This is a genomic window from Tabrizicola oligotrophica (genome assembly GCF_011008935.1).
GTDB classification, from domain to species: Bacteria; Pseudomonadota; Alphaproteobacteria; order Rhodobacterales; family Rhodobacteraceae; genus Tabrizicola_A; species Tabrizicola_A oligotrophica.
In genome coordinates, this window is sequence record NZ_JAAIVJ010000001.1 from 497,535 (window position 1) to 554,177 (window position 56,643).

Annotated in this window: 50 protein-coding genes and 1 tRNA gene (2 of these 51 running past the window's edge); 18 read left to right on the forward strand and 33 right to left on the reverse strand. The window is 66.9% G+C overall.

What is annotated here, in order from left to right; all coding sequences use genetic code 11:
* The 4 genes from G4Z14_RS02450 to G4Z14_RS02465 form a co-directional block, all read left to right on the forward strand.
* Positions 1–108: the end of a fasciclin domain-containing protein gene (locus G4Z14_RS02450; RefSeq protein ID WP_164623149.1), read on the forward strand. 435 nt of this gene lie to the left of the window's left edge; 108 of the gene's 543 nt are visible here — the last part of the coding sequence; the start codon falls outside the window, past its left edge; its stop codon occupies positions 106–108.
* Positions 109–184: 76 nt separating this feature from the next.
* Positions 185–772 carry an NAD(P)H-dependent oxidoreductase gene (locus G4Z14_RS02455; RefSeq protein WP_164623150.1) on the forward strand — a complete coding sequence of 196 codons (588 nt, stop codon included), beginning with the start codon at positions 185–187 and terminating at the stop codon, positions 770–772.
* Positions 773–807: 35 nt separating this feature from the next.
* Positions 808–881: transfer RNA gene (locus tag G4Z14_RS02460), tRNA-Gly, on the forward strand.
* Positions 882–1,252: 371 nt separating this feature from the next.
* Entirely contained in the window at positions 1,253–2,089 is an 837-nt protein-coding gene (locus tag G4Z14_RS02465; protein WP_164623151.1) for a hypothetical protein, read from the forward strand.
* 124 nt (positions 2,090–2,213) lie between these two features.
* On the opposite strand, the gene G4Z14_RS02470 is transcribed toward G4Z14_RS02465, so the two are convergent.
* Entirely contained in the window at positions 2,214–2,903 is a 690-nt protein-coding gene (locus G4Z14_RS02470) for a CHAP domain-containing protein (RefSeq protein ID WP_227751476.1), read from the reverse strand.
* Positions 2,904–3,087: 184 nt separating this feature from the next.
* Between G4Z14_RS02470 and G4Z14_RS02475 the strand changes: the two genes are divergently transcribed.
* Positions 3,088–3,441 (forward strand): RidA family protein, encoded by a 354-nt coding sequence (locus G4Z14_RS02475; RefSeq protein ID WP_164623152.1) that lies wholly within the window; start codon positions 3,088–3,090, stop codon positions 3,439–3,441.
* Positions 3,442–3,509: 68 nt separating this feature from the next.
* Here G4Z14_RS02475 and G4Z14_RS02480 read toward each other — a convergent pair whose 3' ends face one another.
* From G4Z14_RS02480 to G4Z14_RS02545, 15 genes are all read right to left on the reverse strand, one after another.
* A complete protein-coding gene (locus G4Z14_RS02480; RefSeq protein WP_164623153.1) occupies positions 3,510–5,501 on the reverse strand; it encodes an acyltransferase family protein in 1,992 nt (663 codons plus the stop codon).
* Between the two features lie 44 nt (positions 5,502–5,545).
* A complete protein-coding gene (locus tag G4Z14_RS19060; protein WP_265331843.1) occupies positions 5,546–5,674 on the reverse strand; it encodes a hypothetical protein in 129 nt (42 codons plus the stop codon).
* Positions 5,675–5,691: 17 nt separating this feature from the next.
* On the reverse strand, positions 5,692–7,215 hold the full coding sequence (locus G4Z14_RS02485) for a M10 family metallopeptidase C-terminal domain-containing protein (protein ID WP_164623154.1): 1,524 nt from the start codon (positions 7,213–7,215) through the stop codon (positions 5,692–5,694).
* Positions 7,216–7,561: 346 nt separating this feature from the next.
* Complete coding sequence (gene pgi / locus G4Z14_RS02490) at positions 7,562–9,166, reverse strand: glucose-6-phosphate isomerase (protein ID WP_164623155.1); 1,605 nt, start codon at positions 9,164–9,166, stop codon at positions 7,562–7,564.
* 3 nt (positions 9,167–9,169) lie between these two features.
* Positions 9,170–9,841, reverse strand: a complete 672-nt coding sequence (pgl, locus tag G4Z14_RS02495) for a 6-phosphogluconolactonase (protein ID WP_164623156.1) — start codon at positions 9,839–9,841, stop codon at positions 9,170–9,172.
* A 15-nt stretch (positions 9,842–9,856) separates the two neighbouring features.
* The gene (zwf, locus tag G4Z14_RS02500; protein WP_164623157.1) at positions 9,857–11,314 is read right to left on the reverse strand and encodes a glucose-6-phosphate dehydrogenase; all 1,458 of its coding nucleotides are present in this window, start codon (positions 11,312–11,314) and stop codon (positions 9,857–9,859) included.
* Positions 11,315–11,437: 123 nt separating this feature from the next.
* Entirely contained in the window at positions 11,438–12,127 is a 690-nt protein-coding gene (locus G4Z14_RS02505; protein WP_164623158.1) for an MgtC/SapB family protein, read from the reverse strand.
* A gap of 130 nt (positions 12,128–12,257) precedes the next feature.
* Positions 12,258–12,842, reverse strand: coding sequence for an HNH endonuclease (locus G4Z14_RS02510; RefSeq protein ID WP_164623159.1), 585 nt, complete (start codon positions 12,840–12,842; stop codon positions 12,258–12,260).
* 160 nt (positions 12,843–13,002) lie between these two features.
* Positions 13,003–13,791: an FAD binding domain-containing protein gene (locus tag G4Z14_RS02515; protein ID WP_164623160.1), complete on the reverse strand. Its 789-nt coding sequence runs from the start codon at positions 13,789–13,791 to the stop codon at positions 13,003–13,005.
* A gap of 14 nt (positions 13,792–13,805) precedes the next feature.
* Entirely contained in the window at positions 13,806–16,181 is a 2,376-nt protein-coding gene (locus tag G4Z14_RS02520) for a xanthine dehydrogenase family protein molybdopterin-binding subunit (protein ID WP_164623161.1), read from the reverse strand.
* A gap of 11 nt (positions 16,182–16,192) precedes the next feature.
* Positions 16,193–16,669 carry a (2Fe-2S)-binding protein gene (locus G4Z14_RS02525; RefSeq protein WP_164623162.1) on the reverse strand — a complete coding sequence of 159 codons (477 nt, stop codon included), beginning with the start codon at positions 16,667–16,669 and terminating at the stop codon, positions 16,193–16,195.
* Between the two features lie 49 nt (positions 16,670–16,718).
* Positions 16,719–17,240 carry a CoxG family protein gene (locus tag G4Z14_RS02530; protein WP_164623163.1) on the reverse strand — a complete coding sequence of 174 codons (522 nt, stop codon included), beginning with the start codon at positions 17,238–17,240 and terminating at the stop codon, positions 16,719–16,721.
* A 50-nt stretch (positions 17,241–17,290) separates the two neighbouring features.
* Complete coding sequence (locus tag G4Z14_RS02535; protein WP_164623164.1) at positions 17,291–19,567, reverse strand: PAS-domain containing protein; 2,277 nt, start codon at positions 19,565–19,567, stop codon at positions 17,291–17,293.
* Positions 19,564–20,682, reverse strand: coding sequence for an FIST N-terminal domain-containing protein (locus G4Z14_RS02540; RefSeq protein ID WP_164623165.1), 1,119 nt, complete (start codon positions 20,680–20,682; stop codon positions 19,564–19,566). Before G4Z14_RS02540 ends, G4Z14_RS02535 begins: the two co-directional genes overlap by 4 nt.
* Before the next feature lie 49 nt (positions 20,683–20,731).
* On the reverse strand, positions 20,732–21,403 hold the full coding sequence (locus G4Z14_RS02545) for a response regulator transcription factor (RefSeq protein ID WP_164623166.1): 672 nt from the start codon (positions 21,401–21,403) through the stop codon (positions 20,732–20,734).
* Between the two features lie 150 nt (positions 21,404–21,553).
* On the opposite strand from G4Z14_RS02545, the gene G4Z14_RS02550 reads away from it, so the two are divergent.
* A complete protein-coding gene (locus G4Z14_RS02550) occupies positions 21,554–22,012 on the forward strand; it encodes a lytic transglycosylase domain-containing protein (protein WP_164623167.1) in 459 nt (152 codons plus the stop codon).
* A 4-nt stretch (positions 22,013–22,016) separates the two neighbouring features.
* Here the strand turns inward: G4Z14_RS02550 and G4Z14_RS02555 are convergent, their stop codons facing one another.
* Genes G4Z14_RS02555 through G4Z14_RS02580 form a run of 6 tightly spaced genes read right to left on the reverse strand, consistent with a single transcriptional unit; the run spans position 22,017 to position 32,943 of the window.
* The gene (locus G4Z14_RS02555) at positions 22,017–23,645 is read right to left on the reverse strand and encodes an alpha-D-glucose phosphate-specific phosphoglucomutase (RefSeq protein ID WP_164623168.1); all 1,629 of its coding nucleotides are present in this window, start codon (positions 23,643–23,645) and stop codon (positions 22,017–22,019) included.
* Positions 23,646–23,653: 8 nt separating this feature from the next.
* A complete protein-coding gene (glgX, locus tag G4Z14_RS02560) occupies positions 23,654–25,627 on the reverse strand; it encodes a glycogen debranching protein GlgX (protein ID WP_164623169.1) in 1,974 nt (657 codons plus the stop codon).
* Complete coding sequence (gene glgA / locus G4Z14_RS02565) at positions 25,627–27,048, reverse strand: glycogen synthase GlgA (RefSeq protein ID WP_164623170.1); 1,422 nt, start codon at positions 27,046–27,048, stop codon at positions 25,627–25,629. The genes glgX and glgA overlap by 1 nt, the downstream gene beginning before the upstream one ends.
* Positions 27,049–27,096: 48 nt before the next feature.
* The gene (gene glgC / locus G4Z14_RS02570; protein WP_164623171.1) at positions 27,097–28,365 is read right to left on the reverse strand and encodes a glucose-1-phosphate adenylyltransferase; all 1,269 of its coding nucleotides are present in this window, start codon (positions 28,363–28,365) and stop codon (positions 27,097–27,099) included.
* Entirely contained in the window at positions 28,362–30,566 is a 2,205-nt protein-coding gene (glgB, locus tag G4Z14_RS02575; RefSeq protein WP_164623172.1) for a 1,4-alpha-glucan branching protein GlgB, read from the reverse strand. The genes glgC and glgB overlap by 4 nt, the downstream gene beginning before the upstream one ends.
* Before the next feature lie 7 nt (positions 30,567–30,573).
* Entirely contained in the window at positions 30,574–32,943 is a 2,370-nt protein-coding gene (locus G4Z14_RS02580) for a glycogen/starch/alpha-glucan phosphorylase (RefSeq protein WP_164623173.1), read from the reverse strand.
* A gap of 188 nt (positions 32,944–33,131) precedes the next feature.
* Between G4Z14_RS02580 and G4Z14_RS02585 the strand changes: the two genes are divergently transcribed.
* Positions 33,132–33,566, forward strand: a complete 435-nt coding sequence (locus tag G4Z14_RS02585; RefSeq protein WP_164623174.1) for an RrF2 family transcriptional regulator — start codon at positions 33,132–33,134, stop codon at positions 33,564–33,566.
* 36 nt (positions 33,567–33,602) lie between these two features.
* Here G4Z14_RS02585 and G4Z14_RS02590 read toward each other — a convergent pair whose 3' ends face one another.
* The gene (locus G4Z14_RS02590; protein ID WP_164623175.1) at positions 33,603–36,002 is read right to left on the reverse strand and encodes a heavy metal translocating P-type ATPase; all 2,400 of its coding nucleotides are present in this window, start codon (positions 36,000–36,002) and stop codon (positions 33,603–33,605) included.
* Positions 36,003–36,121: 119 nt separating this feature from the next.
* Here G4Z14_RS02590 and G4Z14_RS02595 point away from each other — a divergent pair, with 119 nt between their 5' ends.
* From G4Z14_RS02595 to G4Z14_RS02605, 3 genes are all read left to right on the forward strand, one after another.
* Entirely contained in the window at positions 36,122–36,316 is a 195-nt protein-coding gene (locus G4Z14_RS02595) for a heavy-metal-associated domain-containing protein (protein ID WP_164623176.1), read from the forward strand.
* A 192-nt stretch (positions 36,317–36,508) separates the two neighbouring features.
* Entirely contained in the window at positions 36,509–36,652 is a 144-nt protein-coding gene (locus G4Z14_RS02600) for a hypothetical protein (RefSeq protein WP_164623177.1), read from the forward strand.
* 42 nt (positions 36,653–36,694) lie between these two features.
* A complete protein-coding gene (locus G4Z14_RS02605; protein ID WP_164623178.1) occupies positions 36,695–37,045 on the forward strand; it encodes a TfoX/Sxy family protein in 351 nt (116 codons plus the stop codon).
* On the opposite strand, the gene G4Z14_RS02610 is transcribed toward G4Z14_RS02605, so the two are convergent.
* The 4 genes from G4Z14_RS02610 to G4Z14_RS02625 all read right to left on the reverse strand — a co-directional run bounded on the left by G4Z14_RS02610 (position 37,042) and on the right by G4Z14_RS02625 (position 40,980).
* Positions 37,042–37,614 (reverse strand): retropepsin-like aspartic protease family protein, encoded by a 573-nt coding sequence (locus tag G4Z14_RS02610; RefSeq protein ID WP_164623179.1) that lies wholly within the window; start codon positions 37,612–37,614, stop codon positions 37,042–37,044. The genes G4Z14_RS02605 and G4Z14_RS02610 overlap by 4 nt on opposite strands.
* Complete coding sequence (locus tag G4Z14_RS02615; protein ID WP_164623180.1) at positions 37,611–38,228, reverse strand: MarC family protein; 618 nt, start codon at positions 38,226–38,228, stop codon at positions 37,611–37,613. Before G4Z14_RS02615 ends, G4Z14_RS02610 begins: the two co-directional genes overlap by 4 nt.
* A gap of 139 nt (positions 38,229–38,367) precedes the next feature.
* Positions 38,368–38,985: a nitroreductase family protein gene (locus G4Z14_RS02620; protein ID WP_164623181.1), complete on the reverse strand. Its 618-nt coding sequence runs from the start codon at positions 38,983–38,985 to the stop codon at positions 38,368–38,370.
* 147 nt (positions 38,986–39,132) lie between these two features.
* On the reverse strand, positions 39,133–40,980 hold the full coding sequence (locus G4Z14_RS02625; protein ID WP_164623182.1) for an ABC-F family ATP-binding cassette domain-containing protein: 1,848 nt from the start codon (positions 40,978–40,980) through the stop codon (positions 39,133–39,135).
* Positions 40,981–41,166: 186 nt separating this feature from the next.
* Between G4Z14_RS02625 and ndk the strand changes: the two genes are divergently transcribed.
* Positions 41,167–41,589, forward strand: coding sequence for a nucleoside-diphosphate kinase (gene ndk / locus G4Z14_RS02630; protein ID WP_164623183.1), 423 nt, complete (start codon positions 41,167–41,169; stop codon positions 41,587–41,589).
* An 83-nt stretch (positions 41,590–41,672) separates the two neighbouring features.
* On the opposite strand, the gene G4Z14_RS02635 is transcribed toward ndk, so the two are convergent.
* Together G4Z14_RS02635 and G4Z14_RS02640 are read right to left on the reverse strand one after the other, a co-directional pair.
* Entirely contained in the window at positions 41,673–42,137 is a 465-nt protein-coding gene (locus G4Z14_RS02635) for a DNA polymerase III subunit chi (protein ID WP_164623184.1), read from the reverse strand.
* Between the two features lie 64 nt (positions 42,138–42,201).
* Positions 42,202–43,677: a leucyl aminopeptidase gene (locus G4Z14_RS02640; protein ID WP_164623185.1), complete on the reverse strand. Its 1,476-nt coding sequence runs from the start codon at positions 43,675–43,677 to the stop codon at positions 42,202–42,204.
* Positions 43,678–43,810: 133 nt separating this feature from the next.
* Between G4Z14_RS02640 and lptF the strand changes: the two genes are divergently transcribed.
* From lptF to rsmA, 6 genes are all read left to right on the forward strand, one after another.
* On the forward strand, positions 43,811–44,935 hold the full coding sequence (lptF, locus tag G4Z14_RS02645) for an LPS export ABC transporter permease LptF (protein WP_164623186.1): 1,125 nt from the start codon (positions 43,811–43,813) through the stop codon (positions 44,933–44,935).
* A complete protein-coding gene (lptG, locus tag G4Z14_RS02650) occupies positions 44,932–46,032 on the forward strand; it encodes an LPS export ABC transporter permease LptG (protein WP_164623187.1) in 1,101 nt (366 codons plus the stop codon). Before lptF ends, lptG begins: the two co-directional genes overlap by 4 nt.
* Before the next feature lies 1 nt (position 46,033).
* On the forward strand, positions 46,034–48,184 hold the full coding sequence (locus G4Z14_RS02655) for an LPS-assembly protein LptD (RefSeq protein WP_227751477.1): 2,151 nt from the start codon (positions 46,034–46,036) through the stop codon (positions 48,182–48,184).
* 21 nt (positions 48,185–48,205) lie between these two features.
* Positions 48,206–49,459 (forward strand): SurA N-terminal domain-containing protein, encoded by a 1,254-nt coding sequence (locus G4Z14_RS02660; protein ID WP_164623189.1) that lies wholly within the window; start codon positions 48,206–48,208, stop codon positions 49,457–49,459.
* Between the two features lie 6 nt (positions 49,460–49,465).
* Positions 49,466–50,434, forward strand: a complete 969-nt coding sequence (gene pdxA / locus G4Z14_RS02665) for a 4-hydroxythreonine-4-phosphate dehydrogenase PdxA (RefSeq protein WP_164623190.1) — start codon at positions 49,466–49,468, stop codon at positions 50,432–50,434.
* A 68-nt stretch (positions 50,435–50,502) separates the two neighbouring features.
* Entirely contained in the window at positions 50,503–51,342 is an 840-nt protein-coding gene (gene rsmA, locus G4Z14_RS02670; RefSeq protein ID WP_164623191.1) for a 16S rRNA (adenine(1518)-N(6)/adenine(1519)-N(6))-dimethyltransferase RsmA, read from the forward strand.
* Positions 51,343–51,368: 26 nt separating this feature from the next.
* Here the strand turns inward: rsmA and G4Z14_RS02675 are convergent, their stop codons facing one another.
* From G4Z14_RS02675 to G4Z14_RS02690, 4 genes are all read right to left on the reverse strand, one after another.
* A complete protein-coding gene (locus G4Z14_RS02675) occupies positions 51,369–52,289 on the reverse strand; it encodes a DUF4167 domain-containing protein (protein WP_164623192.1) in 921 nt (306 codons plus the stop codon).
* Between the two features lie 179 nt (positions 52,290–52,468).
* Positions 52,469–53,329: a peptide chain release factor N(5)-glutamine methyltransferase gene (gene prmC, locus G4Z14_RS02680; protein WP_164623193.1), complete on the reverse strand. Its 861-nt coding sequence runs from the start codon at positions 53,327–53,329 to the stop codon at positions 52,469–52,471.
* Positions 53,326–54,381, reverse strand: a complete 1,056-nt coding sequence (gene prfA, locus G4Z14_RS02685) for a peptide chain release factor 1 (protein ID WP_164623194.1) — start codon at positions 54,379–54,381, stop codon at positions 53,326–53,328. The genes prmC and prfA overlap by 4 nt, the downstream gene beginning before the upstream one ends.
* Before the next feature lie 71 nt (positions 54,382–54,452).
* Positions 54,453–56,375, reverse strand: coding sequence for an ABCB family ABC transporter ATP-binding protein/permease (locus G4Z14_RS02690; RefSeq protein WP_164623195.1), 1,923 nt, complete (start codon positions 56,373–56,375; stop codon positions 54,453–54,455).
* 84 nt (positions 56,376–56,459) lie between these two features.
* On the opposite strand from G4Z14_RS02690, the gene G4Z14_RS02695 reads away from it, so the two are divergent.
* Positions 56,460–56,643, forward strand: the start of a protein-coding gene (locus G4Z14_RS02695) for an ArsR/SmtB family transcription factor (RefSeq protein WP_164623196.1). The gene runs 185 nt beyond the window's last position; 184 of the gene's 369 nt are visible here — the first part of the coding sequence; the start codon lies at positions 56,460–56,462; its stop codon lies beyond the right edge, outside the window.

Below are 56,643 nucleotides of genomic sequence, written 5' to 3' on the forward strand. Positions count from 1 at the left end.
CAGATCAAGGATGGTCAGGGTGGGGTTGCCACCGTCGCCATCGCCGATGTGCTGCAGAAGAACGGCGTGATCCATGTGATCGATTCGGTGCTGCTGCCGGCCAGCTGAACTGCGCCTTGCCGGGGCCGGGCAGAGCCATGCCCGGCCCCTTTGCTTTGCCGGCCCGGCGTGCTTTGCTGTGCCCATGACCCGGCGTTTCCTGTTCCTCACCGCCTCGCCCCGCCCCGGCAGCAACAGCAGCCGGCTTGCCGGCCATGCCGCCCGCTTCCTGCCTGACGGCGCCAAGGCCCATTGGCTTGACCTGAACGCCCCGCCCCTGCCCGCCTTTCGCGACTTGCGCCCCGGCAATCCCGGCGTGCCGATGGGGCGGTTGGGCGATGTCTTTGCGCAGGTGATGCTGGCCAGCGATCTGGTCTTTGCCGCCCCGATCTACTGGTATGGCTTCCCCGCGCCGCTGCACCTGATGCTGTCACATCTGTCGGGCTGGCTTGACGTGCCGGAACTGCGGGTGATGGAGACGCTGCGCGGCAAGCGGGTGTTCCTGCTTACCACCCGCGCCGACCCTGACCCGACTGTGCCGCAGCCGGCCGAGACCCTGCTGCGCCGGTCGGCGGAATGGCTGGGCATGAGCTGGGCCGGCGCGCTGCATGGCGTGGCCGACGCGCCCGGCGAAATCGAAAGCGCCGCGGCCTGGGGCGCGGCCGAGACCTTCCTGCGGAGCACGCACCCCGCCCACCGCGCCAGCGCCGAAAACCCCGCGCCCCCGTCTTGACGCGCCGCGCCCCTTGGCTTAGGTCAGAAGGCGTCGCGGGTGTAGCTCAATGGCAGAGCAGCAGCTTCCCAAGCTGAATACGAGGGTTCGATTCCCTTCACCCGCTCCATCCCCGCACCATGCAACGTCCTGTTATTATCGCGCTAAGCCGCAGATTGCGGACGCTTGATGCTGTTTGACTTTTGGAACATACGGATAACAAGCGCCACTTAAGTACGCTTTGGGTCACGGAGTCCTAAAGCGGTCCACGGCCCAAAATGACAAAAGCTTCCGGATAGCCCCGAGGGGGGCCTTGGTGGCAGATTGCCGCTTCGTTCGGTCGTCCGATCAACTTTGTGGCAGTATGGCGCTATCTCGTCCATCTTCCTTCACAAGAAAGCGGAGTTGCAATATGAATACTCTTGTGCACACTTTCCCCATTACTAAAGGGCGAATCTGTACAATCTTGCGCACCATTCTTGGCGCAGAATTCGGATCAAGTTGGAGAAGTTTTTGATTATGAATCCAAAGGCTGATTTGTTATCTTTTAGACCTGATCACCCTCTTTTTGGATCGATGTTAAAGGTCAGTCGAGCCGAAAGGTACATCGGTGAAGTGCAAGATGCAATCAACGCTTTCTTCAGCCGCAACCCCTTTGAAGTCGTTCGAAATGACAATCTGCAAACCGGGGAATGTTTCTTTAGCGTTCGAATAAGGGAAGGCGTACCTGCCTTCCTCAGCGGCCCTATCGGCGATGCCATACACAACCTCCGCGCTGCGTTCGACCTGCTTGCCTGCCAAATCGTGACCCTTGGCGCAGGGGACATAACCAAAACCCAATTTCCCGTCTTCTCTACCTGCGAACTCTTTAAAGCCAACCATCGCCGCTACATACAGGGGGCGCCCAAGCTTGCTGTCGAAATAATCGAACAGTTCCAACCATACTACAGTGCAAGTAATGCAGCATTGTGGCAGATTCATAAGCTGGATATCATAGACAAACATCGCGCGATTATCCCGGTCGGCGCAGCTTACGGAAGTTTTGGTTTCGATGTCGGCGCACAAATGTCGGATATTCTAGGGCCGCAGATCAAGCCGCCTACGATATTCTTGAGACCTGCGGATCGTCAGTTTCCCCTTAAGGATGGTGCGATACTTCTACAAACAACAATTTCCGCGATGAGCAGTAATATCCACGGCGATATCCGCTTCAACTTTGAGATAGCGTTCGGTGAAGACGACCCGGTCACGGGTCAGCCGATCATTCCCGTTCTGAGACAACTTGCTCAATTCACTCGAAACGCAATCCAGCGGTTTGCAGACGATATTTTCGTCTGATTTGGGTTTGCTTCCCAAGTTGAATACGAGGATTCGATTCCCTTCACCCGCCCCACTCCCCGTCCCGAAAAGCCAAAGGCGCGCGGGTTTCCCTGCGCGCCCTTCTCCGGTCTGGTGAGGATTTTCAATTGTAGATGAAGCCGTTGATCGGGTTCACCCGGCCGAGCGTGCCGTTGGCGTTGGCCACCTTGACCGCGCTCCAGTCGCCTTGTGCCGAGACATCGACGACCAGCGTGTCCTGCGTCACGCGGTTTTTCACCCAATTGGCCTGATCGACCAGAATCTCGCGCTCGGACACCACTTTCGACACCACGGCGACATGGCCCTTGGGCATGGCGCGGCTAGCGGCAAAGGCCATCACGGCGCCGACCTGCGGCTCCTGGCCCCGGGCATAAAGCCCCTTGGCCTGTTCCCACCAGGTGCGCGCATTGCCGCGAATCTCGACTCCGCTGACGGCGCGGGCGAAGGGCACGCACCACAGCCGGCCCTTCGGGCGGTTGGCGACGGCAACGGCCACCGCCTCTTTCACCTCGGCCCGCGCCGCTTCGCCGGCCGAGGCGGACTGGGCGTGATTGCTGCCGCGGGCCAGCTTCTTCTCGTCGCGCGCGGCCTGCCGTTCGGCCCGCAGCGCGGCCTTTTCTTCGGCGGTCTTGGGGGCAAGGAAGGCGAAAAGCGGCTTCCTTGCCGGGGCTTCTGCCACTGCTTGCGCCGGAGCCACCACATCCGTTGCTGCGACTTCTGCGGCCAGGGCCCCGGTGATCGGGGTGGCGGCCATCAGGGCGGCAAGGGCAAGGGTCAGCGGCTTTGCAGTCATCGGGTCGGTCCGGTCTGGTTTCAACGCCGGCCTTCCTGCCATGCCGCAGCGCCGCGGCCAAGCCGATCGGCGCGACGTCGGCGAAAGCTTGCGCATCGTCTGGACCACCGGCAACCGGCTTTCCTTTTCGCCCCCCGCAGGCTAGCAAAGCCCATCCATCCGCTTAACCCAATGGAGCATCCCCATGGCGAATGAAATCAAGCGTATCGGCGTCGGCGCCCGCATGTCGGAAGCGGTCTGCTGCAACGGCATCGTCTGGCTGGCCGGTCAGGTCGGCAACCCGGGCGACAGCGTCGAGGCACAGACCCGCACCTGTCTGGCCGAAGTCGACCGCATCCTGGCCGAGGCCGGCACCGACAAGACCCGCATCCTGTCGACGCAGATCTGGCTGGCCGACATCTCGACCTTTGCCGAGATGAACAAGGTCTGGGACGCCTGGGTTCCCGCCGGCCACACCCCGGCGCGTGCCACCGGCGAGGCAAAGCTCGCCACGCCCGACTACAAGGTCGAGGTCATCGTCACCGCCGCGCTGAAATAAGCGCCAAGCGCCGGGGCAGAGCAGCGGCCATCGCTTCGGCGCTGCTCTGCCCGTCCCGCGGGCCTTCGTCACAGCCCGTTGATTGCCTGCATCACCGCCTGGGCCACCAGCGCAGAGCCTTCTGCGGACAGGTGGTTGTTGTCGGCGTAGAAACTGACGCCACCGTCATTGAGGGCGCAGGTCTGGCCGTCACAGAACAGATCGCGCGGCCTGACCCGCAGCACATTCGGGCCTCTGACACCGTCCAGCATGGTCTCCACCGCGGCGGCCCGGCGCTCGGCGAGGTCTTGCGGCAGGCTCAACCGTTGCGGGAAGTTGCCGAACATGCCCATTCGGGCAAGCCGCCCCGGCACATCCCATCCCGCCTCGGGGACCGGATAGATCAGCACAACCCGGTGGGTCCGTGCCAACTCGGATATGCCCTTCGCCATGAGCTTCAGGACTTCCGCGCGGCGTTCCGCGTCGTCAAGGGTCGCCTCCAGCATCGGCAACGGCATGGCAACCCGGCTTGCGCCGGGTTCAACGCCGCCCAGTCCGTTGTCAAACCGCGCGCCTTCCAGATAGACCGGCCAGCGCAGCGCAAGCACGATGACGCTGTCCTTCGGACGTTCGGTCATATCCGCCATGCCAGCGCGCGCGAAAGCATCGCAAGACAGGGCCCGCGGGTCGTCTTTGACCGCCAGCCCCGGCAGGGCCGGACAGCCCCCTTGAGTGGCCACATAGCCCGCCCGTCCTGCCGCCATCAGCTCTCGCCGCAGGCTGCCCCACATCATTGCCGCGTGGCTGTCTCCGTAGAGGTAGACCAGCGGCGCGCGCCCTGCGAGGCTGCAGGCGGACACCGGATGCTGCGGCACCTCACCAGCCTGATTGGCATCACAGCGCCCGCGCCACGGGTTGAAGATCTGGGCCGACGACACCCCCGCCACCTCGGACGTGACGCGACCTGGCAGGCCGTCGGCGGCGTAGAGGCCGAGACCCGCCAGAAAGACCGCTACGCTGCCTGCCGCCGAGGCCCACAACGCGCGGGCACGCCCGGCAAGCCACGCCACTTTGCGGTGCCGGACCGGCTCCTCGATCAGGGCCCAGGACACTGCGGCAACGGCGATCGACAGGGCCGCCAGACCCAGATGCAGCGCCAATTGGACGCGCGGACCCAAGGGATCAATCTGCCGCGCTTCTGCCAGTGCCAGCAGCGGCTGATGCCAGAGATAAGCGGAATAGCTGATCAGACCCAGCCCGACTGCGGGGCGCGACGTCAGCAGAACCCGCCCATATCGCCCGGCGCCGAAGCGCAGGATCAATCCGGCGCCAAGTGCAGCAACCACCGGCCCCACACCGGGAAACAGCGATGCCTCCGACCCCGAGGTGAGCACCATCGCCGCCAGAACCAGCAGGAGGCCGGCATCGCCGGGCAGGGCTTTCGGCGGAAGTGCCCCGGATGGCAGGGCCAGCACAGCCCCAAGCAGCAGTTCCCAGGCCCGAGCCGCCGGAAAGTAGAATACCTGCTCGGGATAGGGGCCAACCGCCCAGACTGCAAACCCCAGGCTCAGGGCCAGAAGACCAGTCAACACCGGCAGCACGGGCAGACGCCACCGCAACAGCCCGGCCAGCAGCAGCGGAAACACCAGATAGAACTGCTCTTCCACCGCGAGCGACCAGGTGTGCAGGAGCGGATGGGCCTCTGCCGCATTGGCAAAATATCCCGTCTGCGTCATGAACCAGAGGTTTGACAGGAAAGCCCCGGTCAGGCCCAGGCTTGCGCCATAGTCGGCAAGATCCTGCGGCGGCAACCACAGCAAGGCCATGGCAGTCGTGACCGCCAGCATGACGAACAGGGCCGGCAAGATGCGACGCGCCCGGCGTTCGTAGAAGGCCAGCAACGAAATGCCGCCTGCGCGATGCGCTTCGATGAGCAGGCCGGTGATGAGATAGCCCGAGATGACGAAGAACACATCCACGCCCAGCCAGCCCCCCGGAAGCAGCGGCAATCCGGCGTGAAACAGGATCACGGGCAGCACCGCAACCGCGCGCAGCCCATCGATATCCCGCCGATGATCCATGGCCCGTTCCCTCAGGTTTGGTTCTGTCCTAAGGGGCCGGGAGATCAATGTCCATCAAGGCACCGCAGACAGGCCGCCAGCGCCACTGTCGAGCCGTCCTTGCCCTCGGTCCCCGCCTTGTTCACCAGCGTGGTTGCGGGGTTCAGCCGCTTCAGCCTGTCCGCAAGATGCACCCGGCCCCGCCCCGCAGCTAAAGGACGAAATCTGCTGCAGTCAGCGTCAGGCTGCCGGTCAGGTTGATCCGCATGTCGGCGCTGCCGTTGCCATCGACATCGACAAGCACCGTGGTCTGGCTGGCCCCCGTCGTCACCCTGAGGCTGGCCGTGCCGCCCCCGACAAAGGCCGCGGCGCCCTGAAACACCAGCGGCGCGGCCGCAAGCGCAGCGAGGTTGATCAGGTCCACCCCGCTGACGAAATCTCCAATCACGTCGGCCTGATTGGAGTTCGGACTTTCCATCGGCGCCTGGAACAGGAACACATCGAACCCCAACCCGCCAATGAGCCGATCCTTGCCCAGATCGCCAAGGAGCGTGTCGTCGCCCGCCCCGCCCGCAAGCGTGTCGGCCCCGCTGCCCCCCGAAAGTGAATCGTCGCCAAGCTGGCCGCTGACACTGTCATTGCCCGCGTCGCCGGACAGGCTGTCGTCTCCGGCATTGCCGCTTACCCGGTCGTCGCCGTCGCCGCCCTGCGCGCTGTCATCGCCCGAGCCGCCCCAGATCGTATCGGCATCAAGACCGCCGGCCAGCACGTCATTGTCAGCGCCGCCGTCGATGAAATCGAGCCCGATGTCGCCCGACAACGAATCGATCCCGCCGTGGCCGACAAGAATATCGCCGCTGTCTCCGCCGAAGAGTTCGTCACCCTGGGCCCCGCCGACCAGACGGTCAGCGCCGATCTCGCCATAGACAGCGCCAGTCACAAGCCCGGCTTCCCCGGAGCGCAACTCGTCATCGCCGGCGCCCAGCATGACCGTGCCATTGATGAGACCGTGGTTGCGCAGAAACGAGTTGGCACTGCTGCTCAGGGTGACATCCCCATTGATGACCCCAAAGTTCTCGACCCGGTCCGAGAGGCTCGCCTCGGAGTAGATCGCCAGCACCGGAGCCAGAATCTCGCCGTAGTTCCGCAAGGCGAATGTCGCGCTGCCACTACCGAACCAGACCGCGGCCGAGGTGGTTTCGGGCGCAAGGCCGTGGGACCGGATCGTGCCGGTGTTCACGACATCGGCCGTGGTGACGTGATACAAGGCCAGAGCCGCTTCGTAAAACTCGCCCTTCGCCAAAGTCTCGATCGTGCCGGAATTGGCCACGCTCACGGTCTCCGCATCGAACAGGAAGACCGCGCCACAGTTGTAGCCCGTAATGGTGCCGGCATTGCTTAGGGTGATCCGGTTGCCGTCAAAGACGGAGGCGTCCGTGTTCGAGCCAAGGTAGACGGCGTAGTCATTCAAGGCCGCGACGGCCCCGGTCTCGCCGATCGCCACTTCATAGCTGAAGCCGGTCGTGACCGTGGCATCGAGCCGCAGGCCGTAGTAAGTCCCATAGACCGTTCCGTCCACCTGAACGGCCATGGCGGCATGGTTGATAAAGATCCCCCGATCTGAGGCGATCACATCGATATCGGTGTCGATGATGACAATGTCGCCGCTTGTAACATTCAAATCCGTAATGCCATCGGATACGCCGGTAATGTCAGTGGTCGGAAAATACGGCATGGCTCACTCCCGCTTTGCCAAGGTTGCACCCCTGCCCCATACTCGACGTGAAGCCCCTGCCGTGGCTCTGGGGCAGCGGAGGCCGATGGCAGGGAGGAAAGTCATGCTGCCGCATCGCCCGACTGGCTGCGGCGGGCCAAAGGGCAGGCTGAATGGTCCACGAAAGGCCAGTCCTCGCCCGATGCGGACAGGGCCGCGACGGGTTGTCGAGAGGCAAACGCAGACCCGGCAAGCCATGGCGCAGACCCGAGAGGCAGATGATGAACAGGCTGTAGGCAGCAGCGGCACCAGTCATGATCGGCGCCGGCCGGGAGTCAAGAAAAATGCACCGGCCTGGCCGGCGGCCTTACCCCCGCAGGAAGGCCACCAGCGCCGCGGTGGAGCCGTCCTTGCCGGCGGTGCCGGTCTTGCCCTCCAGCACCGGTTGCAGCGCCAGCGCCAGTTCCTTGCCCAGTTCCACCCCCCATTGGTCATAGGAGTTCAGCCCAAGGATCACGCCCTCGACAAAGACCCGGTGTTCATAAAGCGCGATGATCTGGCCCAGCGTGAAGGGTGTCAGTTGCGCATAGGCCAGCGTCGTCGAGGGGCGGTTGCCGGGAAAGACCCGGTGGCGGGCCTGCCGCTCCAGCTCGGCCCCGGTCGCGCCCTTTTTCGCCATGATCGCGCGGGCCTCGTCAAGGCTGCGGCCGCGCATCAGGGCCTCGGATTGCGCCAGGCAATTCGACACCAGAAGCAGGTGCTGATGGGCAAGACCGGGCTCATGGCCTTGTTTGGCCACGAGGAACTCACACGGCACGATGCGGGTGCCCTGATGGATCAGCTGGTAAAAGGCGTGCTGGCCATTGGTGCCCGGTTCGCCCCAGACCACCGGGCCGGAATGGGTGGGCAGGTCGTTGCCGTCCACCGCCACGCGCTTGCCGTTGCTCTCCATCTCAAGCTGTTGCAGATAGGCCGGCAGCCGCGACAGGCGCTGGTCATAGGGCAGGACGGCGCGCGTGGCGTGGCCGCAGATCTGGTTGTGCCAGATGCCGACAAGGGCCAGCAGCACCGGCAGGTTCCGGCCGAAATCGGCGGTCAGGAAATGGCGGTCCATCGCCCGGCCGCCGGCGAGAAACTCATCGAACGCCTCGGGGCCAATGGCGATCATCAAGGACAGGCCAATCGGCCCCCACATCGAATAGCGCCCGCCGACCCAATCCTCAAACCCGAAAACTCGGTCCGGATCAATGCCATAGGCGGCAGTCTTGTCGGCCGCGGTCGAGACGGCGGCAAACTGGGCGCCGGGGTTCGCCACCTTGCCGGCCATCCAGGCCTTCGCGGTGTCGGCATTGGTCATCGTTTCGATGGTGGTGAAAGTCTTGGAGGCAACGATCACCAGCGTGGTTTCCGGATCCAGCCCCTTCAGCGTGTCGGCGACATGCGCGCCATCGACGTTCGAAACATAATGCAGCCGCGGCCCGTCGTGAAACGGCGCCAGCGCCAGCGTCGCCATGGCCGGGCCAAGGTCCGACCCGCCGATGCCGATGTTCACCACATCGGTGATCGGCCCGCCCTGCCCCGTGACGCGGCCCTGCCGCACGTCCTCGGCAAAGGCCGCCATGCGGGCGCGGGTGGCGCGGATTTCGGGCAGCACGTCGGCGCCGTCAACCCGGATCTCCTCGCCCTCGCCCGCGCGAAGCGCCACATGCAGCACCGCGCGGCCCTCGGTGTCGTTGATCTTGTCGCCGGCAAACATCGCGGCGCGCTTTTCCGCCACGCCCGACACCCGTGCCAGATCCAGCAGCAGCGCCAAGGCCCGGTCGTCGAGGCCAGTCTTGGAATAGTCGAACAGCATGCCGTCCGCACGGGCCGAAAACCGCGTCGCGCGGTCGGGGTCGGCGGCGAAAAGGTCAAGAATGCGGGGCGCGCCCGCGGCGTGATGGTCTTGCAGACCCTGCCATTTGTTGTCCAAGGCTTACTCCGCCCAATGCACGGTTGCGTTGTCGAGAACGGCCCGGATCGGGGCCTGTTCGGCGGACAGGTGGCGGGCGCGTTCCAGCGCTGCCCGTTTCTCTGCCCCGGTGATGAGAATATGGATGTTCATCGCATCGCACAGCACGCGGGCGGTCAGGGTGATGCGCGGCTCGCCCGCCGCCTCGGCCCTGAGCGCCATCAGGACCGGCGCATCGGGGGCCAGCGCCTGCGCCAGCCGGTCGGCACCGGGAAACAGGCTGGCGGTGTGCATGTCCGCCCCCATGCCCAGGAGCAGGACCGAAATCGGCAGATGCGGCCGGATGCCGTCCGACAGCGCCTCCAGCATCTCTTCGGGCGCCTCTGCCGGGGCATAGAGCGGCACCAGATGCGCCCGGTGCGCCGGGCCGCGCAGCAGCCTTTCGCGCAACAGCCGGGTGTTCGACCGCGGGCTATCCTCGGACACCCAGCGCTCGTCATTCAGAAAGACGGCGATCTGGTCCCAGGGCAATTCGGTGCCCGAGAGCGTGTCGAACACCGGCCCCGGCGTCGTACCACCGGGCACGGAGAACGAGGCCCGCCCATGTTGGCGCACCGCATCGGCCAGTTGGGCCGCGATGTCATTGGCAAGCGACAGGAACAGAAGCTCGCGGTCAGGGTATTCGATCAGCTTCATGCCAGCCTCCCCCTTCTATTCGCGGATATCCCGCCAGCGCCGCCCGTCGCGGTGCATCAGCATCAGGGCATCTTCCGGCCCCGACGATCCGGCATCGTAAAGCTGCGGCCGGTCGCCGCGGGTCTCCCAGCCCTGAATGATCGGATCGGCCCAGGCCCAGGCAGCCTCGACCTCGTCGCCGCGCATGAACAGGGTCTGGTTGCCGCGGATCACGTCCATGATGAGCCGCTCATAGGCGTCCGGCACGTCATCAAGATCGGCGCCCACGGTTTCGGCAAAAGACATGTCCAGAGGCACCTGCATCAGGCGCATGCCGCCCGGACCGGGTTCCTTGATCATCACCATCAGGTTCATGCCTTCATTCGGCTGCAACCGGATCACCAGCACATTCTCGCGCCAACCGCGCTCGTCGTCAAAGATCGAATGCGGCGGTTCCTTGAAGGTGATGGCAATTTCCGACGACCGGGCGCGCAGCTTCTTGCCGGTGCGCAGATAGAACGGCGTGCCCTTCCAGCGCCAGTTCGAGATATGCGCCTTCAGCGCGATATAGCTTTCGGTGCGGCTCTCGGGGTTTTCGGCATGGTCGGCATAGCTGTCGCCGGCCTTGCCATTGGCGCGATACTGGCCGCGCACGATGTCTTCGGGCGCGACCGGGTCCAGCGCCCGGATCACCTTCAGCTTTTCGTCCCGCACCGCATCGGGGTCGAAGTGATAGGGCGGTTCCATGGCGATCAGGCACAGAAGCTGCATCAGGTGGTTCTGCACCATGTCCCGCATCGCGCCCGACTTGTCGTAATAGGCGCCACGCCCCGAGACATCGACAGTCTCGGCCACGGTGATCTGCACATGGTCGATGTATTCGGCCTTCCACAAGGGCTCGAACAGGATGTTGGCAAAGCGCACCGCCATCAGGTTCTGCACGGTTTCCTTGCCGAGATAATGGTCGATCCGGTAGATCTGGTGTTCGTCGAAATGTTGCGCCAGCACGGCGTTCAGCGCCCGGGCGGTTTCCAGATCGCGGCCGAAGGGCTTTTCGACCACGATGCGCGACTGCGCGTCGGCGATGGCATGGGCGTGCAGCCGTTCGGCCAGATCGCCGAAGAGCGCCGGCGCGACCGAGAAGTAGAAGGCCCGCACGACATCGGCCCGCATCAGGGCCTTCAGCTGCGGCCAGCCGCCCTCGCCTTTGGCGTCGATGGCCACATAGCGGATATGCTTGAGGAATTCGGCAAGGCTCGCCTCGTCGCGGCGGGCGGCTGGGGTGAATTCCTCCACCGCCTCGCGGACGAAGGCGCGAAAGCTTTCCTCCGTCAGATCGGCGCGGGCGGCACCGATGATCCGTCCGGCATCGGTCATCTGGCCGGCCTGAAAGCGCCGGTAGAGCCCCGGCAGGATCTTGCGGCGGGCGAGATCGCCGGTTCCGCCGAAGATCACCAGATCGAAGGGGTCAACGGGTATGACGCGAGGGGCCATGGCGGTGTCCTGCCTGTTGTTGCCTGAGATATGTTAGCGCTAACGGCGACCTTTTACCCCCGTAATCCCGCAATGTCTAGCATTGCTTGCCGCCATCTCAAATGCCGCGCGCGCCTGACGCGATCAGACCTCGTCCACCGCCACCCAGCGCAGGCGGCGGATGCCGGGCTCGGCACCCAGCCGCGCAATGGCCTGCTCCATCGCGGCATCCGTCACCCCCTCGCCCTGCACCACCGCGCCAAGCGTCACCTCGCCCTCGCCCATGGTGGCGGAAAGCTCTGACAGGTGCAGCCCGTGCAGGGGCAGATGCCGCAGCAGCAGCGCCCGCATGGCCGCCTCCTCGGCGGCGGCGCAGGTCAGGTCGACGCGAAAGGCGCGGCCGATCTGCACCCCGGCTTTGGTGTGCTTTTTCAGGAACTTGACCAGCGGGCGCAGGCCAAGGTTCACGAAGACCACGCCGGCCGTGAGCAAGAGCGCATATTCCCAGGCCCCGATCCCCGCCACCAGCCCCACCGCCGCCGCGCACCACAGCGTCGCGGCGGTGTTCAGCCCGTGGACGTTGAAGCCATCGCGAAAGATGATGCCAGCGCCGAGAAAGCCGATGCCCGACACCACCTGCGCGGCAACCCGGGTCGGCGAGACCTCGTTCGGCACCAGTTGCGAAAAGATCACGAAGGCCGCGGCGCCAAGGGCGACAAGGGCATTGGTCCGCAGACCCGCCATGCGCTGGCGCACCTGCCGCTCGGAGCCGATCACCGCCCCGCAAGACAGCGCGATGCCAAGGTTCAGGGCCGCCATTTCGATCGGGACCATGCGATGCCTCCTGTCAAAGCCCGCAAGGAAGCATGAGGGCGGCCGAAAGGAAAGCCCCTCTTCGTCGCGCATCGGCAAGGCGGGGACGAGACGCCGGAGGTGCCCGCAGGCAAACCGGGAAATCCCCGGCTCAGGCTTCCAGCTCGGCGTCCCAATAGAGGTAGTCCATCCAGCTTTCATGCAGGTGGTTCGGCGGGAAGCGCCGGCCGTGGCCCTGCATCTCTTCCGCCGTGGGCGCGCGCGGCGGGCGGCGCAGCGCCAGCCCGGATTGCCGCAGCGACCGCGAGCCCTTGCGCAGGTTGCAGGGGCTGCAGGCCGCCACGACGTTTTCCCACGAGGTGATGCCGCCCTTGGCCCGCGGCACTACATGGTCAAAGGTCAGATCGCCCTTCGAGCCGCAGTACTGGCAGCAGAACTCGTCCCTGAGAAAAAGATTAAAGCGCGTGAAGGCCACGCGCTTTTGGGGTTTGACGAAATCCTTCAGCACCACGACGGAAGGTATGCGGAACTCCTGCCTCTGGCTTCGCACCACATGGTCGTATTCGGCGACGATCTGCACCCGGTCCAGCACGGCGGCCTTGATCGCCTCCTGCCAGGGCCAGAGCGACAGGGGATAATAGGACAGCGGGCGATAATCGGCATTCAGCACCAGCGCCGGAAAGTGCTTCAGCGCCGCCGGGTCGCGCACGAACTGGGTTCTGAAATTGCCGTCCATATTCCGAGGTGTCCCCGTCTTATCGGCATTCCTGCCTAGAACTATATCTTGGGTTTGTTTGAAGGCAAGGCCCAGATATGCGGCATGTTGCCGGGACTGCGTGACGCGCGCATGACAAAGGCCCCGGATTGCCCGGGGCCCTGGCCAGAATTTCAGCCTCTCAGCCTGCGGCGCTGACGGCGCGGCCGGTCAGCACCTTGACCAGATTGGCGCGATAGGCCGCCGTGCCGTGCAGGTCGGTGATCATGTCGCTGTCATCCACGCCCAACCCTTGCAGCGCGTCGGCGGTGAAGGATTTCGCCAGCGCGGCCTCTGCCTCGGCCCAGCGGAACACACCGTTGTTCGACGCTCCCGTCACCGCAACCCGCACGCCGCCGGCGAATTTCGCCACGAACACCCCGGTCAGGGCAAAGCGGCTGGCGGGCTGGTTGAACTTCACATAGGCCGCCTTTTCAGGGATCGGGAAGGCGACGGAAGTGACGAACTCGCCCTCCTCCAGCGCGGTCGAGAACATGCCCTGAAAGAAGTCGTCCGCCGCGATCCTGCGCTTCGATGTCACCACCGTCGCGCCCGAGGCCAGCACCGCCGCAGGATAGCAGGCCGAAGGATCGTTATTGGCGATCGAGCCGCCGATGGTGCCGCGGTTGCGCACCGCCGGGTCGCCGATGCCGCCCGCCAGAGCGGCAAGCGCCGGAAAGACCCGCGCCGCCTCGGCCGCCACCACCGCATGCGGCGTCGCCGCCCCGACGGTCAGCGTACCGGCCGCCACCGACAGGCCCTTCATCTCGGCAATCCCGGTCAGCGACACCAGAACTGACGGCGCCGCCAGCCGCTGCTTCATGGTGGGCATCAGGGTCTGGCCGCCCGACAGCGCCTGCGCGCCCTCGCCGCCCAGCAGTCTTGCCGCCTCGACAATCGAGGAAGGCTTCACGAATTCGAAGTCAAACATGGCTTGTCCCTCCCTCAGCCGTTGATCGCCTGCCACACCCGGCCGGGCGAGACGGGCATGTCGATATGGGCAATCTTGTGCCCGCCGCTGTGCAGCGCATCCAGAACCGCGTTGACCACCGCCGGCGGCGAGCCGATGGCGCCGGCCTCGCCGCAACCCTTCACGCCCAGAACATTGTGGGTGCAGGCGGTCTGGCAGGAATAGTCGACGTTGTAGAACGGCACGTCGCCGGCGCGGGGCATGGCGTAATCCATGTACGATCCGGTCAGAAGCTGGCCGTTCTCGTCATAGGTCGTGCTTTCCAGCAGCGCCTGCCCGATGCCCTGCCCCACGCCGCCATGCACCTGCCCCTCGACGATCATCGGGTTCATGACATTGCCGAAGTCGTCGGCGCAGTGGAAGGCCACCACATCCACCTTGCCGGTGCCCTCGTCCACCTCGACCTCGCAGATATAGGCGCCGGCGGGATAGGTGAAGTTGGCCGGGTCGTAGAAGGCGGTTTCCTCCAGCCCCGGCTCCAGCGTCTCAAGCGGGTAGTTGTGCGGGACATAGGCCGAGAAGGCGATCTCGCCAAAGGTCTTGGCCTTGTCGGTGCCGGCGACCGAGAACTTGCCGTCCTCGAAGGTGATGTCGCCTTCGGCTGCCTCCAGCATATGCGCGGCGATCTTCTTGCCCTTGGCGACGATCTTGTCGATGGCCTTGGTCATCGCCACCCCGCAGACCGCCAAGCTGCGCGAGCCGTATGAGCCCATGCCGAACGGGATCTTCGAGGTGTCGCCATGCACGATTTCCACCGAGGATTCGGGGATGCCGAGCTTTTCGGCGGCAATCTGTGCAAAGACCGTCTCGTGGCCCTGCCCGTGGCTATGGGCCCCGACCATGACAGAGATGTTCCCGGTCGCATTCACCCGCACCGTCGCCGCGTCATAAAGCCCGACGCGGGCGCCAAGGATGCCGACCAGATTGGAGGGCGCGATGCCGCAGGCCTCGATCCAGGTCGACAGCCCCATGCCGCGCAGCTTGCCGCGCGCCGCGCTGTCGGCCCGGCGCTTGGCAAAGCCCGCGACGTCGGCCATTTCCATCGCCTTGTCCAAGGTGGCGTGGTAGTTGCCGGTGTCATAGACCAGCCCGACCGGGGTGGTGTAGGGGAACATGTCTGTGGTCAGGAAGTTCTTGCGACGCACTTCGAACGGGTCAAGGCCGAGTTCGCGGCACATCTTGTCGATCACCCGCTCAAGGCTATAGGTCGCCTCAGGCCGGCCTGCGCCGCGGTAGGCGTCGACCGGGGCGGTGTTGGTGAACACCGTCTTCACGTTCACATAGACATGCGGCACCTTGTAGGGGCCGGCCATCAGCGTGCCGTGCAGGAAGGTCGGGGTCACGGTCGCGAAGTTCGACAGGTATGCGCCGACGTTGGCCATGGTCTCGGTGCGGAAGGCGAGGAAGTTGCCTTCCTTGTCGCAGGCCAGTTCGATCTTCGTCACATGGTCGCGGCCATGGGCATCCGACAGGAAGCTTTCCGAGCGTTCCGCCGTCCAGCGCACCGGACGGGCAAGTTTCTTCGCCGCCGCCAACACCAGCGCCTCTTCGCCGTAGTGGTAGATCTTCGAGCCAAACCCGCCGCCCACATCCGGGGCCACAACCGTCAGCTTGTTTTCGGGAATGCCCAGCACGAAGGCCGCGACCAGAAGCCGGGTCAGGTGGGGGTTCTGGCTGGTGGTGGTCAGCTTGTAATCGCCGGTGCCGGGGAAATACTCGCCAATCGAGGCGCGCGGCTCCATCGCGTTCGGCACCAGCCGGTTGTTCACCAGTTCCAGCGTGGTGACGTGCGGGGCCGACTTGAAGGCGGCGTCGACGGCGGCGCGGTTGTCCTCGATCCAGCCCCAGTCATAGCACTGGTTGTCGGGAATCTCGTCATGGACGCGGTTCGAGCTGTCGGCCAAGGCGGCGCGCATGTCGACGATGGCCGGCAGTTCTTCAATGTCGGTATCGTCGGAAATCTGCTGGGCGGCGTCCTTGGCCTGTTGATAGGTTTCCGCAATCACCGCAGCATAGGCGTCACCGACATGGCGCACCTTGCCATGGGCAAGCACCGGGCGCTTGGGCTCGTGCATCGGCGTGCCGTCGCGGCTGTTGATGAGCCAACCGGCCGGGTTGCCGCCGACATCCTTGAAATCCTCGCCGGTGAAGATCGCCAGCACCCCCGGCATCTTCGACGCCGCCTCGGTGCCGACCGACCTTATCCGGCCATGGGCGACGGTGGAGCGGACAAAGACCGCGTAGGTCTGGCCGTGCAGCGCCATGTCATCGGTGTAAACTCCGCGCCCGGTCAGGAAGCGGACATCTTCGCGGCGCTTCGAGGACGCGCCAATTCCGTAATCCTTCGGCATCTGATCCCCCCTCATTCCGCCGCGACCGGCTGGCCGGATGCGGTCAGAACGGCTTTGACAATGTTGTGATACCCGGTGCAGCGGCAGATGTTGCCTTCAAGATGGTGGCGCACCTCGGCCTCGGTCGGGTTCGGGTTGTCCGCCAGCAGGGCGGCCGACGACATCACCATGCCGGGCGTGCAGAAGCCGCATTGCAGCCCGTGATGGTCCTGAAACGCCTGTTGCAGCGTGCCCAGAGAGCCATCCGCATTGGCCATGCCCTCAATGGTTTTGACCGACGATCCCGCCACGTCCTGCGCAAAGACGGTGCAGCTTTTCACCGGCTTGCCGTCGACATGCACCACGCAGGCGCCGCATTGGCTGGTGTCGCAACCGACATGGGTGCCGGTCAGGCCAAGGCCTTCGCGCAGGAACTGCACCAGCAGCGTCCGGCCCTCGACCTCGCCCGAGACGGGTTTGCCGTTCACGGTCATACTGACTTGCGTCATGGGTTTCCTCCCTTGGAAATTCCTGGGTAGTCGTGGTGTCTGGTTGGGTTCAGGCGCCAAGCAGGCGCTTGAACCAGCCCTTCTTCGGGGCCTCGTCGGGGCTTGCAGCCGCCTCTTCGTCGGCCGCATCAGGGCCCTCCAAGGCGTCCTGGAACCGGGTGAAAAACTCGTCGGCCATCTTCTTGGCAAAGCCGTCGATCAGCCGGCTGCCAAGCTGGGCGATCTTGCCACCGACTGCGGCCTCGACCTCATAGGCGAGTTCCGTGCCGCCCGGGACCGGCGCAAGGCGCACCTTGGCGCCGCCCTTGGCAAAGCCCGCCGCCCCGCCCTTGCCTTCGCCCGTGATGGTCACGGCGCGGCCCGGCTCGATGCCCGACAGCTTGACAACCCCAGTGAAGGTGGCGCTCACCGGGCCGATCTTCTGTTTGACGGTGGCCTCGAAACCGTCTTCCACGCTGCCGGACATCGCTTCGCAACCCGGCACGCACAGCTTCAGGACTTCAGGGTTCAGGATGGCCGCCCAGACGGTTTCCGGGCTGGCCTTGATGGTTTTCACATCGGACAGTTGCATTGGCTGGCTCCTCACTCCGGGACCAGACTAGGGCGTGCCCAAATGCCGCGCTATTCTCCCTTGGTCGTAGTCGCAGGCAGGGGCGCCGGCGGGGTTTGGGCCAGAAAGGCGCGCAGCGCGTCGGCCTCGACCGGCTTCATCATGAAGCCCACCCCGGCGGCGCCGGCGGCCTGTCGCAGCCCCTCGCCCCGGTCGGCCGAGATCAGCCGGGCCGGCAGGCCGGGCGCGCGGGCCTGCAGGTGGCAAAGCAGATCCAGCCCTGTCATCGCCTCGCCCAGACCGTGATCGGCAATCACCGCGTCGGGCAGGATGCCGAGATCGTCAAGCAGCGCCAGCGCCTCTTCGCCGCTGGCCGCCTCGATCACCGCGACCCCCCACTTTTCCAAAAGCAGCACCATGGCGCGGCGCAGTTCGGCGTCGTTTTCGACCAGCAGCACGATGCGCCCCTCGACCGGGCCGACGGCGGAGCTGCCTTGCGACAGCGGTTCCGGGGCAAGCCCCGCGTCGGCCAGCGGCACCTGCAGCATGAACACCGTGCCATGGCCGGGGCGCGACGACAGGCCCAGCGGATGCCCCAAGAGCGCCGATGCGCGGTCGACGATGGCAAGTCCCAGCCCCAACCCCTCCGAAGCCGAGGCCCGCGCCGCAACCCTGTGGAACTCCTTGAAGATGTTGTCCTGCTCCTCCTCGGGAATGCCGGGGCCGGTGTCCCAGACCTCCAGCCGCAGCATCCGGCCGCGCGGTCGGGCGGCGACCAGAATCCGGCCCCGTTCGGTATAACGCACCGCATTGCCGATCAGGTTTTGCAGGATGCGGCGCAGGTATCCAGGGTCGGAAAGCACCACCGCCTCGCAGGGACGGAAGGTCAGGCGCAGCCCCTTGGCGGCGGCCATCGGGGCGAATTCCTCCGCCAGTTGCCCCAAAAGCCGGCCCATGCGCACCGGCGCCACAGTGACGGCGGCCTTGCCGGATTCAAGGCGGGAGATATCGAGAAGCGCTGCAAGGATGCCCTCGACCGACACCAGCGCATTCTGCGCCTTGGCCAGCGCCTCGGCCACCGGCGCGGGCACTCCGGTTTCCGGCACCGACGAGAGAAACAGCTTGGCCGCCGACAAGGGCTGCAGCAGATCGTGGCTTGCCGCCGCCACAAAGCGCGAGCGGCTCGCATTGGCGCGTTCGGCCTGCGCCAGCGCGTCCTCAAGATCCAGCGTGCGTTCGACCACGCGGGCCTCCAGCGTCTCTTTGGCGCGCGCCATGTCCTCGACCGCCCGGCGCTCGGCGGTGACATCGGTGAAGGAAAACAGAAAGCCCTTGTCCGGCTTGGTCTGGTCCGACTTGTTCTGGTCCGGCTTGGTCTGGTCCGGCATCTCCTGCGCGAACACGTCCAGGATCAGCCCCGGATCGCGGCGCAGCTCGAAACTCAGCGGCGAGCGGCCCTTGCGGCCATCGACCCAGGTCGCAAGCCGGTCCGCCGTCATCGCCTCGCCAAAGCGGAACTGCCGGGCGAGATCGTCGAACAGCGTGTCGAACTCGGCCCCGACCCGCATCCGCACCATGGGCAGCGCCAGCAGCACCCCCAGCCGGGTGTTCCAGCCCACCAGCCGCCGCCCGGCGTCGAAGATCGCCACCCCCTGATTTATATGGTCAAGCGTGGCCCGCACCAGCCGCTCCTGATCGTCCAGAAGCCGGCCCCGCTCTTGCCGCTCCAGCCGGATCAGGTCGGTCACGTCGGTCTGCAACACCACCGTGCCGCCATCCGCCGTGCGGTGTTCGCTGACCTGCACCCAATGGTCCCGGCGCATCCGCACATTGACGATCACATGCTGGTCCATGTGCCGGCGCAGCCGCTGCACCGCCCAGTTCCCCGGCGTCTCGCCCTCGGGCAGATCGAGATCGGCGGAGCGGCTGACCAGATCGACATAGGCGGCAAAGCTCAGGCCCGGGGCCAGATGCGGGCGCACGTCCGCCAGATGCACGCAGAACCGGCTGTTCGACATCACCAGCACATCGTCGGGGCCGAATAGCGCAAAACCCTCCTGCACGGTTTCGATCGCATCGGCGAGGTTCTGGCGCGCGCGTTCGGTTTCGCGGTTAGCGTCTTCCAGCGCGGCGTTCGAGGCGTTCAGCAGGTCCAGCGCGCGTTCCAGCTCGCGCGTGCGCTCGCGCACCTGATCTTCCAGCATGGCGGCGCGCTGAAACTGGGCATAGGCCGCGCCGCCGTCATCGGTGATCTGCTCCACCCGGCGCATCAGCACCCGCGAGATCGCCAGAAGCTTCTCGATCTGGCGGGCGGGCGGATCGGCGGGGTTGAGGATGGTGTCGGTCATGGGCTGTCCGGCGGATAGATCGCCACCCCGGTCATGGTCTGGTTGACATGCATCGAATTGACCTGCTCGCCATAGGTGGAAAAACCGACGACCCCATGCGCGCGCAGCAGCGCCGACAACTCGCCCGTCTTCTGTTTTTCCAGCGCCTCGAGCCGCCGCAGGATGCAGTCGCAGGCCAGAATCGCCGGGGCCGGCCCCTGCCCTTGCAGCGCCGCCAGCGCGTCGGCCAGATGCGCCGCCATGTCCTGCGGCTCGGCCAAGGTCAGCACCACGCCCTCGTCAATAGCCGAAAAGAACACCAGATCGCCATTGGCATCGACCTGCTGGATGGCGCGGACATGGTGGGTGCCGCCGATGCGCACCACGACCGGATGGGCGGCAAAGGTGAAGGTGGTCAGCTGGCCGGGGTCCTTGCCCAGAATGCGGGCATATTCCCGCGCCGCCGGCTCGGCATTGATCCCGCGCACGATGCGCCGCGCCGGATCGGCCTCGGTCACCACCATGCGGGCCTCGGTCGGGCGCAGGTGGTCAAGGCTGAACACCCGGACCCGCGCCGCCGTGCGCACCAGCGTCACGACGGCGGCGTTTTGCAGGATCTCGCCCCGATGCAGGATGAAGGTCGCCTGAAACCGCGTGCCATCGCCCGCTGAACCGCCAAAAAGCGGCACTGGCCCAAGACCGCGGGCAAGGGCCGAAGTCAGTTCATCCTCGCGCACCGACAGCCCGTCGACCATCAGGAAGGCGAACTCGCCCTCCCAGCCGGGCCGGGCGCGGGCCAGGGCCTGCCGGTCGCGGATGAGCTGGCCGATCAGGGCCTGCGCCTCGATCCGGCCAAGGTCGGGAATCAGCATCGGCGCCGCCGCGAACAGGCGCGACGGCAGCGCCACGGCGACGATCTCGCCCTCGGCATAGCCCGCGCCGGTGATCTCGCCCGCCGTGGTGCAGCCGATGACCGGGGTGGCCCCGAAGGCCGCGGGCAGGCTGTGGGCAAGGCCCGCAAGATCGGCCTCGGGCGAGACGAAGAGAAAGACGCAGGCAAACGGCCCCGGTCCAAGCCTGCGCGCCAGGGCCGCCGCCGCATTCGGGCTGCGGGCCGCCACCGATGCGCGCGGCATCAGATCAAGACTGCCGATTTCCTCCACTCAAGGCCCTCCCAAGCCCGGATCAACCCTCCGGCACCATGGCCGAGAACCGCGCCTCCTTGGCCATCAGCACCGCCTGCGTCCGGCTCAGAACCCCAAGCTTGCGCATGATCGCCGTGACATGCGCCTTCACCGTGGTTTCGGCAATCGCCAGTTCAAAGGCAATCTGCTTGTTCAGCTTGCCCTCGCAGATCAGTTGCAGGATGCGCGCCTGCTGGCGGGTGAGCAAGCCCAGCCGGGCAATCGCCTCTTCGCTGGCGCTGGCCTCGCCCTCGGCCTGCATGCCGTCGGGCAGGTAGGCGCGGCCCTCGCGCACCGCCTCCAGCGCCGCGCGATAGGTGTCGCGGTGGGCGTGTTTCGGCACGAAGCCCGCCGCCCCCGCCCGCAGTGCCGCCCGCACGATGCGCGGATCGGCCATGGACGACACCACCAGCACCGGCACCTCCGGCACCGCCAGCCGCAGCCGCACCAGCCCGTCCAGCCCGTCGACATCGGGCAAGTTCAGGTCCAGCACCACCAGATCGGGCCTGACCCCGGCATCCAGCCGCCGCGTCGCCTCCTCCAGCGACCCCGCAGTCTCCACCGTCTGCAACCCGGCAAGCACCTTCAGCGTCATGGCAAGGGCGTCGCAAAACAGCGGGTGATCGTCCACGATCATCGCGCGCATCAGGGTTCGGCTCTGGACATCCGGCATCGGCAGACCTCGCTTGCTGCGCCAAGGCTAGCACCAAAGGCCAAGGCCAATCCATCCCGGCGAAAGTCGCATTCCGCCGATGCCGCACCCCGCCCCTTTCGCAAGCCCGCCCGGCCCGCTATCACCGGGAAAAACTCAGGAGCCTTGCCCATGCTGTCCCGTCGCGCCGCGCTGATCCTGCCCTTCGTGCTTGCCGCCTGCGGCGGGCGCAGGTCCGACTCGGCCCCAAGCCGCAGCGCCATGGCCCCCGGTGCAACTCCGGAAATGCGGGCGCTGGTGCGCAAATGGGCCGGCATCCACCAGATCCCCGAAAGCCTGCTGCACCGCCAGATCCAGCGCGAAAGCGGCTACAACCCGGCGGCCCGCAATGGCCCCTATTACGGGCTGTTGCAGATCCTGCCGCAAACCGCGCGCACCATGGGCTATGACGGCGCCCCCGAGGGGCTCTTGGATGCCGAAACCAACCTGCGCTACGCCGGGAAATACCTGCGCGGCGCGTGGCTGGTGTCGGGCGGCAGCGAGGACAAGGCGATGATGTGGTATGCCAAGGGCTATTACTACGAGGCCAAGCGCAAGGGGCTCTTGCGGGAAACCGGCCTGAAGGCCTGAGCCGTCAGGTCACCACGTCGGGCCGGTCGCGCCCGGTAAAGCCCGAAATCCGCGCCAGCGATTCGGCGGCCCGGATCACCGGGGCAAGCGCCTCTTGCGGGTCGAGCGTCAACCCCTCCGGTCCCGGCGCATAGCGCTCCAGATAAAGCCGCAGCGTCGCGCCCTCGGTTCCCGTGCCGGAGAGCCGCATCACGAAGCGCGAGCCGCCCGCGAAGATCACCCGCACGCCCTGCCCCGTCGACACCGAGCCGTCGACCGGATCGGTATAGGCGAAATCATCCGCCGCCTCGATCTGCATGCCTTCGACCGTCCGCCCCGGCAGCGCCGCAAGTTGCCCCCGCAGCGCGGCCATCATGGAATCGGCCTTCTCCACCGGGATCGCCTCGAAATCATGGCGGCTGTAGTAGTTGCGGCCAAAGCGCGCCCAATGCTCGGCAAGGATCGTCGCCACCGACTGCCGGCGCGCTGCCAGAATGTTCAGCCACAACAGCACCGCCCAGAGCCCGTCCTTCTCGCGGACATGGTCGCTGCCGGTGCCGAAGCTTTCCTCGCCACAGAGCGTGGCGCGGCCCGCATCCATCAGATTGCCGAAGAATTTCCACCCCGTCGGGGTTTCGAAATGCGCTATCCCCAAGGCCGCCGCCACCCGGTCCGCCGCCGCCGAAGTGGGCATCGAGCGCGCCACCCCCGCCAGCCCCTGCGCATAACCGGGTGCGAGATGGGCATTGGCCGCCAGCACTGCCAGACTGTCGGAGGGCGAGACATAGATGCCGCGCCCCACCACCATGTTGCGATCGCCGTCGCCATCCGAGGCCGCGCCGAAATCGGGGGCCTCCGGTCCCATCATCTCGTCCATCAGCGCCTTGGCCCAGGTCGGGTTCGGGTCGGGGTGCATGCCGCCAAAGTCGGGCAAGGGCGTGGCGTTGACCACGGTTCCCTTTGCTGCGCCCAGCCGGTTTTCAAGGATTTCCACCGCATAGGGGCCGGTCACGGCGCACATGCTGTCCATCCGCATGGCAAAGCCGCCCTGAAACATCGCCCGGATTGCCGGAAAGTCGAAAAGGCTTTCCATCAGCGCGGCGTAATCGGCCACCGGATCCACCACATCGACCGCCATCGCGCCGATCTCCTGCCGGCCAAGGCGGGACAGATCAATGTCCTGCCCCTCCCAGATGCGGTATTCCGTGATCTCGGTGGTGCGGCGATACATCGCCTCGGTGACGGCTTCGGGTGCAGGGCCACCGTTCGGCATGTTGAACTTCACCCCGAAATCCTCATGCGGGCCGCCGGGGTTGTGGCTGGCCGACAGGATGATGCCGCCATCGGTCTTGTTCAGCCGGATCAGATGGCTGGCCGCCGGAGTTGACAGGATCGCCCCTTGCCCGACAATCACCCGCGCCGCGCCGTTTGCCGCCGCCATCCGCAAGATCACCTGCGCCGCGCGGTCGTTGAAATAGCGCCCGTCGCCACCAAGGACAAAGGTCTTGCCCGCCGTGCCCACCACGTCGAAAATCGACTGGACAAAATTCTCCAGATAATGCGGCCCCATGAACACCGGGGTTTTCTTGCGCAGACCGCTGGTGCCGGGCTTCTGGCCCGCGATCGGTTGGGTCGGATGGATGCGCTCAGTCATGGCGGACCTCAGGGTTGGGGTTCAAGGACGAAAACAGATTGGCCGGGAAGGTCAAGCGCGCCGTGATGCAGGGCCGGCGCAAGGTCGGGATCGGCCGAGGACAGGATCAGCGTCCAGCCCGGCGCGGTGTCGGGCAGGGTCAGGCGGCAGGGGCCGCCGGCATTGAACACGCAGTAAAGCGCGCCCGCGCCGCCGTCGCCCGCGCGCAGCTCCAGCCCGAGACAGGCCAGATCGCCGCGCCAGTCCTCCGGCCCCGGCACTGCGCCATCGGCCCGGCGCCAGATGACATTGGCCAGACCGTCCGGCCGCACCTCGCCATGCAGAAACCGGGTCTGGCGCAGCACCGGATGGGCCGCGCGCAGGGCCGTCAGCCGGGCGATGAACCGCGCGAGGCCGCGCTCGCCCGCCCAGTTGACCCATGTCGTCTCGTTGTCCTGCGCATAGGCGTTGTTGTTGCCGCGCTGGCTGTGGCCAAGCTCATCACCCGCCAGCAGCAGCGGCGTGCCCTGCGCCAGCATGAGCGTCGCCAGCATGGCCCGTTTGCGGCGGGCGCGAGCGTCAAGCACGCCGGGCTCGGCGCTCGGCCCCTCGACCCCAAGATTGTCGGACTGGTTTTCGTGATGGCCGTCGCGGTTCATCTCGCCATTGGACATATTGCGCTTTTGTCTATACGAAACCACATCTTCCAGCGTGAATCCGTCATGCGCAGTCAGGTAATTCACCGAAGCCTGCGGCGCGCGGCGGGAATGATCGAACTGCCCGGCGCTGCCCAGAAGCCGCTCGGCCAGATCGGCCGCCATGCCGGCATCGCCGCGCCAGAACTTGCGCACCCCGTCGCGGAAGCGGTCGTTCCATTCGACGAACCGCCCGGGAAACTGCCCCAGCCGATAGCCGCCGGGGCCAAGGTCCCAAGGCTCGGCGATCAGCTTGACGCGGGCCAGCACCGGATCCTGCATCAGGGCGGCGAAGAACGGCGCGTTCGGATCGAAGCCATGCCCGGCCCGGCCCAGAACCGGCGCAAGGTCAAAGCGGAAGCCGTCGACGTGGACCTCTTCGACCCAGTAACGCAAACTGTCCATCACCAGCCGCAGCACCGCCGGATGGCTGAGGTTCAGCGTGTTGCCGGTGCCGGCGTCGTTCAGGTCATGGCCCCCCGCCAGCCGGTAATAGCTGGCATTGTCCAGCCCGCGCAGGCTGAGCGTCGGACCAAAGGCATCCCCCTCGCCGGTGTGGTTGTAGACCACATCCAGCACCACCTCGATCCCGCCGGCATGCAGCGCCTTCACCGCCGATTTCAGGTCGGTCAGACTGCCATGGCGGCTTTCAGCGGCAAAAAAGCCGATGGAGTTGTAGCCCCAGTGGTTCACCAGACCGCGTTCGGTGACAAAGCGGTCGTCGATGTAGGCATGGACCGGCAAAAGCTCCAGCGTGGTGACGCCAAGGTCTTGCAGGTGCTGGATAATCGCCGGATGGCCAAGGGCGCGGTAGCTGCCGCGATCGGCCTCGGGGATGGCCGGGTGCAGCCGGGTCAGCGCCTTGACATGGGCCTCGTAGATCACGGTTTCGGCCAGCGGCACGCAGCGCGCGCGGTCCGCGCCCCAGTCAAAGGCGCCGTCCGTCACCACCGACCAATGACCCAGCCCGGCGCTGTCGGCCGGCCCCGCCAGATCGGGATGCCAGCGCATGCGGCCGGTGATCTCGCGGGCATAGGGGTCGATCAGCAGCTTGGCCGGGTTGAACCGGTGGCCGCGCGCCGGCTCCCACGGGCCATGGGCGCGAAAGCCATAGCGGGCGCCCGCACCAAGACCGGCGACATGGACATGCCAGATATCCCCGCTGCGCGCGGTGATCGGCAACGGCGCCTGCCCGTCAAGGCACAGCTCCAGCGCCGTGGCATGGGCGGAGAACACCGCGAAATTCACCCCGGCGCCGTCGATCGTCGCCCCCATCGGATAGGGGCGACCTGCCGTCACCCGGTCCATCACCCGGCCATCCCGGCGTAAAGCCCGGCATAGGCGGCGGCCGAGCCCTGCCAGCCGACCGGCTGGCGCATCGCGGCCTTTTGCACGGATGTCCAGACCTTTGCGTCGCGGTAGAGCGCCCCCAGCCGCGCCAGAGCCTGCGCAAGGGCCAGCGCGTCGACCGGCTGGAACACCACCCCCGTCGCCGCGCCCGAGGCCAGCGCGGCGGGCGAGACGTTGATGACCGTATCGGCCAGCCCGCCCACGCTGGAGACCACCGGAACAGTGCCGAAGCGCAGGCCATACATCTGGGTCAGACCGCAAGGCTCGAACCGCGAGGGCACCAGCACCGCGTCGCCCCCGGCAAACATCCGGTGGCTCAGCGCCTCGTCATAGCCGATGCGCACCGCGACCCGCCCCGGATGGGCCACAGCCAGCCCGCGCATGGCCGCCTCAAGCCCCGCATCGCCCGACCCCAGCACCACCAGCCCGCCGCCGGCCGCGACAAAGCCGGGAATGGCGGCGGGCAACAGGTCGATCCCCTTCTGGTCGGTCAGCCGGCTGACCAGAATCGCCAAGGGCCCCGGCACCTCCAGCCCGAACTCGGCGCAAAGCGCCGCCCGGTTCAGGGCCTTGCCCTTCAACTTGCCCACCGAATAGGGATGCGCCGCCGCCTCGGGCGACCAGAGCGCCTCGTCCACGCCGTTGAGAATGCCCGACACCACCCCGGCACGCGCCGCGATCACGCCTTGCAGGCCCATGCCGAACTCGGGCCGCATCAGCTCGGCGGCATAGTTGGGCGAGACGGTGGTGATGCGGTCCGCCGTCACGAGGCCGGCCTTGAGCGTCGAGAGATTGCCGTAATATTCCAGCGCCCCGGGGTGGAACTCGGCAGCGGGCAGGCGAAGATCGGTCAGGGCACTGGCCGGCGCCCAGCCCTGAAAGGCGATGTTGTGGATGGTCAACACTGACGTTACCCCGCCCGCGCCGTGATAGCGCAGATAGGCCGGCGCCAGCCCCGCCTGCCAGTCATGGGCGTGCAGCACATCGGGTTTCCAGCCCGCCACCCCCTCCCGCGCCATGCGGGCCGCGACCCAGCTCAGCGCGGCAAAGCGCTGGACATTGTCGGCCCAGTCGCCGCCATGCCCGGCATAGGGCCCGCCATCGCGGTCGAACAGGTGGGCTGCATCCAGCAGATAGACCGACAGGCCGTCGAGCTGGCCATGAAACACCCGGCCCGTGCCACCCCACAACTCCGGCTCCTCCAGAACCGGCGTCATGGCTTTCAGCCGCCCGCGCAGGGACTTGTAGGCCGGCAGCAGCACCCGCATCTCCCAGCCCTGCCCGGTCAGCGCCGCCGGCAGCGCGCCCACCACATCGGCGAGGCCGCCGGTTTTCACCAGCGGCACGCATTCCGAGGCAACTGACAGAACCCGGCCCATCGCGGCCCTCCCTTCCTGACGCCCGATCCGGGCAGCGGCTGCGGGCGTCTAGTGCGCCCGCTCCCACGCATCCAGCATGTCGCGGGTGATCAGCACAACCCCGCCTTCGCTGCGGCGGAACCATTTGGCATCTTCCTCGGGGTCTTGGCCCACCACCAGCCCCTCGGGGATAACCACCCCGCGGTCGATGACGCATTTCGTCAGCTCGGCCTTGCGGTTGACCACCACCTGCGGCAGCGCCACCACATGATCCAGCGTCGAGAAGGAATGCGTCCGGCAGCCGGTGAACAAAAGCGAGTTGCGCACTTCCGAGCCCGAGACGATGCAATCGCCCGACACCAGCGACGACACCGCCGAACCGCGCCGCCCGTCCTCGTCATGGATGAACTTCGCCGGCGGCACGATCTCGGCATAGGTCCAGATCGGCCAGCTGTTGTCGTATAGATCCAGCTTCGGCACGAAATCCGTCAGGTCGATGTTGGCCTGCCAGAAGGCGTCGATGGTGCCGACATCGCGCCAATAGGGTTCGTCCTCCAGACCGCTCGTCACGCAGCTGTCGGCGAAGCGGTGCGCCACCGCCTTGCCGCCCTTCACGATGGCCGGGATCAGATCATTGCCGAAATCATGGCTGGAGGATTCATCCGCCATGTCGCGCAACAGAAGGTCGCGCAGGAAGGCCCAGTCGAAGACATAGATCCCCATCGAGGCAAGGCTGTTGGCCGGATCGCCGGGAATCGACGGTGGATCCTTCGGCTTTTCAAGAAACGAGGTGATGCGCATCTGCGCGTCCACCGCCATCACGCCAAAGGCCGAAGCCTCGGCCTTGGGAACCGTCAGACAGCCGATGGTCACATCGGCCCCCGTTTCGACATGCTGAGCCAGCATGATTTCGTAATCCATCTTGTAGATGTGGTCGCCGGCCAGGATGATGACGTATTTGACGTTGTAGCTGTCAACGATATCAATGTTTTGCGCCACCGCGTCCGCCGTGCCGAGATACCATTTCGTCTCATCCACGCGCTGCGAGGCGGGCAGGATGTCAAGGTATTCGTTGCGTTCCGCCCGGAAAAAGCCCCAGCCACGCTGCATGTGGCGGATCAGGCTATGCGCCTTGTATTGCGTCGCAATCGCCATCTTGCGGATGCCCGAGTTCAGCGCGTTCGACAGGGCAAAGTCGATGATCCTTGTCTTGCCGCCGAAATAGACGGCCGGTTTCGCCCGCCGGTCAGTCAGCTCCTTCAGGCGCGAGCCGCGTCCGCCGGCCAGCACGAAGGCCATGGCCTGACTGGACAATCTCTGGTTCGGTCTGGCTTTCATCTGGTTTCTCCCCCAATGACCCCTTTGGACGGCCCGTCCCCTGCCGCCTTGAAAAATACGGCTGACAAGGGCGGCAAGGTGACCAGCGCCGATTGCGCCTGTCCCTGCCAGCCCAGCGGCTCTGCCGTAACGCCGCCCATGTTGCCCCGGTCCTGCCCGCCATAGCTGGCGGCATCGCTGTTCAGCACCTCGTCCCAGCGTCCCGGCGCCGGCAGGCCGATGCGCTGGCGCCGCTCCACCGGCGTCATGTTCACCGCGACCACCACCGGCGCATCGCCCGGATTGCCAAAGCGCGCCCAGGCAAAGGTGCTGTGGCTGGCGTCGTCGACCTCGAGCCAGCAAAAGCCCTCGGGGCTGGCATCTTTCGCATGCAGTGCCGGCGTGGCGGCGTAAAGCCGGTTCAGATCGCGCACCCAGGCCTGTATGCCTCGGTGCTGCGGATGGTCCAGAAGTTGCCAGTCCAGCCCCGCGTCATGGTTCCATTCGCGCCCCTGCGCGAACTCGCCACCCATGAACAGCAGCTTCTTGCCCGGATGGCCCCACATGAAGCCGAAATAGGCCCGGAGGTTGGCGAATTTCTCGTCGCCCTCGCCCGGCATCTTGCCCAGAAGGCTGCCCTTGCCATGCACCACCTCGTCATGGCTCAAGGGCAGCACGAAGTTTTCCGACCAGGCGTAAGCCAGCCCGAAGGTCATCTGGTTGTGATGGTGGCGGCGGTGGATCGGGTCTTTCGACATGTAGGACAGGGTGTCGTTCATCCAGCCCATGTTCCACTTGAACCCGAACCCAAGGCCGCCCTCATGCACCGGCTTCGACACGCCCGGAAAGGCGGTGCTTTCCTCGGCCAGCGTCACGATGCCCTTGTGCCCGCCGTAAGCCGCGATGTTCATGGCGCGCAGAAGCTCCATCGCCTCGTAATTCTCGCGCCCGCCGTCCTTGTTCGGCACCCATTGGCCGGATTGCCGGGAATAGTCGCGGTAGAGCATGCTTGCCACGGCATCCACCCGCAGCCCGTCGATGTGAAACTCCTCCAGCCAATACAAGGCGTTGGCGACAAGGAAGTTCTTCACCTCCACCCGGCCATAGTTGTAGATCAGGGTGTTCCAGTCCTGATGGAAGCCCTCTTTCGGGTCGGCATGTTCATAAAGCGCGGTGCCGTCAAAGCGGGCAAGGCCATGGGCATCGGTCGGGAAATGCCCCGGCACCCAGTCGAGAATCACGCCAAGCCCCTTGGCATGGGCCGCATCGACCAGCGCGCGAAACTCCTCGGGCGTGCCATGGCGGATGGTAGGCGCAAACAGCCCCACCGGCTGATAGCCCCAGGAGCCGTCGAACGGATATTCGCTGATCGGCAGGAGTTCGAGATGGGTGAAGCCCATGTCGGCGGCATAGGCGACCAGATCTTCGGCCAGTTCGGTATAGGAAAGCCGCCGGCCATCCTTGCGCTTCCAGCTTCCCAGATGCACCTCGTAGATCGACATCGGCGCGGCGACGTTCTGCGCCACCTCGCGGCGTGTCATCCAGCCGGCGTCGGTCCAGGTGCCCGCGCCCAAGGCCCGGACCACCGAGGCATTCTGCGGCGGATGCTCGCTGCCAAAGCCCACCGGGTCGGCCTTCAGCCTGAGTTCGCCATCGGCGCCCTTGAGTTCGTATTTGTAGGCCAGCCCCTCGCCGACGCCGGGGATAAAGGTCTCCCAGACCCCGGTCGCGCCGCGCTTGCGCATCGGATGACGGCGGCCATCCCAAAGGTTGAAGCTGCCCACGACCGACACCCGGCCGGCATTCGGCGCCCAGACCGCAAAGCGGGTGCCCTGCACCCCCTCATGCGTGCAGGGATGCGCCCCGAGCGCGGCCCAGAGCCGGTTGTGCGTGCCCTCGGCCAGAAGGTATTCGTCGATCTCGCCCAGCACCGGGCCAAAGCGGAAAGCGTCGTCAAACTCCCAGACCGTGCCGCCCGCCTCGGCGCGCAGCCGGTAGGCCACCCGCCCCGGCAAGGGCGCGCTGAACAGCCCCTCGGCCCCGGCAACCGGGCTTGCCTCGACCTCGGCCCCGGCCAGCACCCAGACCCGGTCGGCCCCCGGCACCAGCGCCGTCACCCCCCAGCCACCCCGGTCATGCAGCCCCAGATGGGCAAAGGGATCGCCATGCCGCCCTTCGACAAGGGCACGCGCCGTATCACGGTCGGGCGGCTGATGGGTCATGGCTGCCTCACAAAGCGGGGGGAATGTTCCAGATGTCTTTCATGTAGCTGCGAATGGTGCGGTCCGAGGAAAAGAACCCCGAACGCGCGGTGTTGCGTGCCGCCATCCTGACCCAGATTTCCGGGTCGGCATAGGCCTGATCCACGCGGGCCTGCGCCGCGTCATAGGCGTCGAAATCGGCGGCGACGAGGAAGTGGTCGTGATGCCAGATCCGGTGCAACAGCCCGTGGTAGCGGTCGGGCTGATCTGGCGAAAACCGGCCTTCGGCAATGAGTTGCAGGACGATCTTCAACATTTCCGAGCCTTCGATCGCGCGCGCCGACTGGTTCGGCGTTTCCCGCCTGCGGATCGCCTCGTCCGTGGTCAGGCCAAAGAGGAAGAAGTTCTCCGCCCCGACCTCCTGCAATATCTCGACATTGGCGCCGTCCAGCGTGCCGATGGTCGGCGCACCGTTCATCATGAACTTCATGTTGCCGGTGCCGGAAGCCTCCATCCCGGCAGTCGAGATCTGCTCCGACAGATCGGCCGCCGGGATCAGCCGCTCGGCCATCGAGACGTTGTAATTCGCCGGATAGACCACCTTCAGCCGATCCCCAACCTGAGCGTCCGCATTCACGACCGCCGCCACATCGTTGATAAGGTGGATAATTTCCTTTGCCGCCGCATAGCCCGGCGCTGACTTGCCGCCAAAGATCTTGACGCGCGGCACCGCCGACGCATGCGGGGTTTCCCGCAGCCGGTGCCAATGCGCGATGGTTTGCAGGATGTTCAGAAGCTGGCGCTTGTATTCGTGGATGCGCTTGACCTGCACATCAAACAGCGCATCGGGCGAGATCTGCACGCCTTGGCTCGCGGCGATCCAGCCTGCCAGCGCCTGCTTGTTCTGCCGCTTGGCGGCCTGAAAGGCATCGCGGAAGCCCTTGTCCTCGATATGGTTTTCTAGCCCCTTCAGCCGGTCGAGATCGGCTTCCCAGCCCGGCCCGATGGCCTGCGTGATGACCCCCGACAGCGGCCGGTTCGCCATGGCCAGCCAGCGCCGCGGCGTCACGCCGTTGGTCTGGTTGACGATCTGGCCGGGATGGGTGCGGTGCAGTTCGGGAAAGAGCGAGGTCTTGACCAGTTCGGAATGCAGCGCCGAGACGCCGTTGACCTTGTGCGACATGATGAACGCGAGCTCGCCCATCCGCACCTCGTGGTGCTTGACGATGCCGACGTAATGCGGCGGGTGGAAGGTGCGGCGATGCCAGCTGTCGATCCTTTCAACGATCTGCATGTGGCGCGGCAGCACGGTGCCGAACATGTAGGTCGGCCATTTCTCCAGCGCCTCGGGCAAGAGCGTGTGGTTGGTGTAGCCCAGACAGGCCCGCGCGGTCTCCAGCGCGGTGTCGAACGCCATGGCGTGTTCGTCCACCAAGAGCCGGATCAGTTCCGGCCCGGCAATCGCCGGGTGGGTGTCGTTCATCTGGATGGCGACATGGGCGGGCAGATCGGCCACCGAGAGACCCGCCGCCAGATGCCGGCGCAGGATGTCCTGCAAGGCGGCAGAGGTCAGGAAATACTCCTGCTTCAGCCGCAATTCCTTGCCCTGATAGGTGGTGTCATCGGGGTAAAGCACGCGCGAGAGCGTGCGGGCCAGCGCCTCGGGTTCCGCCGCCGCCGTGTGATCGCCGCGGTTGAAGCGGTCCAGATCAAAGAGCGTCGTCGGCTTCGCCGCCCAAAGCCGCAGCGTGTTGGCCCAGCCGCCCTGCCAGCCGATCACCGGCGTGTCATGCGCGCTGGCCACCACGGTTTCCCCCGGCACCCAGCGCTCGCCCTCGATCTGGCCCTTGAAGCCGATGGTATAGGCGCTTTCGGGGCGCGGGAATTCCCAGGGGTTGGTCTGGGTCAGCCAGTCTTCCGGGCTTTCAACCTGCTGGCCACCCTCGAAGCGCTGGCGAAAGAGGCCATGCTCATAGCGGATGCCATAGCCATAAGCCGGGCAGCCGACCGTCGCCATGCTTTCCATGAAACAGGCGGCCAGCCGGCCCAGCCCGCCATTGCCAAGTGCTGCATCCGGCTCGCCCTCGACCAGACCCATGAAGTCCTGCCCGAAGCCCGCCATCACCTCGCGCGCCAGATCGTCAAGGCCAAGGTTGACCACCGCGTCCTGCAACAGCCGCCCGATCAGGAATTCCATCGACAGGTAATAGACCCGCTTGCGCCCCTCGGCCCAGGTGCGGCGGGTGGACTGGAACCACGGCCCCATGATCCGGTCGCGCACCGCGTAAGACAGCGCCATGCGCCAGTCATAGGCGCTGGCATGCGGTGCGTCCTTGCCCAGCGTGTAGGTCAGATGACGCAGGACATCGGCGCGAAGAGTGTCTTTGGTCAGGTGCATCACGGGGAAATCCGGGGCAAAGAGAGTCATGTTAGCGCTACCATTCCTTATCGCTATGCCTGTCCTTCATGCACAATGCAAGCGAAACGAAAAGGGGGCCGGGAAAATCGGTTTATGATCTGCATCAAATACAGCGGCCGCCGGCCCGGCTATGGTGCGCAAAAGCGGATTTCCCGGGGAAATGTGGCATGCGACTGACGACACGAACCAATCTGGCAATGCGGACGCTGATGTTCTGCGCCGTCAACCCCGGGCAGATCGTGCGCAAACACGAGGTGGCCGAGGCCTGCGGCGCCTCGGAAAACCATCTGGCGCAGGTGATCCATCTTCTGGCGCGCAAGGGCTTCATCAAGACCCAGCGCGGCCGCTCGGGCGGGCTGATGCTGGCGAGAGCACCGGAAAGGATCGGCGTCGGCGAGGTGTTCCGGGCCTTCGAGGCGGTGCTGCCCTTTACCGAATGCACCGAAGAGCGGCAGGCGACCTGTCCGCTGGCCGCCTGCTGCCGGCTGAAATGCGTGCTGCAAGAGGCGCTGGATGCGTTCTATGCCCGGCTTGACCGCGCGACGCTGGCCGAGCTGGTGTCCGAGAACACCGGGTTGCAAACGCTGCTGAAGGTGGCCTGACCCCGCCCCTCCTCGTCGCGCGACGAGGGGGCCGTCTCAGCCGCGCCAGCGTTTCAGCCGCAGCGCATTGCCCAGCACAAAGAGCGACGACAGCGCCATGGCTGCCGCGCCCAGCATCGGTGACAGCTGCGGCCCGCCAAAGGGCACCAGAAGCCCCGCCGCCACCGGGATCAGCACGGTGTTGTAGCCAAAGGCCCAGAACAGGTTCTGCCGGATGTTGCGCATCACCGCCCGCGACAGGCCGATGGCCTGCGCCACGCCCATCGGATCGCCGCGCATCAAGACCACATCGCCGGCCTCGATCGCCACATCGGTGCCGGTGCCCATGGCGATGCCGACATCGGCCAGCGCCAGCGCCGGCGCATCGTTCAGCCCGTCGCCGACAAAGACCGTTCCGGCGCCAAGGCTGCCGATCACCTCGGCCTTTTGCGCAGGCATGATCTCGGCATGTATGGTGGCAATGCCGATATCCCGGGCGACGGCCTCGGCGGTGGCCCGGGCGTCGCCGGTGATCATCACCGGTTCCAGCCCCATGGCCTGCAGTCGGGCGATGGCAGCGGCGGCGCTTGGCTTGATCGGGTCGGCGACGAGGATCGCCGCCTCGGCCCGGTCGCCGCGGCCCACGAGCAACACGCCCTGACCCTGCGCCTGCGCCAGCCTGCACGTCTCGGCAAGCCCGTCTTCCAGCGGCCCGAACAGCCGGTGTGAGCCGACCAGAACCGGCTCGCCCGCCACCAGCGCCGCGGCGCCGCGGCCGGGGTGGGCCTGAAAGCCCGTCGTCTCGGGCAGGGCCAGCCCGCGACGGGTGGCCTCGGCCAGCACCGCCCCGGCCAGGGGATGTTCCGAGCCGCGCTCCACCGCCGCGGCCAGCGCCAGCAGCCGGTCGGCGTCCAGCCCCGGCAGCACATGCACCGCCTGCACCACCGGCTTGCCCATGGTCAGCGTGCCAGTCTTGTCAAAGGCGATGCGGCGCACCGTTTCCAGCCGTTGCAGCGCCTCGCCCTTGCGGAACAGCACCCCCATTTCCGCCGCGCGACCAGTGCCGACAAGGATCGACACCGGGGTCGCCAGACCCATGGCGCAGGGGCAGGCAATGATGAGCACCGCAACCCCCGCCACCAGCGCCTCGGCCAGACCGGGACCGACGGCCAGCCAGACGGCGAAGGCGAGAGCCGCCAGCGCCATCACCACCGGCACGAACCACAGCGTGATGCGGTCGACCAGCGCCTGCACCGGCAGCTTGCCGCCCTGCGCTTCGGCCACCATGGCGATGATGCGCGACAGGACTGTCGCCGCCCCCACCGCGCGCACCTCCATGACCAGCCCGCCCGTGCCGTTCACCGTGCCGCCGGTCAGCCCGTCGCCGGGCGCCTTGGCCACCGGCAGCGGCTCGCCCGTCAGCATGGATTCGTCCACCGCCGAGGCGCCCTCGACCACCACCCCGTCGACCGGCACCCGCTCGCCGGGGCGAACCTGCACCCGGTCGCCGGCCAGAAGTGCGGCGATCGGCACCTCGACCGGATCGGGCGACAGCCGCAGCGCGGTCTTGGGCTGCAAGGCCACCAGCCGGGCAATTGCCGCACCCGCCCGCCCCCGCGCCCGCGCCTCAAGGCCGCGGCCGCAGAGGATGAGCGTCACGATCACTGCGGCGGCCTCGAAATACACCGCGCGCGAGGCGGGCGGGATCAGCGCCGGGGCAAAGGTCACCAGCGTCGAAAAGGCCCAGGCCGCGCCGGCGCCCAAGGCGACAAGGCTGTTCATGTCGGGCGAAGCCTTCACCAGCGCCGGGAGGCCCTTGCGGAAGAACCGCGCGCCGGGCCAGAGCAGGACCAGCGTCACCAGCAGGAATTCGGCCAGCCAGAGGCTTTGCATCGCCACCAGCCCGTGCAGCCAGTGGTGGAAGGCCGGCACCAGATGCCCGCCCATTTCCGCGACGAATACCGGCAGCGTCAGCCCCGCGGCAATCGTGGCGTCACGCCAGAGCCGGGTCTCCTCGGCCCGTGGGTCGTGGTCGGAGCTTTCGGCCATCGGCGCGGCCTGATAGCCGGCCCGGGCCACGGCGGCGGCCAGCGTGCCGGCATCGGTCTCGCCCCAGAGCGTCACGGTCGCCGCCCGCGTCGCCAGATTGGCGCTGGCCTCGGCCACGCCGGGCTGGGCGCGCAGCACGCGCTCCACCCGGCCGGTACAGGCGGCGCAGGTCATGCCCTCGACTGCCAGCACGACCTGGCGTTGCCGCGCCGGATAGCCGGCCCTGGCCAGTGCGCTCGCCATGGCCTCGGGCGTCGCGGGGGCGTCGAAGCGCACGTCGGCGCTTTCGGTGCCAAGATTGACATGGGCGCTTGTCACGCCGTCCTGCGCGGCAAGCACCCGCTCGGCCCGCGCCACGCAAGAGGCGCAGGTCATGCCGTCAAGCTGAAATCGGATTGTCTGGGTCATGCCCCCATATGGTCCTCGCGGGCGTGTCAAGGCAAGACCCCCGCGCCAATCTGTCCCGGCCCTCGCCCCCTTGCGAAGCCCCCGCCTGCCACCCCATATTGCCGCAAAAGGAGTATCCCATGACCCTGCTTTCCGTTCCCGACATGTCCTGCGGCCATTGCAAGGCCTCGGTCGAGGCCGCCCTTGCCCCCCTGCCCGGCATGGCCCCGGTCGAGGTGGACCTGACCAAGCGGCAGGTGACCGTGGCAGGACCGGCCTCCGAGGCGGTGAAAGCGCTGGATGCCATCGGCTTTCCGGCCCGGGAAGTTGCCTGATCTCCACAGTCACGCGGGCTTGATCGGCTGATGCGGCCTCGCGGGGCGCCGCCCCGTTGAAGATGGCGAAAAGTCGCGTTAAATGGTCGCAATCCGAACGTGTTTCCGGCGCGATGCAGCCCGGATCGCGGATCAGGATGGTCATCGGCAGAAAGCCGGGACGATCAGCACAAGTTTGAGCGGAGCAGTCAGATGTCGAATTCCCCCACCGCCCAGCAAGGCGGCAGCACTACGCCGGCCCCCCAACAGGGTCAGTCGGGCGGGGCGCCAGGCCAGCAGCAGGGCAGCCAGCAACAGGGCGGCCAGCCGATCTTCCGCGACTGGGCGTCGATCTGAGATCAGGGGGCCAGCCGGAACGCTGGCCCTTTTGCTTTGGCGATGGCTGACCCGGTTTCCTCGATCCTCAACCTTGGCCCGGCCTCGGAAGCGGCCTTTGCCCGCGCGGGCATCCATTCGGCCGAAGAAATCCGCGAGATGGGCGCCGATGCCGCCTATCTGCGGCTGATGGAGGCCGGCACCCAGCCGCATTTCATCGGCTATTATGTGCTGGTGATGGGCTTGCAGGGCCGGCCCTGGAACGATTGCCAGGGCGAAGAGAAAAAGGCGCTGCGGGTAAAGTTCGACCGGTTGAAGGCGCAGGCCCGCGCCTCGGTTGCGGCCTCGGGCGGGGCCGATCATGCGCTGGATGCAGCGCTGGCGGCGATCGGCGTCGTGCCGAAACGCCCTTAACGCCGCAGGATCATGCGGTCGCCCGCGATTTCGATGGCGTAGCGGCCAAGATAGTCCATCCCCAGAAGCGAGCCGTCCATCTCGCCCTCGTTGACCGAGGCGCCGATGCTGTCATCGTGAAACGGGCCGAGCGTGACATCGGCCAGCCGCACCCGCGCGGTGCGCACCAGCCCGTTGGCGGTTTGCGACTGCCCGGCGTAGACAAGGCTTTGCAGGTCAATCCCCAGCCGGGCGGCGTCGGCTTGCGACAGGACCACCCCTGTCGCCCCGGTATCGGCCATGAAGGTCAGCGACCGGCCCGAAATGGTCAGGGTGATGTAGTAATGCCCATCGTCCGAGCGCGGGATCTCCACCGTCTCCGCCGTCTCGCGCTGGGTGGCGGTCACGTCATGGCGGATGTCCTGCCACAGGCCATAGCCCGCCATCAGCCCGACGAGGATCATCCCCCAGGCCAGAAAGCTGCGCAGCCCCTGCCCCAGACGCCCGCGATATTCGGCAATGCCCCAGCCCGCCACGGCGGCCAGCAGCAGCCCAAGGTACAGCAGCCGCCCGAAATCGTCGCCATTCATCCGATCAGCCCCGTGCCGCGCACGCCGTCGATGACGAATTGCACCGAAAGCGCCGCCAGCAACATGCCCAGCAGCCGGGTGATGACAATGGTGCCGGTGCGGCCAAGCATGCGCTCCAGCGGCGGCGAGGCCAGCAGGAAGGCATAGGTCACCGCCATCATCACCCCCATCAGCCCGATCACCACCCCCGTCGCCGCCCAGTCGCCGCCGCCCTGACCGATCAGCAGGATCATGGTGGCAATCGCGCCCGGCCCGGCAATCAGCGGTGTTGCCAGCGGAAAGACCGAAGGGTCATGGTCGGGGTCGGCATGCTGGCCCTCGCGCCGTTGAGTGCGGCGTTCGAACAGCATGTCCAGCGCGGTCAGGAACAGAAGGATGCCGCCCGCGATGCGGAAGGCGGGCATGGATATGCCGATGAAGGTCAGGATCGCCTCGCCCGCGACGCCGAACAGCATCAGCAGACTGGCCGCGATCAGGCAGGCCCGGCCCGCCATGGCGCGGCGGCGCGAGGTGTCCATCCCCTGCGTCAGCGCGATGAACAGCGGCACCAGCCCCGGCGGGTCGATCACCACGAACATGGTGGCAAAGGCAGTGATGAGGAAGGCGCTGGTCATGCCTCAAGGCTAGACGCCCTTGCGCCGGCGCGCAACCTTGGCCTTGGGCTGCTGCTGCACAGGCCAGGCGCCCTGCCGCGCCCATGCAAGGCAAAAGGCCGCCCCGAAGGACGGCCTTTCCCGCAAGCTGCACGCGCCCTTATTCGGCGGCGATGGCGTTGCCATAGGTCAGGAAGCGGCCCTCGTCGGCGATGAAGGCCTTTTCGCCCGCCGTCGAGGCAATCGCGCCGAACGGCATCTGGGCGCGCAGTTTCCACTCCGCCGGCACGTCGAAGGCGCGGGCGACGGCCTCGTCGATCACCGGGTTGTAATGCTGCAGGCTGGCGCCGATGCCGGCATCGGCCAGCGCGTTCCAGACCGAGATCTGCGCCATGCCCGAGGAATGCTCCGAAAAGCCCGGGAAGGCATCGGCGTACAGCGCGAACTTTTCCTGCAGGGTCTTGATGGTGGCCTGATCCTCATAGAACAGCACCGTGCCGGCGCCGGCCGCGAAGGCCTGCATCTTGGCTTCGGTCGGGGCGAAGGCTTCGGCCGGAACGATGGCGCGCAGCGCTTCGGTGACGATGCCCCAGAACCGCTCCGAGGCGGCGCCGAACAGGATCACGGCGCGCGAGGATTGCGAGTTGAACGAGGACGGCGACAGGCGCACGGCCTCCTTGATCAGCGCCTCGACGGCGGCTTCGGACTGGGGCAGCGCCTTGCCAAGGGCGTAATGCGTGCGGCGATTCTTCAGGGTGGTCAGCGTAGCGTTGGTCATGGGATCGGCCCTTTGCGTGTTGTGCTGGGGCCTATATGATCGCACAATGCCTTTGGCTCAACCGTCACATCTGCGCATCAGCGCACAGAAACGGTGAAAATTTGCCCGGGGCCATTAGCGGGGCCTTTTCCGCTGCGGCGCCGGGGCCTATCCCGCCGCCTCCAGCTTTTCCTGCGCCGTCATCCACATCGCCTCGGCGCGGTCCAGACCCTCCATGACCTCGGCATATTTGCGGTTCCAGGTTTCCAGCTCGCCCTTGCGGGCCTCCTCATAGAGCGCCGGATCGGCCAGCTTGGTCGCCAGCTTGTCGCGCATCTCGTTCAGCTTGCCGAGCCGTTCGTCGCATTTGCGCACCTCGGCCTTCAGCGCCAGCATCTCGTCCCGGCTGGCCTTCTTCGGCTTTTCAACGGGTTTCGCGGCGGGTTTCTCCACCTCGTCGCCGGCCAGAAGCTGCCGCCGATAGGCCTCCAGATCCTCGGTATAGGGCGTCACCGCGCCCCCCTTCACCAGCCAGAGCCGGTCGGCCACCAGCGACAGCAGGTGCATGTCGTGGGAAACAAGGATCACCGCGCCGGAATATTCGGTCAGCGCCTCGACCAGCGCCTCGCGGGATTCGATGTCGAGGTGGTTGGTCGGTTCGTCAAGGATCAGAAGATGCGGCGCGTCGATGGTGGCCAGCAGGAGGCTGAGACGCGCCTTCTGCCCGCCCGAGAGCCGCCCGACGACGGTTTCGGCCTGATCGGCCATCAGGCCAAAGCTGGCCAGCCGCGCCCGCAAGCGTGGCTGCCCCTCGGCCGGGCGCAGGCGCATGACATGCTGCAAGGGGGTTTCGTCGATGTGCAGCTCGTCCACCTGATGCTGAGCGAAATAGCCGATCCGCAGCTTGGACGATTTCACCATCCGGCCCTCGCAGGCCTCAAGCTTGCCCGCCAAGAGCTTCGACAGCGTCGATTTGCCCTCGCCATTGCGGCCCAGCAGCGCGATGCGGTCGTCCTGATCGATGCGCAGCGACAGTTTCCGCAGGATCGGCGGGCCGCCATAACCCACCGCGCCGCCTTCGATGTTGATGATCGGCGGCGACAGCTCCTCGGGGGCGGGGAAGGTGAAGACCACCTTCTTGGCATCCTCGGGCGCGGTGATCGGCGTCATCTTTTCCAGCATCTTGACGCGGCTCTGCGCCTGCACCGCCTTCGAGGCCTTGGCCTTGAAGCGGTCGACGAAGCTTTGCAGATGCGCCCGGCGGGCCTCCTGTTTCTTGGCTTCCGCCTGCAACACCGCCCGGCGCTCGGCCATCTGGCGGGCGAACTGGTCATAGCCGCCCTGCCAATAGGTCAGCTTGCGGTTGTCGAGATGCAGGATGCCCTGCACAGCGCGGTTCAAGAGGCCGCGGTCGTGGCTGATGATCAGCACCGTATGGGGATATTTCGCCAGATAGCTTTCCAGCCAGAGCGCGCCTTCAAGATCCAGATAGTTGGTCGGCTCGTCCAGAAGCAGGTAATCGGGCTGGGCAAACAGCACCCCGGCCAAGGCCACCCGCATGCGCCAGCCACCCGAGAAATCCGAACAGGGACGCAGTTGCGCCTCGGCATCAAAGCCCAACCCCTTCAGAATGGCGCTGGCCCGGCCCTCGGCGCTCCAGGCGTCGATGTCGGCCAGCCGCGCCTGAATTTCGGCGATGCGGTGCGGGTCGTGGGCAGTCTCGGATTCCGCCAGAAGTGCGGCGCGTTCGGTATCGGCCGCCAGCACGGTGTCCAGTAGCGAAGTCGACGAGGATGGCACCTCCTGCGCCACCCCGCCGATCCGCGCCCGCGACGGGATCGAGATCGCGCCCGATTCCAGCGCCAGCTCGCCCCGGATCAGCCGGAACAGCGTAGTCTTGCCTGCGCCATTGCGCCCGACAAGGCCGACCTTGTGGCCGGTGGGAATGGTGGCCGAAGCCCCTTCGAACAGGGGCCGGCCTTCGACGGAATAAGTGATGTCTTCGATCTTCAGCATGGGCAGGGCTTGCCGCACTGCCGCGCCAAGGTCAACCTGTGCCTTCAATGTGGCCCAAATATCCCGGGGGATGAGCGCCAAGGGCGCGAAGGGGGCAGCGCCCCCTTCTTTTCTTTGTCATCTGCCCGTGCTAAGCGCCCGGCCATCACATCGGGCCACTTCCGGCCCCTACAACTGGAGAGCCCCATGGCCACCGAACGCACCCTGTCGATCATCAAACCCGACGCCACCAAGCGCAACCTGACCGGCAAGATCGTCGCCAAGTTCGAAGACGCGGGCCTGCGCGTCGTCGCCTCGAAGCGCATTCACCTTTCGGACAAGCAGGCCGGCGCCTTCTATGCCGAACATGCCGCCCGTCCGTTCTATGGCGAACTCTGCGCGTTCATGGCCTCCGAGCCGGTCGTGGTGCAGGTTCTGGAAGGCGAAGGCGCGATTGCCAAGAACCGTGAAGTGATGGGCGCGACCGATCCGGCCGCCGCCGATGCCGGCACCATCCGCAAGGAGTTTGCGCTGTCGAAGGGCGAGAACTCGGTCCACGGTTCGGACAGCCCGGAATCGGCCGCCCGCGAGATCGCCTTCTTCTTCTCGGGCCTCGAACTGGTCGGCTGAGACCGGAACCGGAATTTGTACAAATTCCGAACCGATTTCTGACGCAGAAATCGAAAGCGGCGGGGAGACCCGCCGCTTTTTGCTTACCCCGCCGGCTTCTTCTCGGTCTTCATCTCCCAGCGCCCGGTTTCTTCGGACCAGTATTGCGCCGCCATGCCAAGACCGGTCACCTTGGTCCAAAGCCCGCGCGCCGCCTGCACCGCCGTCTCGTCGCCGCCATCAAACAGCACCCAGAGCCGCTCGCAGCCCTCCTCGCCCGGCAAGGGGTCGGCCCCATCCAGCAGCACCACCCCCTGCGCCGCATTGGCCGCCGCGCCCTGCCCGATCAGCACCGGCTGCTCGGCATCGAACGGCCCGCCTTCGACCCCGTGCGGCAGGAAGCCGTCCTCCGGTTCCAGCCAGAGCTTCGCATCCAGCCGGTCGCGGCGCGTCGCATCGGGGCTGCGCAGCATCACCCGCCAGCCCGCGGCCAGCGCGCGCGGCAGGATCAGCGCCAGCACCTCCTCGGGGCCCGAGCGCGTCAGGTGGTAGAACATCGCCGTGCCCATCAGGATGCCGCGCCGCCGCGGCAGGCCGGGTCATGGATATTTGGGCCAGTATGAAAGGCCATGGTCAGGCCTTGGCTTCGAAGCGGTCGCGGATCAGCCGGTTCAGCGCCAGGACGCCCCAGCCGGTGGCCCCTTTGGGCGCCAGCGTGGTGTCGGTCTTCAAAAGCGCGGTGCCGGCGATGTCGAGGTGGATCCAGGGCATGTCATCTTTCACGAAGCGGCGCAGGAAATGCGCCGCGGTGATCGCGCCGCCATCGCGGCCGCAGGAGTTGACGATATCGGCGATGCGCGATTTCAGCTTGGCGTCATAGCCCTCGCCCATCGGCATCCGCCAGGCGCCTTCGCCTTCGGCGCTCGCGGCGGCGAGGAAGGCGTTGCACAGCCCGTCGTCGTTCGAAAATACCCCGGTGTTTTCATGGCCAAGCGCCACGATGATCGCGCCGGTCAGCGTGGCGAGGTCGATCATGCCCGAGGGTTTGAAGCGCTCCTGCGCGTACCACAGCACATCGGCCAGCACGAGCCGGCCCTCGGCGTCGGTGTTGATGACCTCGATCGTGTCGCCCTTCATCGAGCGCACCACGTCGCCGGGACGCTGGGCGCGGCCGTCGGGCATGTTTTCCACCAGCCCGACCAGCCCGACGACATTGGCGCGCGCCCCGCGCAGCGCCAGCGTCCGCATCACGCCGGCGACCACGGCGGCGCCGCCCATGTCCATCGTCATGTCTTCCATGCCGGCGGCGGGCTTGATGGAAATCCCGCCGGTGTCGAAGCACACCCCCTTGCCGACCAGCGCGAAGGGGGCCTCGCCCGCCTTGCCGCCGTTCCATTGCATCACCACCACCTTGGAGGGGCTTTCCGAACCTTGGCCCACCCCCAGCAGGGCCTGCATGCCCAGCTTTTTCAGCTCTGCTTCCTCGAGGATTTCCACCTCCAGCCCAAGCTCCTGCATTGCCGCCAGACGGCCGGCGAAATCGTCGGTGGTCAGGATGTTGGCGGGCTCGTTCACCAGATCGCGGGTGAAGAAGATGCCTTCGGTCAGCGCCGCCAGCGGCGCCGCGTCGGCGGCCACCGCTTCGGGCCGGGCGCAGGCCAGCGCCACCGGGCCGCGGGGTTTCTGCTCGCCCGATTTGTGGGCGGTGAACTCATAGGCCCGCAGCGCGAGGCCGAAGGAGATTTCGGCGGCTTGCGGGTGGGTTTCAGTCACGACGAGCGCGCCCGCCGGACCGAGCGCGCGGCCCACCGCCGCCCCGGCCTTGCGCGCCTGCGCCGCATCGGCCTTGCGCGGCAGCTTCACCAGCATCAGCGCCTCGGCAGCAAGGCCCGGCGGGAAGGCCAGGCTCAGCGCCTCGCCGGGTTTGAGCTTGGTCCAGTCGGCGCTGGCCAGCGCGCGCGCAAGCATGCCGCGCGTCACCCGGTCAAGCTTGCGGGCGGCCGGGGTCGCCGGTGCCGCGCCATCGGCGACCAGCGCGAGAAGGCCCGCGGTCTGGCCCAGCGTCTCGAGGTTGGTTTCGGTGAAAGTCAGGGCGACCGGCTGGTTCATCAGGCATCCTTTCAGCGCGCGCGGCATTTCGCTGAAAGCTAGCGAAGGGGGCGGGCGAATGCCAGATAGCAGTTTTCCATGCCGGCGAATGTTGATAGCTTGGCCGCGCGCCCGCCCCTAGGAATAGCGTCCCTTGCCAAGATTCGACCGATATCTGCTTGCCCAGCTTCTGGCCGTCTTCGGCTTTTTCGCGCTGGTGCTGGTGGCGGTCTATTGGGTCAACCGGGCGGTCGGGCTGTTTGACCAGCTGATCGGTGACGGGCAGACGGCGGTGGTTTTCCTTGAGTTCTCGCTGCTGACCCTGCCCAACGTCATCCGTGTCGTGCTGCCCGTCGCGGCCTTTGCCGCCGCGGTCTATGTCGCCAACCGGCTGATGCAGGAAAGCGAGCTGGTGGTGATGCAGGCGACCGGCTTTTCCTCGTTCCGGCTGGCGCGGCCGGTGCTGTGGTTCGGGCTGATCGTGACGCTGGCGGCGCTGGTGCTGGCGCATGTGCTGGTGCCGCTGAGCCGCGAGGCGCTGAGCGCGCGCTATGCCGAGATCCGCCAGAACGTCACCGCGCGTTTCCTGACCGATGGCGCCATCACCCATCCCGGCGCGGGGCTGACGCTTTATATCCGCGAGCTGGCGCCCTCGGGCGAGCTGCTGGGCCTGTTCCTGACTGACGCCCGCGACGCCGCCGCCGTCACCACCTATACGGCGGAAAAGGCGCTGTTTGCCCGCACCGACTCGGGGCCGAAGCTCTTGATGTTCAATGGCATGGCGCAGCAGGTGACCGGGCCGGACCGCCGGCTGTCGCTGACCCGCTTTGCCGATTTCACCTATGATCTGGGCGGGCTTCTGCCCGAGGCCGCGCCCGGCACGCGCACCATCGACGCGCTGTCGACGGCAGAGCTGCTGGCGGCCGACACCGCCCTTCTGGCCGAAACCGGCGCGACGCGGGCGGCGTTCCTTTATGATGCGCACAACCGCTTTGCCCAGCCGTTCCTGGCCGTCGCCGCCGCGCTGATCGGCTTTGCCGCGCTGCTGATGGGCAATTTCAGCCGCTTCGGGCTTTGGCGGCAGGTCGGGCTGGCGGTGGGGCTTCTGGTGCTGGTGCAGGCGGTGGCCTCGGTCGCCACCGGGTTGGGGCTGCGCTCTGACCGGGGCTGGATCTGGGCCTATGCCGCGCCGGTTTTCGGCACGGCCCTCGGGGTGGCGCTGTTGTGGTGGTCGCAGCGCCCGCGCCGGGTGGCAGCCGGGCAAGGCGGGCTGGCATGACGCTGGATCTCTATATCGCGCGGCGGTTTCTGGGCAGCTTCCTGCGGGTGTTCGGCATCTTTCTGGGGGTGCTGTTGCTGATTGACCTGATCGAGCAGATCCGGCGGTTTTCCGACATCGGGATCGGCCTGTCGCAGGCCTTGCTTCTGGCGCTGCTGAACGTGCCGCAGAACCTGTACCGCATCCTGCCCTTGCTGATGATCCTGTCGGCGATCACGCTGTTTCTGGGCCTTGCACGGTCGTCCGAACTGGTGGTGGTGCGGGCCTCGGGCCGGGCCGGGCTGCGCTTCCTGCTGGCGCCGGTGGCGACGGCGCTGGGCATCGGACTGCTCGCAGTGGCGGTGTTCAACCCGCTGGTGGCCGCCACCTCGAAGGAATACGAGCGCCGCAGTTCGGCCCTCACCGGGGGGGCCGGCGGATCGGTGCTGTCCTTGTCGGCCGAGGGGCTGTGGTTGCGGCAGGGCGATGCCACGGGCCAGACCGTGATCCACGCCGGGCAGATGAGCCCGGAAGGCACCGAGCTGTCCGGCGTGACCTTTCACCTCTTCTCGCCCGAAGGCAGCGTGACGGGTCGGATCGAGGCCGGGCGGGCGCGGTTGCAGGCCGGCGAATGGGCGCTTGAGGGCGCCAAGGTCTGGACCTTCGACGCCGACAACCCGGAGACCTCCGCCAGCCTCGCCACCGCCCCGCTGCGCCTGCCGACCGACCTGACGCCCGCGCAACTGATCGAGGGGCTGGGCGAACAGGGGGCGGTGGCGTTCTGGGATCTGCCGGCGCAGGCGCAATCGCTGGAGCGCGCGGGGTTTTCGGCGCGAGGTTTCCGGCTGGAACACCAGATGGAACTGGCGCTGCCATTGTTGCTGGCCGCCATGGTGCTGGTCGCGGCAGGCTTCACCATGCGGCACGCCCGCTTTGGCAAGACCGGCCAGATGGTGCTTTATGCCCTGATGGCGGGGTTCTTCATCTTCTTTCTGCGAAACTTCGCGCAAGTTCTTGGCGAGAATGGACAAATTCCCGTCCTTGTCGCCGCATGGACTCCGCCCGTCGCGGCAGCGCTGCTGTCGCTCAGCCTGCTTCTGCATCTGGAGGATGGCTGACATGCGCCGCCTTCTCGTCTCACTCTGCCTTCTTGCCACCGCGCTGTGGACCAGCCTTCCGGCGCGGGCCGAAGACCCCGCGACGCTGATCGCCAATACGCTGCGCATCGAAAGCGAAAGCCGGCTGGTGGCCGATGGCGCGGTCGAGATCTATTATCAGGGCCGCAGGCTGACCGCGCATCGGCTGGTCTATGACCGCGCCGCCGACACGCTGACCATCGACGGGCCGATCACCCTGACCGATGGCGGCGACACGGTGATTCTGGCCTCGCAGGCCGAGTTGAAGGCCGACCTGACCGAGGGCATCCTGCGCTCGGCCCGGGTGGTGATGAGCCAGCAGATGCAGATGGCCGCCGCCGAGGTGCGCCGGATCGACGGGCGCTATACCGACATGAGCCGCGTCGTCGCCTCGTCCTGCAAGATCTGCGCGGGCGATCCGACGCCGCTGTGGGAAATCCGCGCGCAGCGGGTGGTGCATGACCAGCAGGAGCGGCAGATCTACTTTGACCGCGCCTCCTTGCGGTTCGGCGGCGTGCCGGTCTTGTTCCTGCCGCGCCTGCGCATCCCCGACCCGAGCCTGAAACGGGCGAACGGCTTTCTGATGCCGTCGCTGCAGTCCTCCACCACGCTTGGCACCGGGCTGAGCCTGCCCTATTTCGTCACGCTCGGCGACAGCCGCGACCTGACGGTGACGCCCTTCCTGGCCACCAAGGGCGCGCGGACGCTGGAACTGCGCTACCGGCAGGCCTTCCGCACCGGCGAGATCGAGCTGACGGCGGTCGGGTCGCGTGATGCGCTGAAACCGGGGCAGACGCGGGGGCTTCTGTCGGCCGATGGCCGGTTCGAGCTGCCCAAGGGGTTCGAGCTGACCTTCCACGGCGAGACCGTCTCGGACCGCGCCTATCTGCTGGACTATGGCCGATCGGACAAGGACCGTCTGACCAGCCGGCTGGAGATCACCCGCACGCGGGCGAACGAACATATCTCGGGCCGGTTCCTGTCGATCCAGAGTCTGCGCGAGGACGAGCCGTCGGACAGTCTCGCCTCGCTTTTCGGCGACATGACGCTGAAGCGCCGCTTCAGCCTTGGCCCGCTGGGCGGTCAGGGCGGGCTGACCTTCCAGACCCACAGCCACACGCGCTCTTCGGATGACCCGTTCGACACGGCCGACGATGCCGACCTTATCGCCGATGGCCGCGACGTGTTGCGCGGGCGCATCCGCGCCGACTGGCGCCGCGACTGGATTGCCGGCAATGGCCTTGTGTTTGGCGTTCTGGGGGAGGTGACGACCGACCTTTACCACATCGGCGAGGACGCGACCTATGGCGGCACCTACAGCCGTACCCATGGCGCGCTGGCCGCCGAACTGCGCTGGCCGCTGGTCAAGGCGGGCAAGGCCGGCGTCAACCATGTGCTGGAACCCGTAGTGCAGCTGGTCTGGGCGCCGAGCGGCACTGAGGCGCTGCCGAACGAGGATTCGGTGCTGGTCGAATTCGATCAGGGCAACCTGTTCGCGCTGAACCGCTTTCCGGGCTCGGATGCGGTGGAGCGCGGCGCGCGGGCCAATATCGGGGTGAACTACCTGCGGCAGGACCCTGATGGCTGGAGCCTTGGGCTGACCTTCGGGCGCGTGCTGCGCGCTGATGATCCGGGGCAATTCACCACCGGCTCGGGCCTTGCCGGGCGCAGTTCGGACTGGCTTGCCGCCTTCCAGATCGGCACCGCCGCGGGGCTGGGCCTCACCAACCGTTTCCTGCTGGATGATGCTTTTGCCCTGACCAAGGCCGAAACGCTGCTCAGCTATGACCGCCCCCGCTTCGGACTGGAGGCGGGCCTGCTGTTCCACAAGGCCGACCCGGCCGAGGGCCGCCTCATCGACACCAACGAGATCGTCCTTGATGGCCGCTTTGCCATCGGTCAGGCCGGCTGGCAGGCGCGGCTGATGAACCGCTATGACCTGAAGGCCGACCGCGCCTCGAACGCCGGGCTGGGGCTGAGCTTCCGCAACGAATGCCTGTCGGTCGATCTTTCTCTCTCGCGTCGCTTCACATCCTCGACTAGTGTGAAGCCGACCACGGATTTCTCGGTCTCGCTGGAGCTTCTGGGCTTTGGCGGGGCGGCGCCGGGGCCATCCCGGCAATGCCGGGGCTGAAGGGCGCGCAGGACGTACAGAATGCAGGCGATGGAACGGATGACGAAAAGCGGTCGGATCGGAACGGGCCACGGGGCCGGGTTTGGGGCGAAAGCGGCGCGGCTTGCGGCGGCGGTAGTGCTGGCAGTGGTCCTGACCGGCGCGGGCCAACCGGCCCATGCCAACCCCTTTGACCCGGTCATCACCGTCAATGGCCGCGTCATCACGCAATACGAGATGGAGCAGCGCCGCCGCTTCATGGAGATCCTGCGCCAGCCGGGCGATCTGGACGACATGGCGCGCAGCTCGCTGATCGAGGACCGCCTGCGCATGGCCGCCGCCAAAGAGGCCGGGCTGGCCATCTCGCCCGATCAGGTCATGGCCGGCATGACCGAATTCGCCAGCCGCGCCAACCTGTCGGCCGAGGAGTTCATCAAGCTGACCGGCGAAATGGGTCTGGATGCCGAGAGCTTCCGCGACTTCGTCGAGGCGGGCGTGCTGTGGCGCGAAGTGGTGCGGGCGAAATTCGCCGGCAAGGTGAGCATCACCGAGGCCGAAATCAACCGCGCCATCGCCAATTTCCAGCCCACCGGCGCAGTGAAGCTGAACCTTCTGGAAATTGTCCTGCCGGCAGCCGGAACCGACCAGTCCGGCGCCATGGCGCTGGCGCGCAAGCTGCAGGCCCAGATCAAGACCGAGGCCGATTTTGCCGCCGCCGCCCGCGACTATGGCGGCGGGGCCACCGGCTGGACCCGGCTGTCGGACCTGCCGGAAGCGGCCCGCGCGGCGCTCGAACGGCAGGCGCCCGGCGCCATGTCGCGCCCGGTCGCGCTGGAGGACAAGGTCGTGCTCTACTGGCTCTCCGAGCGCGGTGAGGACCCGATCAGCGGCACGCCCGAGGCTTGGCTGGATTACGCGCAGTATCTGGTGCCCGAGGGCGCCAATGCCGAGGCCGAGCTGGCCGCCGCCCGCGCCCGGATCGACACCTGCGACGACCTTTACACCGTGGCCAAGGGCCAGCCGGCCGACCGGGTGATCCGGGAAAGCCAGCCGCAGTCGGCGGTGGGCGGCGATGTCGGCGCCGTGCTGGCGACGCTGGATGCCGGGGAAAGCTCGACCCGGATCAGCCGCGACGGCTGGCGGGTGCTCTTGATGCTGTGTTCGCGCGGCCCGGCGCCCGATCTGGTGCCGAACCGCGACATCATCCGCGAGCAGCTCCTGAACCAGCGGCTGTCGTCTCTGGCCGACATCTATCTGGAAGAGCTGCGCTCCGAAGCGATCATCACCGAAGAGTAAGCCCGCATGACCGCCCCCATCGCGCTGACCTGTGGCGAACCGGGCGGCGTCGGGCCCGAGCTTGCAGTGGCGGCCCGGACCGCCCTGCCCGAGCTGCCGCTGTTCTGGATCGGCGATCCGCGGCACTTGCCGCCGGGCAGCGCCATCGCGCTGATCGACCGGCCCGATCAGGCCCTGCAGGTCGCGCCGGATCTGCTGCCCGTCCTGCCGCATCGCTTTGCCACCCCGAACCCGCCGGGGCAACTGGTGCCGGAAAACGCCCGCGGCGTGATCGAGGTCATCGAGCGCGCGGTTCGGCTGGCGCAGTCGGGCGCGGCCAGCGCGGTCTGCACCGCGCCCTTGCACAAGAAGGCGCTGAAGGATGGCGCCGGTTTTGCCTTTCCCGGCCATACCGAATTTCTCGCCCATCTCGCCGGGGTGGAGAACGTGGTGATGATGCTGGCCAGCCCGCTGTTGCGGGTGGTGCCGGTGACGATCCACATCGCGCTGGCCGAGGTGCCGGCGGCGCTGACGCCGGCGCTGCTGGAGGAGACGCTGCGCATCACCCATGCCGGGCTGATCCGCGATTTCGGCCTGACCGCGCCGCGCCTGGCCGTGGCGGGCCTGAACCCGCATGCCGGCGAGGGCGGCGCCATGGGGCGCGAGGAAATCGCGATCATCTCGCCGGTGCTGGAGCGCCTCCGCGCCGAGGGCCTGACGATCCTTGGCCCGCTGTCGGCCGATACCATGTTCCACCCCCGCGCCCGCGCCGGCTATGACGCGGCGATCTGCATGTATCACGATCAGGCGCTGATCCCGATCAAGACGCTGGATTTCGACGGCGGGGTGAACGTGACGCTGGGCCTGCCCTTCATCCGCACCTCGCCCGACCACGGCACGGCGCTGGACATTGCCGGCAAAGGCGTGGCAAGGCCCGACAGCCTGATTGCGGCGTTGAAGATGGCGCGCGACATGGCGGCGGCGCGCGGGCGGTAGGCGCGGGACGCGGGGCTCCAGCCCCGCACCCCGGGATATTTGAGCCAGTATGAAAGGCCAGTGGGCAGATGGCGACGATTGACGGGCTTCCCCCCTTGCGCGAGGTGATTGCGGCGCATGATCTGGTGGCCAGAAAACAGCTTGGGCAGAACTTCCTGCTGGATCTGAACCTGACCGCCAAGATCGCGCGGATGGCGGGCGATTTGTCGGCCTGCGACGTGCTGGAGGTCGGCCCCGGTCCCGGCGGTCTGACGCGCGGGCTGCTGGTCGAGGGCGCGCGGCGGGTGCTGGCGGTGGAGAAGGATCCGCGCTGCCTGCCGGCGCTGGCCGAAATTGCCGCCCGCTATCCGGGGCGGCTGGAGGTGGTGAACGGCGATGCGATGGAGATCGACCCGCTGGCGCATCTGACCCCGCCGATCAAGGTGGTGGCCAACCTGCCCTACAATGTCGGCACCGAGCTGCTCATACGCTGGCTGACGCCGAAGATCTGGCCGCCGGTCTGGCAATCGCTGACGCTGATGTTTCAAAAAGAGGTGGCCGAACGCATCGTGGCCAAGCCGCGGGGCGACCATTACGGGCGGCTGGCGCTTTTGGCGCAGTGGCGCTGCGAGGCGAAGATCGTCATGCATCTGCCGCCCGAGGCCTTCACCCCTGCCCCCAAGGTACATTCCGCCGTGGTGCATCTGACCCGGCTGGAGGCACCGCGCTATCCGGCGAACGAGGCGATCCTGCAACGGCTGACCGCCATGGCCTTCAACCAGCGGCGCAAGATGCTGCGCTCAAGCCTGAAATCCTGGGGGCCGGATATCGAGGACCGGCTCTTGGCCGCCGGCATCCCGCCCACGGCGCGGGCCGAGGAGATTTCGCTGGAAGGCTTCTGCGCGCTGGCCCGCGAAGTCGCGACATGAAAAAGGCCCGCCAGGCGGGCCTTTTCTCATTCGGCGGCTTCGGGTGCGTCATCCGGCTTGGGCGCGGCGGGCTTTTTCGCCCGCGGAGCGCGGGGCGGCTTGACCGGGGCCACGGCGACAACCGGGGCGTCGGCTGCCGGGGTTTCGGCAACGGGCGCGACCGGGGCTGCGACGGGCGTTTCGACCACAGGCGCGGGCGCTGCCGCCGCGCCGGTGATGAAGGACGGCAGGTCGGCCGGGGCTTCCGGCGCAGGACGGGGTTCGCGGCGGGGTTCGCGCGGACGCTCCTCCCGCGGACGATCTTCGCGGCGTTGTTCGTCCCGCGGACGGTCGTCGCGGCGGTCCTCACGCGGCCGGTCCTCACGCGGGCGCTCCTCGCGGGGACGCTCCTCGCGCGGGCGATCATCGCGGGCACGATCTTCACGCGGGCGATCGTCGCGGCGCTGGTTGCGGTCACGGTTGCGGTCATCCCGGCGGCCGTCGTCCCGGCGCGGGTTCGAGGGTTGCCGCGGCGCCTCGGGCAGGTCGACAAGGTGGCCCTCGTCATCGCCGCCCATCACGTCGAACCCCTCGGCCGAAGGCTGCAGATCGGCTGCCTGTTCGGCGCGATAGTCGCTGCGGTCGCCGCGATCATTGCGATCGCGCCCGCCATTGCCATTCTGCTGCTGGAACTGCTGGCGGGCTTCCTGCTCAGCCGCCATTTCGCGCTGCGCCTCGGCCAGAAGCCGGGTGTAATGCTCGGCGTGCTGGAGGAAGTTCTCGGCCGCCACGCGGTCGTTCGACAGCTGCGCATCGCGGGCCAGAAGCTGGTACTTCTCGATGATCTGCTGCGGCGTGCCGCGGACCTTGCCCTCGGGGCCGGAGCTGTCGAAGACCCGGTTGATGATGTTGCCGAGGGTACGCGGGCGGTTCTGCTTGGAACGCGAGCGGGACTTGGAAGAGCGCATCTTGACCTATGAGGCGGTGACCCAGCGCCATGCGCCGATCAGGGCGCGAAAGAATTGGCGGGGTGGCTGGCATTCAGCAACGGGAGGCCTGCGGGGCCTGACCTCGTGCTGGAACCGCATTACCACATGGGCCGGGGCTGGCAAGCGGATTCTGCGGAAAACATGAGAATTGGGCGCAATCAGGCGCAGCCGCAGGCGTCCCCGTCGCCGGGCTTCACCGCGGCGACCACCCGGTCGCGCCCCTCCATGTCGGGCAGGATGCGGATATCCTGCAACCCTTGCGCGGCGAACAGCGCCGCCACCGCCGGCCCCTGCGTCCAGCCGATCTCCACCAGCAGCCGACCGCCCGCCATCAGCCGCGCCGGGGCGCCGCGGGCAAGGATGCGGTAAGGCTCCAGCCCGTCGCCGCCGGGGGTCAGCGCCAGATGCGGCTCCCAGTCGCGGACCTCGGGGGCAAGGCCGGCCATTTCCTCGGCCGCGATATAGGGCGGGTTCGACACGATCAGGTCATAGCGCCCCGGCACCGCGGAAAACCAGTCGGAGGCGCGGAAACTGGCGCGGGTCTGCAGCCCGAGCCGGGCGGCGTTGTCTTCGGCCACGGCAAGCGCGGCGGGCGAGATGTCGACGCCAAGGCCGCGCGCCATTGGCATCGACTTGAGGCAGGCCAGCAGGATGCAGCCGGTGCCAGTGCCCAGGTCGAGCAGGCTCAGAAACGGGGCCTTGACCGCCTCGGCCACCAGCGCCTCGGTGTCGGGGCGAGGGTCGAGCGTGTCCTGCGTCACCCGGAAGGTCAGGCCCCAGAACTGGCGCTGGCCGATGATCTGGGCGACGGGCTGGCGCGCAAGCCGGGCCACCAGAGCCTCCTCGAAGGCCCTCGCCTGCGGCGCGGTCATCTCGTCCGGCAGATGCAGCGTCAGCCGGTCCGGCGCGATTGGGAGGGCATGGGCGAGAAGGATGCGCGCATCGAGCGCCGCATCGTCGATCCCGCCCGCGCGCAGGCGGGCAATGGCGGCGCGCAGGGCCTCGTTGCCCGTGGTCATCCTTCCATTTCCGCCAGTTTCTCAGCCTGATCATGGGCAATCAGCGCGTCGATCACTTCGCCCAGATCGCCCTGCATGATCTGGCCCAGCGAATAGAGCGTCAGGTTGATGCGGTGGTCGGTCATCCGGCCTTGCGGGAAGTTATAGGTGCGGATGCGTTCCGAGCGGTCGCCCGAGCCCACCTGCGCCTTGCGGTCGGCGGCGCGCGCCGAGTGCAGCCGCTCGCGCTCGGCCTCGTAAAGCCGGGCGCGCAAGACCTGCATGGCGATCTCGCGGTTGCGGTGCTGCGACTTTTCCGAACTGGTCACCACGATGCCCGAGGGCAGGTGCGTGATCCGCACCGCCGAATCCGTGGTGTTCACATGCTGGCCGCCCGCGCCTGACGAGCGCATGGTGTCGATGCGGATATCGGAGGCCGGGATGTCGATATCGACCTCCTCGGCCTCGGGCAGCACCGCCACCGTGGCGGCCGAGGTATGCACCCGGCCCTGCGCTTCGGTTTCCGGCACGCGCTGCACCCGATGCACGCCGGATTCGTATTTCAGCCGGGCATAGACCCCCTCGCCCGAGACCAGCGCGGTGAATTCCTTGATCCCGCCAAGGTCGGAGGCCTGATACTCCAGCACTTCCCAGCGCCAGCCCATGCGTTCGGCGTGGCGCTGATACATCCGCACCAGATCGCCGGCGAACAGCGCCGCCTCGTCGCCGCCAGTGCCGGGGCGGATTTCCACGATGGCGGGGCGGGCATCGGCGGCATCCTTCGGCAAGAGCGCCAGCCGCAGCCGCTGTTCCATCTCGGGAATGCGGGCCTTGAGGCCGGGGATCTCCTCCTCGGCGAGCGCCTTCATGTCAGGATCGGCCAGCATCGCCTCGGCCTCGGCCAGATCGGCCAGCGCGCGCATGTAGGCGGCGATCTCTTCGGCCACCGGCTTCAGATCGGAATATTCCCGCGCCACCTGTGCGATTTCCGCCGGCGCCGCCCCGGCATTCAGTCGCGCCTCGAGAAACTCGAAACGCTGGGTGATCTGGGCGAGTTTGTCCTGCGGAACCATGCGCTGCGTTTGGCGAAAAGCCGGGGGCGGGTCAAGGGTCAAGGCCCCGGAGCCGGGGCCGCGCTCCGGGCTCAGCTCTTGTGGGCATAGCGCCAGTTGCCGGCCTTCGGCAGATCGGTCACTTCGGGATCCGGCAGCGCCCCGGCAAACGCCGGCGGCGGGCTGGCCGAGATATCCTCCTCATCGGCCGATTGCCGCGCCCACATCGCGGCGTATTTGCCATCCAGCGCCAGAAGCTCGTCATGCGTGCCCTGTTCGGTGACGCGGCCCTCTTCCAACACCACGATGCAATCGGCGTCGGCGATGGTCGACAAGCGGTGCGCGATGGTGATGACGCTGCGCCCCTGCCCCATCTCGGCCAAGCTTTCCTGAATAGACCGCTCGGTCTGAGTGTCCAAGGCCGAGGTCGCCTCGTCCAAGATCAGGATCGGCGGGTTCTTCAAAAGCGTGCGGGCAATGCCCACCCGCTGCTTTTCGCCGCCCGACAGCTTCAGCCCGCGCTCGCCCACCGTGGTCTGATAGCCTTCGGGCAGCGACAGGATGAAATCATGGATCCGCGCGGCACGGGCGGCGGCCTGCACCTCGGCCTCGGTGGCGCCGTCGCGGCCATAGGCGATGTTGTAATAGACCGTGTCGTTGAAGAGCACCGTGTCCTGCGGCACCACGCCAATCGCGGCATGCAGGCTGGTCTGCTGCACCTCGCGCAGGTCCTGCCCATCGATGCGGACCGCCCCGCCGGTGACATCGTAGAAGCGGAACAGAAGCCGCCCGATGGTCGACTTGCCCGAGCCGGAGGGGCCGACCAGCGCCACCTTCTGCCCCGGCCCGACGCGCAGGCTGATGCCCTTCAGAATGGGCCGCGCCGCATCATAGGCAAAGCGCACATCGTCAAACACGATCTCGCCGCCCTTGACTGCCAGCGGCTTCGCGCCCGGCCGGTCCACCACCTCGGCGGGCTGGCCCAGAAGGCCGAACATCTGCCCCATGTCGACCAGCGCCTGCCGGATCTCGCGGTAGACGGTGCCAAGGAAGTTCAAGGGCATGGTGATCTGGATCATATAGGCGTTGACCATGACGAAATCGCCCACCGTCAAGACCCCCGCCTGCACGCCGCGCGCCGCCATGACCATCACGATCACAAGGCCCGAGGTGATGATGAACGACTGCCCGGCATTGAGGAAGGACAGGCTCTGCCCGGTCCTGACCGCGGCCACCTCATAGCGCTGCATGGCCACGTCATAGCGCGCCGCCTCGCGACCCTCGGCATTGAAATACTTGACGGTTTCGAAATTCAGCAGGCTGTCGATCGCCTTCTGGTTGGCGTCGGTGTCCTGATCGTTCATCTCGCGCCGGATGCGCACCCGCATCTCGGTGACCTTGAAGGTGAAGGTGACATAGATCGCAATGGTGACGACCACGACCACCATGTATTGCCAGCCGAAAAGCAGCGCGAACAGGATCGACACCATGGTCAGTTCCAGCACCAGCGGCCCGACCGAGAACAGCATGAAGCGCAGCAGGAAGTCGACACCCTTCACGCCCCGCTCGATGATGCGGGACAACCCGCCGGTCTTGCGGGTGATGTGAAAGCGCAGCGACAGCGCGTGGATGTGGCGGAAGGTCTCCAGCGCCAGTTGCCGGATTGCGCGCTGGCCGACACGGGCAAAGATTGCATCGCGCGCCTCGCCAAAGGCCACCGCACCAATCCGCGCCAACCCATAGGCCACCACCAGCCCCACCGCGCCCAGCGTCATGATCCAGACCGGATCCTGCGCCGCCTCGGCACTCAGCATGTCGACCGCCAGCTTGTAGAAATAGGGCGTGGTGACCGACACCAGCTTCGCCGCCAGCAACAGGAGCAGGGCCGCCACCACCCGCTGCTTCACCCAAAGCTGCCCCTCGGGCCAGAGATAGGGCAGCACGCGGGCGATGGTGGCCCAGCCCGAGGCAGTCGGGGCGTGCATGTCGGCAGAAGTGGCGGTGTTGCGGCGCATGGGCGAAGACTCACGAAGTCGGTTGCTAAGGCCCCACATACCGGTTACAGAAGGATAGTTCAACCGTTCATGAACATTTGAAGCATGGATCGCGCCGCTGCCCTGACTGCCCTGCAGGCCCTTGCCAATGACGCAAGGCTCGACCTCGTGCGGCTGTTGATGCCCAGGGGCACGGCGGGGCTGGCGGCGGGCGAGATCGGCCGCGCCATGGGGCTGTCGGCCTCGCGGCTGTCGTTCCACCTCTCGGCGCTGGAACAGGCCGGCCTGA

Coding starts and splice junctions, on each gene's coding strand:
- G4Z14_RS02455 (WP_164623150.1), top strand. CDS start 185: ATGACCCGGCGTTTCCTGTTCCTCACCGCCTCGCCCCGCCCCGGCAGC.
- G4Z14_RS02470 (WP_227751476.1), bottom strand. CDS start 2,903: ATGACTGCAAAGCCGCTGACCCTTGCCCTTGCCGCCCTGATGGCCGCC.
- G4Z14_RS02475 (WP_164623152.1), top strand. CDS start 3,088: ATGGCGAATGAAATCAAGCGTATCGGCGTCGGCGCCCGCATGTCGGAA.
- G4Z14_RS02480 (WP_164623153.1), bottom strand. CDS start 5,501: ATGGATCATCGGCGGGATATCGATGGGCTGCGCGCGGTTGCGGTGCTG.
- G4Z14_RS02485 (WP_164623154.1), bottom strand. CDS start 7,215: ATGCCGTATTTTCCGACCACTGACATTACCGGCGTATCCGATGGCATT.
- pgl (WP_164623156.1), bottom strand. CDS start 9,841: ATGAAGCTGATCGAATACCCTGACCGCGAGCTTCTGTTCCTGTCGCTT.
- zwf (WP_164623157.1), bottom strand. CDS start 11,314: ATGGCCCCTCGCGTCATACCCGTTGACCCCTTCGATCTGGTGATCTTC.
- G4Z14_RS02505 (WP_164623158.1), bottom strand. CDS start 12,127: ATGGTCCCGATCGAAATGGCGGCCCTGAACCTTGGCATCGCGCTGTCT.
- G4Z14_RS02510 (WP_164623159.1), bottom strand. CDS start 12,842: ATGGACGGCAATTTCAGAACCCAGTTCGTGCGCGACCCGGCGGCGCTG.
- G4Z14_RS02515 (WP_164623160.1), bottom strand. CDS start 13,791: ATGTTTGACTTCGAATTCGTGAAGCCTTCCTCGATTGTCGAGGCGGCA.
- G4Z14_RS02520 (WP_164623161.1), bottom strand. CDS start 16,181: ATGCCGAAGGATTACGGAATTGGCGCGTCCTCGAAGCGCCGCGAAGAT.
- G4Z14_RS02525 (WP_164623162.1), bottom strand. CDS start 16,669: ATGACGCAAGTCAGTATGACCGTGAACGGCAAACCCGTCTCGGGCGAG.
- G4Z14_RS02530 (WP_164623163.1), bottom strand. CDS start 17,240: ATGCAACTGTCCGATGTGAAAACCATCAAGGCCAGCCCGGAAACCGTC.
- G4Z14_RS02535 (WP_164623164.1), bottom strand. CDS start 19,567: ATGACCGACACCATCCTCAACCCCGCCGATCCGCCCGCCCGCCAGATC.
- G4Z14_RS02540 (WP_164623165.1), bottom strand. CDS start 20,682: ATGCCGCGCGCATCGGTGGCGGCCCGCAGCCCGAATGCGGCGGCGGCC.
- G4Z14_RS02545 (WP_164623166.1), bottom strand. CDS start 21,403: ATGCCGGATGTCCAGAGCCGAACCCTGATGCGCGCGATGATCGTGGAC.
- G4Z14_RS02550 (WP_164623167.1), top strand. CDS start 21,554: ATGCTGTCCCGTCGCGCCGCGCTGATCCTGCCCTTCGTGCTTGCCGCC.
- G4Z14_RS02555 (WP_164623168.1), bottom strand. CDS start 23,645: ATGACTGAGCGCATCCATCCGACCCAACCGATCGCGGGCCAGAAGCCC.
- glgX (WP_164623169.1), bottom strand. CDS start 25,627: ATGGACCGGGTGACGGCAGGTCGCCCCTATCCGATGGGGGCGACGATC.
- glgA (WP_164623170.1), bottom strand. CDS start 27,048: ATGGGCCGGGTTCTGTCAGTTGCCTCGGAATGCGTGCCGCTGGTGAAA.
- glgC (WP_164623171.1), bottom strand. CDS start 28,365: ATGAAAGCCAGACCGAACCAGAGATTGTCCAGTCAGGCCATGGCCTTC.
- glgB (WP_164623172.1), bottom strand. CDS start 30,566: ATGACCCATCAGCCGCCCGACCGTGATACGGCGCGTGCCCTTGTCGAA.
- G4Z14_RS02580 (WP_164623173.1), bottom strand. CDS start 32,943: ATGCACCTGACCAAAGACACTCTTCGCGCCGATGTCCTGCGTCATCTG.
- G4Z14_RS02585 (WP_164623174.1), top strand. CDS start 33,132: ATGCGACTGACGACACGAACCAATCTGGCAATGCGGACGCTGATGTTC.
- G4Z14_RS02590 (WP_164623175.1), bottom strand. CDS start 36,002: ATGACCCAGACAATCCGATTTCAGCTTGACGGCATGACCTGCGCCTCT.
- G4Z14_RS02595 (WP_164623176.1), top strand. CDS start 36,122: ATGACCCTGCTTTCCGTTCCCGACATGTCCTGCGGCCATTGCAAGGCC.
- G4Z14_RS02600 (WP_164623177.1), top strand. CDS start 36,509: ATGTCGAATTCCCCCACCGCCCAGCAAGGCGGCAGCACTACGCCGGCC.
- G4Z14_RS02605 (WP_164623178.1), top strand. CDS start 36,695: ATGGCTGACCCGGTTTCCTCGATCCTCAACCTTGGCCCGGCCTCGGAA.
- G4Z14_RS02610 (WP_164623179.1), bottom strand. CDS start 37,614: ATGAATGGCGACGATTTCGGGCGGCTGCTGTACCTTGGGCTGCTGCTG.
- G4Z14_RS02615 (WP_164623180.1), bottom strand. CDS start 38,228: ATGACCAGCGCCTTCCTCATCACTGCCTTTGCCACCATGTTCGTGGTG.
- G4Z14_RS02620 (WP_164623181.1), bottom strand. CDS start 38,985: ATGACCAACGCTACGCTGACCACCCTGAAGAATCGCCGCACGCATTAC.
- G4Z14_RS02625 (WP_164623182.1), bottom strand. CDS start 40,980: ATGCTGAAGATCGAAGACATCACTTATTCCGTCGAAGGCCGGCCCCTG.
- ndk (WP_164623183.1), top strand. CDS start 41,167: ATGGCCACCGAACGCACCCTGTCGATCATCAAACCCGACGCCACCAAG.
- G4Z14_RS02635 (WP_164623184.1), bottom strand. CDS start 42,137: ATGGGCACGGCGATGTTCTACCACCTGACGCGCTCGGGCCCCGAGGAG.
- G4Z14_RS02640 (WP_164623185.1), bottom strand. CDS start 43,677: ATGAACCAGCCGGTCGCCCTGACTTTCACCGAAACCAACCTCGAGACG.
- lptG (WP_164623187.1), top strand. CDS start 44,932: ATGACGCTGGATCTCTATATCGCGCGGCGGTTTCTGGGCAGCTTCCTG.
- G4Z14_RS02655 (WP_227751477.1), top strand. CDS start 46,034: ATGCGCCGCCTTCTCGTCTCACTCTGCCTTCTTGCCACCGCGCTGTGG.
- G4Z14_RS02660 (WP_164623189.1), top strand. CDS start 48,206: ATGCAGGCGATGGAACGGATGACGAAAAGCGGTCGGATCGGAACGGGC.
- pdxA (WP_164623190.1), top strand. CDS start 49,466: ATGACCGCCCCCATCGCGCTGACCTGTGGCGAACCGGGCGGCGTCGGG.
- rsmA (WP_164623191.1), top strand. CDS start 50,503: ATGGCGACGATTGACGGGCTTCCCCCCTTGCGCGAGGTGATTGCGGCG.
- G4Z14_RS02675 (WP_164623192.1), bottom strand. CDS start 52,289: ATGCGCTCTTCCAAGTCCCGCTCGCGTTCCAAGCAGAACCGCCCGCGT.
- prmC (WP_164623193.1), bottom strand. CDS start 53,329: ATGACCACGGGCAACGAGGCCCTGCGCGCCGCCATTGCCCGCCTGCGC.
- prfA (WP_164623194.1), bottom strand. CDS start 54,381: ATGGTTCCGCAGGACAAACTCGCCCAGATCACCCAGCGTTTCGAGTTT.
- G4Z14_RS02690 (WP_164623195.1), bottom strand. CDS start 56,375: ATGCGCCGCAACACCGCCACTTCTGCCGACATGCACGCCCCGACTGCC.